The following is a 57,026-nucleotide window of genomic DNA, read 5'->3' as shown; positions in this document are numbered from 1 at the left end:
ACCAAGGCGCCGACCACCCAGGGCCCCACGCGCACGCTGGCGTTGCCGATGCCGCCTTTCATGCAACGATCAAGGCCAAACAATTTGCCCACACAGGCCCCCGCGCCCGCGCCCACATTGCCTGCGGCGGGTGTGGCTGTGGATGTGGACGCCGCTTGGCAGGCGGCATAGCCTGCTTCTGCGCCGGGTCGGGCCTTGGGGTCGTCACCCGGGCGCACCACGGGCAAATCGAACAACACGGCCGCAGGCACGATGGGCACGCGGCCGTAGCCGGTTTCAAAGCCGATGCCCTGCTCATCGAGCCAACGCACCACGCCCGTGGCGGCGTCCAGCCCGAAAGCGCTGCCGCCGCTGAGCACCACGGCATGCACTTTGTCGACCAGGTTGGCCGGGTCCAGCAAATCGGTCTCGCGGGTGCCCGGGGCGGCGCCGCGCACATCCACCGCGCCCACCGCGCCTTGGGGAGCCAGCACCACCGAGCAGCCGGTCAGGCGCTCGCTCAGTGTGAAGTGACCGACCTGCAGGCCGGGGACATCCACGATGGAGCCCACAAGGGCGTCTTGGGCGCTGTTTACAATCGTTTGCGATGCCATCTCAACTCTTTTCATCGTTGCTCACAGACCCCAAGGATAGCGCGTGCCCCTGTTCTTTTTGAGACGGCTGCTGAGCTTTGTGCTGACCCTGCTGGCCACTTCGGTGGTGGTGTTTGCGGTGCTGGAGTTGCTGCCGGGCAATGCCGCGCAGGTGATCTTGGGCGAAACGGCCACGCCCGAGTCGATTGCGGCGATGGAAGACAAGCTGGGCCTGAACCAGCCCGCGGTCACCCGTTACCTGAGCTGGATGGGCGGCATGCTGCAGGGCCAGACAGGCCTGAGCATTTCTTACGACACCCCCACCGCCCAGTTGATGGCCGAGCGCATGCAGGTGACGCTGCCACTGGCTGTGATGGCCATGGGCCTGACCGTGGCGCTGGCGTTGGCGCTGGGCATTTACGCCGCCTCGCAGCAAAACAAGGCGGGTGATGTGGGCGTGATGACGCTCAGCCAGCTGGGCCTGGCCTTGCCCAATTTCTGGCTGGCCATTCTTTTGATTTTGCTGTTTGCGGTGCACCTGGAGTGGGTGAGCGCGGGCGGTTTTCCGGGGTGGTTCGAAGACGATGGTGGCGGGGTGATGGAGGGCATCAAGGCCTTGCTCTTGCCCGCCATGGCGCTGGCGGCGGTGCAAACGGCGATTCTGACGCGGGTGACCCGCTCGGCCGTGCTCGACACCTTGCGCGAGGATTTTGTGCGCACCGCCCGGGCCAAGGGTCTGTCACGCCGTCAAGTGCTGTGGGGCCATGTGCTGCGCAACGCCATGATCCCGGTACTCACGGTGATGGGCTTGCAGTTTGGCAACCTGATCACCAGCGCCATCGTGATTGAAAACGTGTTTGTGCTGCCGGGCATTGGGCGGCTGATTTTTCAGGCCATTGCCAACCGCGACCTGATCGTGGTGCGCGACGTGGTCATGTTGTTGGCGGCCTTGGTCATCCTCATCAACTTCTGCATTGACGTGCTGTATGCGTGGATCGATCCGCGATTGAAGGCGGGCCATGCGGGATAACAACACATTTTGGCGACGTGCCTTGCGCCACCCGAGTTTTGTAGCAGGCGGGGCCATGGTGCTGCTGATGGTGCTGTGCGCGGTGCTGTCCTTGTTTTGGTCGCCTTACCCGGTGGGGGACATCGACATCCCCAACAAATTGGCCTCGCCCAGCGCGGCGCATTGGCTGGGCACCGACAGCCTGGGGCGCGACATCGGTTCTTTGCTCCTGGTGGGCAGTCAAAATTCCTTGCTGGTGGGCTTTATTGCGGTGGGCATTGGCTTGGGTGTGGGCGTGCCTTTGGGTTTGCTGGCCTCGGCGCGGCGCGGCGTGGTGGAGGAGCTCATCATGCGGGCCTCGGACTTCACCTTCGCCTTTCCGGCTTTGTTGTCGGCCATCATGCTGACCGCGATCTATGGGCCAGGCCTGGTGGTGAGCATCGTGGCCATTGGCATTTTCAACATTCCGGTGTTTGCCCGCATTTCGCGCGGCGCGGCCAATGCGGTCTGGGCGCGGGACTACACGGCCGCTGCCCGCGCCGCAGGCCAGGGCCCGCTGGCCATCACACTCACGCATGTGCTGCCCAACATCGCCAGCGTGCTGATCGTGCAGGCCACCATCCAGTTCGCCATCGCCATCCTGGCCGAGGCGGCTTTGTCGTATCTGGGTCTGGGCACGCAGCCGCCGCAGCCCAGCTGGGGCCGCATGCTCAACGAGGCGCAGTCGCAGATGTTCCAGGCCCCCATGCTGGCGGTGTACCCGGGCGCGGCGATTGCGCTGGCTGTGCTGGGTCTGAATTTGCTGGGCGATGGTTTGCGCGATGTGCTCGACCCCCGGTTGGCGCGGCAAAGGTGAACATGAGCGATTTATCAAGCGCCAAGCCTTTGCTGCAAGTCGATGATTTGCGGGTGAGCCTGTCCACGGCCCGGGGCTGGGCGCAGGCCCTGCGTGGCGTGTCCTGGCGCATGGAGCGGGGCCAGACGGTAGGCCTGATTGGCGAGAGTGGCAGTGGCAAATCGCTCACCGCATTGGCCCTGATGGGCTTGTTGCCCGAACGCGCCCGTGTGAGCGGTTCCATCGTGTTCAAGGAGCAGGAGTTGGTGGGCCTGCCCGAGCCGCAGATGTGCCAGCTGCGCGGTGCCCGCATGGCCATGATCTTCCAGGAGCCGATGACGGCGCTCAACCCCTTGCATCCGATCTGGAAGCAGATCGCCGAGCCCTTGCGCCTGCACCAGCACATGAGCGCCAGCGACGCGAAAGCCCGCGCCCTGCAACTGCTCGAACGCGTGCAGTTGCCTCGGGCGCGTGAGCGGCTCGACGCCTATCCGCACGAGCTGTCGGGCGGGCAACGCCAGCGCGTGATGATCTCGATCGCGCTGGCCTGCAGTCCCGACCTGTTGATTGCCGACGAGCCCACCACCGCGCTGGATGTGACGGTGCAAAAAGAGGTGTTGCGGCTCATTCAGCAACTGGTGCGCGAAGACGGCATGGGCCTGCTTTTGATCAGCCACGACCTGGGTCTGATGCAGGACCAGGTGGAGCGCGTGATGGTGATGTACGGCGGCGCGGTGGTCGAGAGCGCGGCCACGCCCGAGCTGTTTGCGCACCGCGCGCACCCCTACACGCGGGGCCTGTTTGCGGCGCGGCCGCGTCTGGGCTTGGCACGCGGCACGCGCCTCATCACCATCCCCGGCAGCGTGCCCGAGCTGATGGATTTTCCGGCAGGTTGTGCGTTTGCCGACCGGTGCAGCTTGGCGGTTGAGGATTGCCGCCAGACACCGCCGCAGGCTGAAAGCATCGACCGCGAAACGACTGGTGATGAGCCCCATGTGGTCAGTTGCCCGCGCTGGAGGCTGTCATGAACGCGATGTCCATATCAGCGCCTCTGCTGCAGGTGAAGCACTTGGGACGGCGCTTTGCCTTGCCCCGCACGAGTTTGTTTCAACCCGCAGGCGCTTTGCAGGCTTTGTCCGACGTGAGCTTCACGCTGCAGCCGGGCAAAAGCTTGGGGGTGGTGGGCGAATCGGGTTCGGGCAAGTCCACGCTGGCGCGCTTGGTCATGGCCCTGGACACGCCCACCGAAGGGCAGGTGGTGTTCAAAGGGGTGGACGTGCACCAGACCCATGGCCCAGCCTTGCGCCAATTGCGCAGTGGTTTTCAGATGGTGTTTCAGGACCCGTATGGCTCGCTGGACCCGCGCCAAAAAGTGCTGGCCATCGTGACCGAGCCGATCAAGACCTTGGTCGAACCTGCGGATGGCCGAACGGAGCTGCGCGATCGTGCTGCCCAGGCTTTGAGCGAGGTAGGCCTCAGAAGCGCAGACCTCGACAAATACCCGCACGAATTCTCGGGCGGTCAACGCCAGCGCATTGCCATTGCCCGCGCCCTGATCACGCGCCCTGCATTGATCGTGGCCGATGAGCCGGTCAGTGCGCTCGATGTGTCGGTGCAGGCCCAGGTGCTGAACCTGATGATGGACCTGCAAGACCGCTACGGCCTGAGTTATCTGTTCGTCAGCCACGACCTGGCGGTGGTGAATTTGATGTGCGACGATGTGCTGGTCTTGCAGTTGGGTCGTGTGGTGGAACAAGGCCCCGTCGAACAGATTTTTAAGCAGGCCGAGCACCCTTACACTCGCAAGTTATTGGCCGCCATTCCGGGCCAGCCCCCTTCATTTTTGACGCAGGAGACCCCATGAAAAACGTCTTTTCTTTGACCCGCCGCACCCTCGCTTTGAGCTCGGTCGCCGTGTTGGTCGCCACTGGGGTGGCAGCCCCTTTACAGGCGCAAGCGCAGTCGCGCAAGGACACCGTCACGCTGGGCATGATCCTGGAGCCCACCAGCCTCGACCCGACCATGGCCCCGGCGGCCGCCATCGGCGAGGTGGTGCACTACAACATCCTCGAGGGCCTGACCAAAATCAATGTGGATGGCAGCATCAGCCCCTTGCTGGCCGAGAGCTGGAAAATGGATGCCGACGGCAAGGCCTACACCTTCAAGCTGCGCCGGGGCGTGAAGTTTTCTGATGGTGCGCCATTCGACTCTGCCGCTGTCAAGTTCAGCTTCGAGCGGGCCAAAGACGCCAAGAGCACCAACAAAGCCAAAGGCGCGGTGTTCAACAACATCAGCCACATCTCGACCCCCGACGCACACACCGTGGTGCTGGTGCTGAGCAACCCGGACGGCAACTTCCTGTTCCGCATGGGTGAGAACACCGCCGTGATCTTGCACCCGGACAGCGCCGCCAACGCCGCCACCAAGCCCGTGGGCACAGGCCCCTACAAACTCGACAGCTGGGCCAAAGGCTCTGCGGTGACTTTGTCCAAATGGGATGGCTTTCGCGATGCCGCTTCTGTCAAAGTGAAGAAAGTCACTTTCCGTTTCATCAACGATTCGGCTGCCCAGGTGGCCGCCTTGCTGGCGGGCGACATCGACGGCATGCCGCGTTTCCAGTCGCCGCAAAGCTTGGCACAGTTTCAGAAAGACAAACGCTTTGTGGTTGAAATGGGCAGCACGGCCGGCAAAGGCATCATGACCATCAACAACCGCAAAAAGCCGTTTGACGATGTGCGCGTGCGCCGCGCCTTGTCGCACGCGGTCGACAAGAAAGCCTTTATCGATGGCGTGTTTGAAGGGCTGGCCAAACCCATCGGCAGCCACATGGCGCCCACCGATGCGGGCTATGTGGAGTTGAGCAACACCTACGCTTACGACCCCGAAAAAGCCAAGGCCCTGCTCAAGGAAGCCGGGGTGCAAACCCCGCTGAACGTGACCCTGACCTTGCCCCCGCCGCCTTACGCCCGCAAGGGGGGTGAGATCCTGGCTGCGCAGTTGGCCAAAGTGGGCATCGTGGCCAAAATTGAAAACGTCGAATGGGCGCAGTGGCTGGGCGGCACCTTCAAGGGCAACTTTGACCTGACGGTGATCAACCACGTTGAACCACTGGACTACATGGCTTATGCCAACCCGCAGTACTACTGGGGTTACGACAGCAAGGCTTTCCGCGACTTGGCGGCCAAACACGCGGCCACCATGGCGGCCAAAGAGCGCACGCAGCTGTTTGGCGACATGCAGCGCATGATCGCCAAGGATGCGGTCAACGTGTTCCTGTTCAACGCCACCAACACCGCGGTGTACCGCAAAGGCCTCAAAGGTCTGTGGTCGAGCTCGCCGATTTTTGCCAACGACATGTCGGCCGTGTCCTGGCAATAAATTGAGGGGCCGCCCAAAACTGCCCTGAAAAGCTTGCTATAATTTGATCTATGATGCGGCTGTAGCTCAGCTGGATAGAGTACTTGGCTACGAACCAAGGGGTCGTGGGTTCGATTCCTGCCAGCCGCACCAAAAATTAGAAAGCCCACAACGCGAGTTGTGGGCTTTTTCTATTTTTGCCCTTGAACATCAGGACATGAGCAAAGCCTTCACCAAAGAGACCGACGGCGACGATGACGACGAGCTGGGTTTGCCGGCTTTGCCTTCAGGTGCACGCAACTACATGACGCCAGGCGGCTACGCCCGACTGCGCGCCGAGCTCTTCAGTTTGATCGATGACGAGCGGCCCAAGGTGGTCGAGATCGTGCATTGGGCCGCGAGCAACGGGGACCGCTCAGAAAACGGCGATTACCTCTACGGCAAAAAGCGTTTGCGCGAGATCGACCGCCGCATCCGTTTCCTGACCAAGCGGCTGGAAATCGCCGAAGTGGTGGACCCGGCCGTGCACCATGGCAGCGATCAGGTGTTCTTTGGGGCCACGGTCACCTACGCCGAGGCCTCAGGCGTCGAGCGCACGGTCACCATTTTGGGCATCGACGAAGCCGACAGCTTGCAAGGCCAGGTCAGTTGGGTCTCGCCGATCGCACGCACCTTACTCAAATCACGCGAGGGCGATGAACTCAAGTTGGTCACGCCTGCAGGCGTGCTGGACATCGAGGTGTTGCAGGTCCGCTATCCGGCCCCTGTTGGATCTGGGCTGGCAGGCTAGGCTTTTCAGGCGGGGGCGTTGCCTTTGTGGGTCTGGCGCTCAGCCCGGACCACCGAGAGGGTGCGCTTGAGGTGACGCAGCACTTGCTCAAGATGCGCCACATCCCGTACCGCAATGACAAATTTCAACTCGGCCATGTCTTGCGGTGAATCGCTGCCCATGTCCACGTGAACGATGTCGGTCTCGGCGACGGCCAGTGCACCCGCCACACGGGCCAGCACACCCTTGCCGTTGACCACGCTGACGTTGATGGCAGTCTCGAAGCTGCGGCTCAGTTCGTCCGACCACTCCACACCAATGAAGCGCTCGCTGTCCTTATGTTCCAGCTTACGCGCGGTGGCGCAGTCGCGGGTGTGCACAGCCAGGCCTTCACCACGGCCCAGGTAGCCCACGATGTCGTCACCGGGCAGTGGGCGGCAGCAGCGGGAATAGACCACCGACGCGTTTTCGCTGCCGTCCAGGGTGATGGCCCCTTGCGAGATGGATTCGTGCGCCGTGAATCGTTCCCGCGTCATCAGCAGGGCATCGGGTTTTTGGCCCCGCTCGGACAGCAAAGCGGTCAGACGTTTGGCCACAATGCTGGCGATGCGTTTGCCCAGACCAATGTCCATCAACAAATCTGCGCGGTTGCGGTTACCCGTGAAGCGCAGCAATTTGTCCCAAATGATCTGGTCGTTCTCCTCGTCAGAAGGGAGCTTGTCGATGCCTTCGGCACGCAAGGCTTGGGACAGCAGTTTTTCGCCCAGCTCGACCGATTCGGTTTGCGCCATGGTCTTGAGGTGGTGGCGGATCTTGGAGCGGGCGCGCCCGGTGCGCACAAAGCCCAGCCAGGCTGGGTTGGGGGACGACACGGGCGCGGTGATAACTTCGACCACATCACCGTTTTTGAGCTCGGTGCGCAGGGGTACCTGGTCGCCGTTGATGCGAGCGGCCATGGCGTGGTCGCCCACCCGGCTGTGGATGGCATAAGCAAAGTCCACCACCGTGGCGCCGCGTGGCAAAGCCATGATCTGGCTCTTGGGGGTGAACACATAGACGGCATCCGGGAACAGGTCGACTTTGACGTGGTCCCAGAACTCGGCCGCGTCGCGTGTTTCGGTCTGGATGTCCAAAAGCGATTGCAGCCACTGTGTGCCCAGGCGCTCCGATTGGGCGCTGGCCGATTCGTGTTCTTTGTAAAGCCAGTGCGCTGCCACGCCCGATTCGGCCACCAGGTGCATGGCCTCGGTGCGCATCTGAAACTCGACGTTCACGCCCGATGGCCCCACCAAGGTGGTGTGCAGCGACTGGTAGCCATTGACCTTGGCAATGGCGATGTGGTCCTTGAACTTGCCGGGCACAGGCTTGTAGATCTGGTGCAACCAGCCCAGGGCCGTGTAACAGTCAATCACCGAAGGCACGATGACCCGGAAGCCGTAAATGTCGGTCACCTGGGCAAAGCTCAGGTGCTTTTCATCCATCTTCTTGTAAATGGAGTAGAGGGTTTTTTCGCGGCCACTGATGCGCACATCCATCTTGGCCTGTGCAAAAACGGCTTCGACATCGGCCTGCACCTTTTGAATCAAATCGCGGCGGCGGTTGCGTGCGCGCGAGACCGCCTTGGTCAAAACCGCATAACGCCAGGGCAGCAGGTGCTTGAAGGCCAGGTCTTGCAGTTCGCGGTAGATCTGGTTCAGGCCCAGGCGGTGCGCAATCGGGGCATAAATTTCGAGGGTTTCCGAGGCGATGCGGCCCCACTTGCTGCGCGGCATGTCGCCCATGGTGCGCATGTTGTGGGTGCGGTCGGCCAGCTTGATGAGGATGACCCGCACATCGCGGGCCATGGCCAGCAGCATCTTGCGAAACGACTCGGCCTGGTTTTCTTCGCGGGTGTTGAACTCCAGCTTGTCCAACTTGGTCAGGCCGTCCACCAATTCGGCCACCTGGGAGCCGAAGCGCTCGATCAACTCGATCTTGGTGACGCCGCAGTCTTCCATCGCATCGTGCAACAGGGCTGCTGCCAATGCCTGGGCGTCCAGCTTCCATTCGGTGCACAAGCCGGCCACCGCGATCGGGTGGGTGATGTAGGGCTCGCCACTTTTGCGCATCTGGCCCAAATGGGCTTCGTCGGCAAATTTGTAGGCTTTGCGCACCATGTCGGTTTCGGCTTCGCTCAGGTAACCGAGTTGGGCCTCCAGCACCGCAAAGCTGGCCGCTGCCGCGTTGGCCGCAGCAGGAGGCACGGCCTTGTGGCGGCTGTGACCTGCTGGGGTGGACGGGGGCATGGCAGTGCTCATGACGTCAATGTAACGCAAGCGTTGGCGGGTGTTTCTGGCGGGCACAAAAAAGCCCCATGACTGGGGCTTGATGGGATCCGGCCACGGCCGGATGGGGCGTGCTTCAGGCCACGCGCTTGAGCATTTCGATGCCGACCTTGCCAGCAGCGATTTCGCGCAAGGCGGTCACGCCGGGCTTGTTTTTGCTTTCGATGCGGGGCGTGTGGCCTTGGCTCAGCATGCGGGCGCGGTAAGTGGCGGCCAAAACCAGCTGAAAGCGGTTGGGGATCTGTTCCAGGCAATCTTCAACAGTGATGCGGGCCATGTGTGTTCCTTGAAAATGTCTGTACGGGGTTTAAGCCATCTTGAGGGCTTGAAAGGTGTCAGGCCGGGCACGGCGCTGGACGTGGTATTTGAGCCGCTGGGCGTGAACAACCGCTTTGAGGTCAAACAGGGCACGATCAAATACTTCGTTGATTATAACGAAGTCGAATTCTTTGGCTTGTGCCATCTCCACCGCCGCATTCTGCAGGCGCAGCTCGATGATCTCGGGCGCATCCTCGCCCCGGCGCTCCAGGCGCGAGCGCAACTCTTCCCAGCTGGGCGGCAGGATGAAGATCAGCACCGCGTTGGCGTACATCTTCTTGATCTGCAGGGCACCCTGGTAGTCGATTTCCAGCACCACATCGGCCCCTTGGGCCATGCGGTCTTCGATCATCTTTTTGGAGGTGCCGTAGCGCTGGCCGTGCACATGGGCCCACTCGACAAAGGCGTCGGCCAGCACCATGGCATCGAACTCCTGCGCCGAGGCGAAAAAGTATTCGCGGCCGTGCTTCTCCTGGCCTCGGGGGGCGCGGGTGGTGTGCGACACAGTGGGCTGCACGCGCGAATCCAGCTCCATCAAGGCCTTGACCAGACTGGATTTGCCAGCCCCGCTGGGGGCGGCCACGACAAACAGGTTTCCTGGGTAATCCATGTTCAGGCTCTTTATTCGATGTTTTGGACTTGTTCGCGCATTTGCTCAATCAGCACCTTCATGTCCACCGAGATGCGGGTCATCTCCAGCACGGCCGATTTGGAGCCCAGGGTGTTGGCCTCGCGGTGCAGCTCCTGGATCAAAAAGTCCAGGCGCTTGCCGATGTCGCCGCCCTTGTCCAGCAAGCGGCTGATTTCGTCCAGGTGCGAGCGCAGGCGGGTCAGCTCTTCGGCGACATCGATGCGGATGGCAAACGCGGTCGCCTCGGTGAGGGCCCGGTCTTGCGCAGATTCGGGCAGGTGGCTGCCGTCGGCCAGGGCCATGGCGTCTTTCCAGCGCTCCAAAAAGCGCTGGCGCTGTTGTTCCACCAACTGTGGCACCAGCGGCACGGCCAGATCGGCCAAGCTGCGCAGCTGGGCAATGTGGCCTTGCAGCATCTCGGTCAGGCGGGCGCCTTCGCGGGCGCGGGCTTCGCGCAGGGCGTCCACGGCTTGGACGGCCAGTTGCATCCAGGCGGCTTCGTCGGGTGCGGCCTGGCCAGAGCTGCCTGCGGTCATGCGCAACACGTCGGCCACGCTCAAAGCGCGGGCATCGGGCAGCCAATCCTGGATCTTGCCTTGCAAGGCGGCGATTTTTTGCAGGGCCTGGTGGTTGGGGGCTTGCAAGGCCGCGCCGTCACCGGCATCCTGGCTGGCCCGCACCTCGACTTTGCCGCGTTTGATTTGCCGGGTGATCAGCTCGCGCAGGCCGGGTTCGAGCTGGCGCAGTTCTTCGGGCAGGCGAAAAGACAGGTCCAGAAAACGGCTGTTGACCGAGCGGATTTCCAGGCCCATCCGGGCTGTCGGGGCCAAGGGGGCAGGGGTGTCACCGCCTGCACCCAGCGGGCTGTGCTGCACGCTGGCGTACCCGGTCATACTGTAAACTGGCATCGATCAAGTTCCTTGTGACAGCGCCAAGCCAGACTGGCCGCGATGCGCTGCAAATGCCCAGCCTGACAGCTGAACATGAAACGAGGCATTATCTCAAACTCTTGGGCCCGCCCCGCCTGCGCATGGCCGGGCTCAGCAGACAACCCCCTTTCAGTGCCAACATGAACACCACCGTCTCTTACGTCCGAACCGGTCGCGCCAGCGACGCTTTGCGCGCTGTGCGCATCACCCGCGGTTACACCGTGCACGCAGAAGGCTCGGTGCTCATTGAGTTTGGCCAGACCCGCGTGCTGTGCACCGCCTCGGTCGAAGAAAAGGTGCCGGGCCACAAAAAAGGCAGCGGCGAAGGCTGGGTGACCGCCGAATACGGCATGCTGCCCCGCGCCACCCACACCCGGGGTGACCGCGAAGCCGCACGCGGCAAGCAAAGCGGTCGCACGCAAGAAATTCAGCGCCTGATTGGCCGCTCGTTGCGGGCCGTGTTTGACCTGAAAAAACTGGGTGAGCGCACCATTCACCTCGACTGTGATGTGCTGCAGGCCGATGGCGGCACGCGCACCGCCAGCATCACGGGCGCTTTTGTGGCGGCGCAAGACGCGGTCAACTGGCTCATGGCCACGGGCAAATTGACCGAGTCGCCCATCATCGACCGTGTGGCTGCCATCTCGGTGGGCCTGAAAAACGGCACCGCCTTGCTGGACCTGGATTACCCCGAAGACTCGGCCTGTGACACCGACATGAACGTGGTCATGACCGGCGCGGGCCATTTTGTGGAAGTGCAGGGCACGGCCGAAGGTGTGGCCTTCACCCGCGTCGAGATGGACCGTATGCTGGCTCTGGCTGAAAAAGGCATTGCACAACTCGTGCTGCTGCAAAAGCAGGCGCACGATGAGCCCAAGACCCTGACTTTCAGCGCCTGAAGCGCGGTGGGTGGCTTCATGAAAATTGTTCTGGCTTCCAACAACGCGGGCAAACTGGCCGAGCTGCAAACCCTGTTGGCGCCGCTGGGCATGACGCTGGTGCGCCAGTCCGAGCTGAACATCCCCGAAGCGGCAGAGCCCTTCAAGACCTTCGTTGAAAACGCTTTGGCCAAAGCCCGCCATGCCGCGCAGCTGAGCGGCTTGCCCGCCCTGGCCGATGACGCGGGTTTGTGTGTGGATGCTTTTGGGGGGCAGCCGGGTGTGGACACGGCGTATTACGCCACCCGCTTTGGCTACCCCAAAGGCGATGACACCAATGTCACCGCGCTGCTGGCGCAAATGCAGGGTGTCACCAACCGCCGCGCCGCCATGGTCAGCACCTTGGTGGCCGTGCGCAGTGCCGACGACCCGGAGCCCCTGATTGCCGTCGGCCGGGTGGTGGTGCAGATCGCGCCTGAGCGCCGGGGCAGCAATGGATTTGGCTTCGATCCGGTGTTGTTCTTGCCGGAATTTGGCAAGACCTTTGCCGAGCTGCCCACCGAAGTTAAAAACGCCAACAGCCACCGGGGTCGCGCCGCGCAAGCCATGCTGGCGCTGATGCGTGAGCGTTGGCTGGATGGTTCCGCTGCATGAGTCCACACCTTGACCCGGTGCATGCCATGCGGCCCGGCGTGTTGCAGCTGAACGCTTTGCCGCCACTGTCGCTGTATGTGCATCTGCCTTGGTGCACCAAGAAGTGCCCGTATTGCGACTTCAATTCGCACGAATTCCGGGCCGGGGCCGACGCGCCGTCCACACAAGACGCCTACATCGACGCCTTGTTCGCCGACCTGGAAGCGAGCCTGCCCCTGATTTGGGGTCGCAGCATCCAGACCGTGTTTTTGGGCGGTGGCACACCCAGCCTGTTTTCGCCCGAAGCGATAGACCGTTTGGTGGGTGGCATCCGTGCCCGTGTGCGTTTGGCACCAGACGCCGAGATCACCATGGAGGCCAACCCCGGCACCTTCGAGAAAGACCGCTTCAAGGCTTTCCGCCAGGCGGGCATCACCCGCTTGTCGATCGGCGTGCAGAGTTTTGACAATGCGCACCTCAAGGCCCTGGGCCGGGTGCACGACCGCGAGCAGGCCCTGGCCGCCGTGACCGAAGCGGCCCAGGTGTTTGACACCTTCAACCTGGACCTGATGTACGCCTTACCGGGCCAGACGTTGCAAGGCCTGACGCAAGACATCCAGACTGCATTGGCCTTTGCGCCGCCGCACATCTCGATCTACCACCTGACGATCGAGCCCAACACGGTGTTCGCCAAGTTCCCGCCCGCTTTGCCCGAAGACGATCTGGCCTACGAAATGATGGACCGCATCACCGAGCTGACTGCGTTGGCTGGCTTGGCGCGGTACGAAGTGTCGGCCTATGCCAAGCCCGGCCATCAGTGCGCCCACAACCTGAACTACTGGCAGTTTGGGGACTATCTGGGCATTGGCGCCGGGGCGCACAGCAAGCTCAGTTTTGCGCACCGAGTGCTTCGGCAAGTGCGTTACCGTGAACCTGCGCTCTACATGCAGCAGGCCATGAAAGGCGAGCCCGTCACCCAAAGCACCGAGGTGTCACGCCAGGACTTGCCCTTTGAGTTCATGCTCAACGCCTTGCGTTTGCGCGGTGGTTTTGATCTGGCCGATTACGTAGACCGCACGGGCCTGGCCATGACCAGCATCCAGCAGGGTTTGCAAGAGGCGGAAAAACAAGGGCTGATTGGCCGAGACCTGCACCGGGTCTGGCCGACCGACAGGGGCTTTGATTTTTTGAGCGATTTGCAGGCGCTGTTTTTGGCCGAGGGCGATTGAGGCCAGCAATTGGCCCGGTGTGCGTCAGGTTTTGATGCGCAGTCGGTCCAGGGCGAACTTGAAGCTGTAGAGCATCAGCAAGGCGCCTGTCACGTTGCCAAAAAACATGGGCCAAACATCCACCCACACGTTGATGTTGGGTCGATCCATCAAGAGCCAGACCAGTTGGTGGGCCACAGCGCTGGCGGCCGAAGAAATCAGCGTCAAATTCAGCAATTGCAAGGGGTCCAGTTTTTGCAGTTGTTCGCTGAGCCAGTGGTGTTTGTGCAGGTATTTCATCACCACCCAAGGGGTCAATCCGCCGGCCACCCCGTTCAGCAAGCCCAGCAAGGGATTGGAGCCATCAATCACCTCCCAATCGATGAACCAGCTGCCCAGCATCAGGCCCAGCGCACCGGGCAAGCCCAGCACCAACACCAGAATCACCCGGAAACCCGCGGGCAAGAACACCCAGTTCACCCCCTTGCTGTGCTCCAGGGTGTGGAAAATCCAGTCATTGAATTTGAAGAAGCCCACAAACAAAACAGCACTGATCAGAGTCAGTGCTGTTTTTTGTAAGGTTCTTTGGATCAAAGGGCTCATGCAGGCAAATCTTGGTGTGCCACTTGCATGGACTGCCCCAGATGACTGAAGTAATCCAAGGTCCGCTGTGTCGGAATCAAGAACTTGGCGCGGCGATCGCCTTCCAGGTTCAAGGTGCTCAGCATGTCTTTTTCACGCAGCCGGGTGATGCGTTTGTGCAGCGTGGCAGGAGATCCCAAATCAGCCAAGGCGATGGCCTCGCGCACCGTCATCGGCTGGTTTTCGTACCAGCGCAAAACCACGGCTTGCAACAAGGCTTTCTCGTTGGCGTCCATCTCCATGCCGTCTGGCAGGGCCTGGATGACTCTGGCCAACTGCAAAAAGCGCAGGTAGGCAGATACAAAAGGACTGTTGGTTTTTTCCATAAATTTGATTTTATCGAATTTTTGTAAAACCCAAAACCGACCTGGCCGCAGAATCGTTAAGCTTGTTACAAAAGGAGAAACGCATGACACATCGATTGGCCATCATCGGCTTGGGCATCATGGGCCGCCGAATGCTCGAAAACGCCTTGCAGCACCGGGCTTTTGAAGTTTGCGGGGTCTGGGATCCGTCGCCTCTTTCGGTGGCCAAAACCATCGAAATGGCGCCGAACGTCCCTGTCGCGCAAAGCGCAGAGGCGGCCATGGCCGGGGCCGATGCGGTCTATCTGGCCTGTCCGCCCGGACCCCGCAAAACCTACGCCTTGCAGGCGGTTGCCGCCGGGCAGGGCGTTTTCATGGAAAAACCCTTGGGCACCGACAACGCGCAAAGCCGCGATCTGGTCGACCAACTGCGCCGAGCGCGTTTGCCAGGCGTGGTCAATTTCACCCAGGCCGCCTCGCGGGGCTTTGAGGAGCTCAACCGCGCCATCGCTGCAGGTGAAACGGGTGAGCTGCTCGGCATCGACATTGTGGTGAACTACCCGGCGTGGCCCCGCGCCTGGCAAAAAGACGCCGATTGGCTGCGCCTGCGCCATGAAGGCGGCTACACCCGCGAAGTGATCTCGCATTTTCTGTTTTTGGCCGGGCGTTTTCTCGGGCCACTGACCTTGCAGCAGGCCTTGCCGCGCTATCCGCAAGACCCCGATCTGTGTGAGCTGGACATGTTGGCCCGTTTGACCACCGCAGACGGCAAGCCCGTCACGGTCATGGCCACCACCGGGGGGCGGCAACCGGATCGGCAGGAAGTCACCGTGCGCGGCAGCCGCATGAACCACCAATTCAGGGAGTTTTATCAACTCTGGCGCTCGGACGGTGGCCCATGGGTCGAAGCGTTGGACTGGTCCACCGAAGACCCGCGCACCAGTGCATTGCAGCGTCAGTTGAGCGAGGCGGACTTGTGGTTGCGTGGCCAGCCGCACAAACTCGCCACTGCGCAAGAGGCTTTGGCTGTGCAGGAGTTGGTGGAGGCCATGCTGGTGGGCAAGGTCTGAAGGGCTTGCCCCATGCAAAACGCCCCTGAAGAGGGGCGTTTTGCCTTGTGTCTTGGCGGAAGCGGTGAGATTCGAACTCACGGACCCTTTCGAGTCGCCGGTTTTCAAGACCGGTGCAATCGACCACTCTGCCACGCTTCCTTGGGGTGAATTGTAGCGACTTAAAAGGTCTTCAAGCTTGGCCCAGCATGCCGCGCTTTTCGATGAAGGCCACCACCTCGGCCAGTCCGTCCAGGGTTTTCAGGTTGGTCATGACCCAGGGGCGGGTTTCGGAGTTGGGGCGCATGCGCTGGGTGTCATCGCGCATCACTTGCAGGTCGGCCCCCACATGCGGGGCCAGGTCGGTTTTGTTGATCACGAACAAATCGCTTTTGGTGATGCCTGGGCCGCCTTTGCGAGGGATCTTTTCGCCCGCAGCCACATCGATCACGTAGATCGTGAGGTCACTCAGCTCGGGGCTGAAGGTGGCGGCCAGGTTGTCGCCGCCGCTTTCGATGAAGACCACGTCGGCGTTCGGAAATTTTTCGAGCATGCGGTCAATCGCTTCGAGGTTGATCGACGCGTCTTCGCGGATGGCGGTGTGCGGGCAGCCGCCGGTTTCTACGCCCATGATGCGCTCCGCAGGCAGGGCGCCGCTGACGGTGAGCAGGCGCTGGTCTTCCTTGGTGTAGATGTCGTTGGTGATGGCGATCAGGTCCCAGCGTTCACGCATGTTTTTGCACAGCATCTCGAGCAGTGTGGTTTTGCCGGAGCCGACCGGCCCGCCAATGCCCACGCGCAGGGGCGGCAGTTTTTTGGTGCGCTTGGGGATGTGGTGGAGTGCAGAAGAGGATGTGCTGTTCATGATCGGAAGATGCGTGAATATTGGGTTTCGTGGCGGGCGGACAGGATGACCAGCATGGGGTTGAAGGCCTGGCGGTCTTCATCGTTCAATTGCATAGCGGTTTGCACCGCCAACGGAATTTCTCGGGCCAGTCGGGCCAACATGCGTTGGCCTGCGCTTTGGCCCAGCGGCACGGCCTTGAGGGCGGCTTGGGTCATGTTTTCGGCCCAGCCAAAAGCACAGGCTTGCAAAGCTTGGTCTGGTGAAGCCTGGGCCAGTGACAAAGCCAGCGCCATGGCCAGCGGGTAGGTGGGTGGCAGTTGGGCGCAGCAGCTCAGTTGTGCTTCGCTGGCTTGCTGCAGGTTGCGCAGCCAGTCGAGCAATGATCTGCCCATCTGTTCGGTTTGCAGGCGCATCTCGGCGGTTTCGCGGGTGGCCATGACCCAGTTGTTCAAGGTTTGCAAGCGGGCCGTGTCGTGCTGCTGCCAAGCGGGGATGGCTTGTGCTAGCACCGCCATGTCGCCGCGCGACTGCGTCAGGTGCAGCTGGTCCACCACCCAGTCGGTGGCGCTGACTTCGTCGTGCACCAGGCCTTGTTCGATGGCGGCCTCCAGGCCTTCGGAGTACGAAAAGCCGCCGATCGGCAAAGCAGGTGATGCGAGCCAGATCAGTTGCAACAAACCCGAAGGCGCGGTGTCAGTGCTCATGCTTGCAGCCTGGGCCGTGTACATGGGGCTGCGCAAGGGCCGAACGGATGGGGATGGCGATGCGCTTGGCTGCGACCGGGGCTTGATCGTGGCTGTGGTCATGCCCATGCCCATGCCCATGCCCATGCCCATGCCCATCGTGAGAATGCCCACCGTGGTCACCATAAGCACCGCTTTCGGGCTCAAAGGGCTCCGAAACGGCCACCACTGTCATGTGCATGGCCCGCAGCATGTCGGCCAGCACATGGTCGGGTTCGATCTTGAGGTGGTCTGGTTGCAACTCGATGGGCACATGGCGGTTGCCCAGGTGGTAGGCGGCGCGGGTCAGGTCGAATGGGGAGCCGTGTTCGCTGCAAGCGGTGATGCGCAACACGGTTTGCGGTGCAGCTTCCACGCGAATGAGCGAGCCGTCTTCGGCCACCAGCACATCGCCGCCGCGCACGACGGTGCCACGGGGCAAGAAGATGCCCAGCTGGCGGCCTGCGCTGTCCGTGGCATCAAAGCGGCTTTTTTGGCGGGTATCCCAATCCAGCGTGATGGTGTTGGCGCGTTGGACCAGAACGCGGGCCAGGCCACGGCCTTGCGGCATGAGTTTGGAGCAAATGATCATCAGAACAAAAAGTAGCGTTGCGTCATGGGCAGACTGGTCGCGGGCTCGCACACCAACAGCTGTCCGTCGGCGCGCACCGCGTAGGTCTGGGCATCGACTTCCATGCGGGGCGCGTAGTCATTGTGAATCATGTCTTTCTTGCCCACCTGGCGGATGTTCTTCACAGCCGACAGGTTTTTTTGCAGACCATAACGTGCACCGATGCCCGCTTGCCAACCCGCTTGCGAGACAAAGGTCAGCGAGTTGCGCGTGAGCGCACCGCCAAAGCTGCCAAACATGGGACGGTAGTGCACCGGCTGTGGTGTGGGGATGGACGCGTTCGGGTCTCCCATGGCCGCCAGCGCGATGAACCCGCCTTTCATGATGAGGGCCGGTTTCACACCAAAGAAGGCGGGCTTCCAGATCACCAGATCGGCCCATTTGCCCACCTCGATGCTGCCGACTTCGTGGCTGATGCCGTGTGCAATGGCGGGGTTGATCGTGTATTTGGCGATGTAGCGCTTGACGCGGGCGTTGTCGTGGCGGTCGGTGTCGCCGGGCAGGCTGCCGCGCTGCTGCTTCATCTTGTGCGCAGTTTGCCAGGTGCGGATGATGACTTCGCCCACCCGGCCCATGGCTTGGCTGTCGCTGCTCATCATGCTGATGGCACCCAGGTCGTGCAGGATGTCCTCGGCCGCAATCGTCTCCTTGCGGATGCGGCTCTCGGCAAAGGCCAGGTCCTCGGCAATCGCCGGGTCCAGGTGGTGGCAGACCATGAGCATGTCCACATGCTCGTCGAGCGTGTTGGTGGTGTAGGGGCGTGTCGGGTTGGTGGACGACGGCAGCACATTGGCTTCGCCGACCACCTTCAAAATGTCCGGCGCATGCCCGCCGCCTGCGCCTTCGGTGTGGAAGGTGTGGATGGTGCGGCCCTTGAAGGCCGCCACGGTGTCTTCCACAAAGCCCGACTCGTTGAGCGTGTCGGTGTGGATGGCCACTTGCGTGTCGGTTTCTTCGGCCACGCTCAGGCAGTTGTCGATGGCCGCAGGCGTGGTGCCCCAGTCTTCGTGCAACTTCATGCCAATCGCGCCTGCATTGATCTGCTCGTGCAAAGCTGCAGGCAAGCTGGCGTTGCCCTTGCCCAAAAAACCCAGGTTCATCGGGAAGGCGTCGGCCGTTTGCAGCATGCGTTCAATGTTGAAGGGGCCTGGTGTGCAGGTGGTGGCAAAGGTGCCGGTGGCCGGGCCGGTGCCGCCACCCAGCATGGTGGTCACGCCGCTGGCCAGTGCCTCGTCGATCTGTTGGGGCGCGATGAAGTGGATGTGTGAGTCAATGCCGCCTGCGGTGACGATCAGGCCTTCGCAGCTGATGATCTCGGTGCCCGGGCCCATCACGATGTCCACACCCGGTTGCGTGTCGGGGTTGCCCGCTTTGCCAATGGCGGCGATGCGGTTGCCGCGCAGGCCGATGTCGGCTTTGACGATGCCCCAGTGGTCGATGATGAGGGCGTTGGTCAGCACGCAGTCCATTGCGCCTTCGCTGTTCATGCGCTGCGATTGCGACATGCCGTCGCGGATCGTCTTGCCGCCACCGAACTTGACCTCTTCGCCGTAGCCCCCGGCTTGCAGCGTGAAGTCTTTTTCAACTTCGACGATCAGGGCGGTGTCGGCCAAGCGAACCCGATCGCCCACGGTGGGGCCAAACATTTCAGCGTATGCACGTTTGTCGATGTGGGCCATGTCAGTCTGCTTTCTTGGCGTTGTCGAGCGGGCCTTGGGTCAGACCCCTAAAGCCATACACCACGCGATCGCCCGCGTAGTCGACCAGTTCCACCGTGCGTTGCTGGCCGGGTTCGAAGCGCACGGCGGTGCCTGAGGCGATGTTCAGCCGCATGCCGTGCGCGGTGGCCCGGTCAAAGCGCAGACCGGCGTTGGTCTCGGCAAAGTGGTAGTGCGAGCCCACCTGGATGGGGCGGTCACTGGCGTTTTGCACCACCAGGGTGCAGGTGCGGCGGCCCACGTTCAGCGCATGCTGGCCGGGGTCAATCAAAAGTTCTCCGGGGGTCATGTGGGACTCACTTTTTACCGAAGTAGAACGCGAGCACAACGGCGGCTGCGACCACAAAGCCGAGCGCATCGGTCGCATGCCAATGCGTGCTGCCCAGGCCGTGTCCATCATGGGCAAATGCGGTTTGCCCCAGATGGCTGAGGGCCAGAGAAAGAGTCAGTGAGATTTTTTTCATGGGTAAGCCTTGATGTGTTCAGACGATAGGTTGGTGCACGGTCACCAATTTGGTGCCGTCGGGAAATGTGGCTTCGACCTGGATGTCCGGGATCATTTCGGCAATCCCGTCCATCACATCGGCTCGCGTCAAAACGGTGCGGCCCTCACTCATGAGTTGGGCCACAGTCTTGCCGTCGCGTGCGCCTTCCATCACGGTCGCGCTGATGAGGGCAATGGCTTCGGGGTAGTTCAGCTTCAGGCCTCGGGCCTTGCGGCGCTCGGCCAGAAGGCCGGCTGTGAAGATCAGCAGCTTGTCTTTTTCGCGGGGTGTGAGTTCCATATTGGTGCGTGAATTCGCTCGATGGTGCAGATGCCCAAAGCGGTGCAAATAACGTGCCTGCCTTGCGCGCGGTTTGTATAGGCGACTCTGCGCAGCCATGCGCAAGCCTGCGCACTTGTGGTGCGCCATGGGATCAAAAGGCTGGCACGGTGATTGCAAGTGGTGTTGCAGCGCAGCAATCCTGCGTCTGTTTGAACAACCTACTTTCCTGATTGGAGTGATCTCATGATGAACCGCCGTGGCCACCTCAAAGCCCTCGCGACCGCAGCTGCCCTCGTGGCTGGCAGCCTGAGCTTGGCAAACCCAGCCCAAGCGCAAGCGGGCAACACCATCAAAGTCGGCGTGCTGCACAGCTTGTCGGGCACCATGGCGATTTCCGAGACGGTGCTCAAAGACACGGTGCTCATGGCCATCGACGAGATCAACGCCAAGGGCGGTGTGCTCGGCAAGAAGCTCGAACCCGTGATCGTGGACCCAGCATCCAACTGGCCTTTGTTTGCTGAAAAAACCAAACAGCTGCTCGGCCAGGACAAGGTCTCGGTGATCTTCGGTTGCTGGACTTCGGTGTCGCGCAAATCAGTGTTGCCGGTAGTCGAAGAAATGAACGGCTTGCTGTTCTACCCCGTGCAGTACGAAGGTGAGGAGCTGTCCAAGAACGTGTTCTACACCGGCGCTGCCCCCAACCAGCAGGCCATTCCTGCAGTGGATTACCTCATGAGCAAAGACGGCGGCTCGGCCAAACGCTGGGTCTTGCTGGGCACCGACTATGTGTACCCCCGCACCACCAACAAAATCTTGCGCGCTTACCTGAAAAGCAAGGGCGTGGCCGACAAGGACATCGACGAGAAGTACACCCCGTTCGGTCACAGCGATTACCAGACCATCGTGGCTGACATCAAGAAGTTCAGTGCCGGTGGCAAGACCGCCGTGGTGTCCACCATCAACGGTGACTCCAACGTGCCTTTCTACAAGGAACTGGGCAACGCAGGTCTGAAAGCCAAAGACGTGCCTGTGGTGGCTTTCTCGGTGGGTGAAGAAGAGTTGCGCGGTGTGGACACCAAGCCGCTGGTCGGCCACCTGGCCGCCTGGAACTACTTCATGAGCATCAAGAACCCGGCCAACGACGAGTTCACCAAAAAGTGGGCGGCCTATGCCAAGGCCAAAAACATCGCCGGTCACAAAGACAAGCCGCTCACCAATGACCCGATGGAAGCGACCTACATCGGCATCAACATGTGGAAGCAGGCGGTGGAGAAAGCCAAGTCCACTGACACCGACAAAGTGATCGCGGCCATGGCCGGTCAGACCTTCAAGGCACCGAGCGGCATCACCAGCAAGATGGACGAGAAAAACCACCATCTGCACAAGTCGGTGTTCATCGGCGAGATCAAGGCCGACGGCCAGTTCAACGTGGTGTGGAAAACACCCGGTCCCGTCAAGGCCAAGCCATGGAGCCCCTTCATCGAAGGCAACGACAAGAAGCCTGACGAGCCTGTTAAGAAGTAACGGGTCCGCATGTCATTCCCGTGCAGGTGGGAATGTATGTCGGTCAATGAGATGGATCCCCGCATTCGCGGGGATGACACCAAGCTTGTCATGCATGCGACGGATAAAAACCGTCATTCTCGCGCAGGCGGGAATCCATCTCACGTTCGAAGGTGCTTGCAGGGGCTGAAGCCAGTGACCTGCGGCCAAAGCCGTGTGAATCCCAGAAAAGAGCAAGATGAAAAAATGGATGGTGAAAGGCGCGTTGATCTTGGGTGCGCTGTACAGCTTCTCAGCCGCGCAAGCCCTGACGATGGACGAAGCCAGAGGCATTGCGGTGGGGGAAAGCGATGCGCGCGTCGAGGCGCTGGCCCAGGCCGTGAGTCAAGGGGATGAAAAAACCGCCGCCTATCTGCAGGCGCTGACCGATGATGTGGTCAAAATCGCCAACGGCCAGGTGCTGGTGGTGCGCGATGGCCAAGGCCAGGACCCGGTGACCGGACAAGCGTTGACCGTGCCCGCCGATGCGGAAGATGTGATGTTGAACAACCGCCTGCGTGGCGAGATTGACACGGCCCTGGCGGCCCTGAAGTTGTTCAGCCCGGATGTGAAAGTGCGCAGACAAGCGGCCCTGTCGCTGCTCAAAGAGCCCGACGCCAGCCGCAGGCCTTTGCTTGATAAGGCCTTGGCCTCAGAAAAAGACGCCACGGTGCAAAGGCTAGTCCGTCAGGCCCGTGCTGCCGCCATGCTGGGCAGTGAGGCAGCCAATGACCGTTTGCTCGCTGCGCGTGAATTGGCCGACAGCCAGCAACCTGAAATATTGCTTTTGCTGAACCAGCAACTCGCCAACGAACAAGAGCCTTCGGTCAAAAAACAAATCCAAACATCCCTGGCCGCTGTTCAGGACAGCCTGCGCTGGGGCGAGCGACTGGGCACCTTGTTCACCGGGGCCAGCCTGGGTTCGATTTTGTTGTTGGTGGCGCTCGGCCTGGCCATCACTTACGGTCTGATGGGCGTGATCAACATGGCCCATGGTGAGCTGATGATGATTGGCGCTTATGCCACCTATGTGGTGCAAGCCTTGTTTCGCGATCATCTGCCGGGCGTATTTGACGCTTATCTGCTGGTGGCGATTCCGGTGTCTTTTATCACCTCGGCCTTGGTGGGTGCGGTGATGGAGCGCACCGTGTTGAAACATTTGTATGGCCGCCCGCTGGAAACCCTGTTGGCCACCTGGGGCATCAGCCTGGTGCTGATGCAAGGTGTGCGCAGCCTGTTTGGCGCACAAAACGTGGGTGTGGAAAACCCCTCGTGGATGAGCGGCTCGCTGCAGCTGCTGCCCAATTTGCAATTGCCCTGGAACCGCATGCTCATCATTGTGTTTGCCGCAGCGGTGCTGATCGGCATGGCGCTGCTGATTGGCAAAACACGCTTGGGTTTGTTTGTGCGTGGCGTGACGCAAAACCGCCCCATGGCTTCGTGCATGGGCGTCAACACTGCCCGTATCGACACCTATGCGTTTGCGTTGGGCTCGGGCATTGCGGGGCTGGCCGGTTGCGCGCTCAGCCAGGTGGGCAATGTGGGGCCTGATCTGGGGCAAAGCTACATCGTGGACTCGTTCATGGTGGTGGTGCTGGGCGGTGTGGGCCAGCTGGCGGGCACTGTGTACGCCGCATTGGGCCTGGGCCTGGCCAACAAATTGCTGGAGGGCTGGACCGGTGCGGTGCTGGCCAAGATCGCCGTGTTGGTGTTCATCATCGTCTTCATCCAGAAGCGGCCGCAAGGCATCTTCGCGATGAAGGGTCGCAGCGCCGAAGCGTGAACAGGGGCATGAACATGAACACGAAACAATTTCAATTGCCCGCTCACGCGCCTTTACTCGGGCGCAAAGCCTGGACTGCATTCTTGCTGGCGCTGATCGCCGTGGGCTTTTTGGCGCCCTTGCTCAACCTGTGGGTGCCAGTGGGCAACCCCTTGCACCTGAGCGACTTTGCGGTGTCCCTGATCGGCAAGATCATGTGTTACGCCATCTGCGCCCTGGCCATGGACCTGATCTGGGGTTACACCGGCATCCTGTCGCTGGGCCATGGCCTGTTTTTCGCGCTGGGCGGCTATGTCATGGGCATGTACCTGATGCGCCAGATCGGGCAGGACGGCAACTACAAAAGCCATCTGCCCGACTTCATGGTCTTCCTTGACTGGAAGGAGCTGCCTTGGCACTGGACGCTGTCGGACAGCTTTGTGGCCACGCTGCTCCTGGTGGTGCTGGTGCCGGGATTCATTGCCTTCGTGTTTGGCTACTTCGCGTTCCGATCGCGCATCAAAGGCGTGTACTTTTCCATCATCACCCAGGCCATGACCTATGCGGCCATGCTCTTGTTCTTCCGCAACGAGACGGGCTTTGGTGGCAACAACGGCTTCACCGATTTCAAACGGATTCTGGATTTGCCGATCGCCACACCGGGCATGCGCATGGTGCTGTTTGTGTTGACTGGTTTGACGCTTCTGGGCTTTTTCTTGTTCTCGCGCTGGTTGGTGAGCAGCAAGTATGGCCGCGTGTTGATGGCGATCCGTGATGCCGAAACGCGCGTCATGTTCTCGGGCTACTCGCCACTGCCCTACAAACTCAGCATCTGGGTCATCTCGGCCGTGATGTGTGGCATTGCAGGCGCTTTGTATGTGCCGCAGGTGGGCATCATCAACCCCGGCGAAATGAGCGCAGCCAATTCGATCGAGATGGCGGTGTGGGCGGCTGTGGGCGGGCGTGGCACGCTGATCGGCCCGATCGTCGGTGCGTTTTTGGTCAACGGGGCCAAGAGCTGGCTCACGGTGACGGCGCCTGAGTTCTGGTTGTACTTTTTGGGGGCGCTGTTCATTGTGGTCACCTTGTATTTACCCAACGGGGTGATTGGTCTGCTGCGCACACGCCAAGGCTGGCTCAAATATTTCCGTCATTCCCGCGAAGGCGGGAATCCAGACCCCGTATCCCCTGTCAAGCCGGGGATGACAGACCCTCAGCCCTCTACCGATCAGAAAGGCGGTGCCGCATGACGCCCGATCTGCTCCAGCAAGGCGCCCAGCGCGTGGCACAACATGCCCAATACCTGAGCGAGTCGACCGAATCGGGTGGGCGCGATGCGGGTTACGGCCGTGTGCTGCACGATCGCCATGAAGTGGATGTGAGCCATGGCCGCATCCTGTATCTGGAAGACGTGAGCGTGAGCTTTGACGGCTTCAAGGCCATCAACAAGTTGTCGCTCGATATTGCACCGGGCGAGCTGCGCTGCATCATCGGCCCCAACGGCGCGGGTAAGACCACGATGATGGACATCATCACAGGCAAGACCCGGCCCGACGAAGGCACCGTGTTTTTTGGCAGCACCATTGACTTGCTGCGCCACAACGAACCCGAGATCGCGCAGTTGGGCATCGGCCGGAAGTTCCAAAAGCCCACGGTGTTCGAGCACCTCACGGTGTTTGAAAACCTGGAACTGGCCCTGAAGACGAACAAGGGCGTCAAAGCCTCTATGTTCTTCAAGCTCGATTCGACCCAGAGCGACCGTTTGGCCGAAGTGCTGCACACCATCCACTTGGCTGGCAGCGTCAGCGCCCTGGCCGGTGTGCTCAGCCATGGCCAAAAGCAGTGGCTGGAGATCGGCATGCTGCTCATGCAAGACCCCAAGCTACTCTTGCTGGACGAGCCCGTGGCGGGCATGACAGACCACGAAACCGAGCGCACAGCTGAGCTGTTCCTCAGCCTCAAGGGCAAGCACTCGCTGATGGTGGTGGAGCACGACATGAGCTTCATCCGCACCCTGGGCGGCACGGTGACCGTGCTGTGCGACGGCTCGGTGCTGGCCCAAGGCACGCTCGATCAGGTGCAGGCCGATGAGCGGGTGATCGAGGTTTATCTGGGGCGTTGATGCGTCGAGGTTTTTGTAGGTCGGAGCTTCAGCTCCGACAAGTGCGCCCAAAGACCTGATGTCGGACCTGAAGGTCCGACCTACATGAAAAGTGAAATATGCTGACAGTCCAAAACATTCACCAATACTACGGCGGCTCCCACATCCTGCGCGATGTGAGTCTGAGCGCCGAGCCCGGCCAAGTGACCGTGCTGCTGGGCCGCAACGGTGTAGGCAAGACCACGCTGCTCAAATCGCTCATGGGCCTGGTGCCGATCAAAAGCGGCAGCGTGACCCTGAATGGCCAAGACCTCACCCGTGCCAAACCCTATGAACGCGCCGCCGTAGGCATTGGCTATGTTCCCCAAGGTCGCGAAATCTTTGCCCGCCTCACGGTCGAAGACAACCTGCGCATGGGCCTGGCCACACAGCCCGGCGGCACACACATCCCGCCCGAGCTGTTTCAACTCTTTCCGGTGCTCAAACAAATGCTGCACCGCCGAGGCGGTGACCTGTCAGGCGGGCAGCAGCAGCAGCTGGCCATCGCCAGGGCGCTGGCCGCCAAGCCGCGCCTCTTGATACTGGACGAACCCACCGAAGGCATCCAGCCGAGCATCATCAAAGACATTGGCCGCGTGATCCGCCAACTGGCCGACGTGGGCCTGCAAGGCCAGCGCATGGCGGTGCTGCTGTGCGAGCAGTATTACGACTTTGCCGAAGAATTGGCCGACCAATACCTGGTGATGGAGCGCGGCGAAGTGATCGCCAGCGGGCCGGGTCGCGAGATGAAAGAAAAGAACATTCAGCAGTTGGTGGCGATTTGAAATTGATCTGGTTAAGGTCAAGCTCAAGCTCCGCTTTTTGAACCTGTTCAGCTCTGATCATCGACAACGCGGTGGAGATTGTCATACTCCCGCTTATGGAATATGTTTTTTCATCCTCAGGGCCTCATTCAGCAAGCAGGCCACCCAACTTTTTTGTTAGCTATTTTTCATCCGTTTTTAGGAATTTGCTATTCATTTTCTGTGTGCGTCGGTATTGGCATCGACGGTTTTTGCAGATGGCCATCGTATTGGGCTTTTCAAATGCATTTGCAGCTGTGGATGTCGGCCAAATGGGAAACGCTTCGATACCGCTGACCCAACACATTCAATTTTTGGAAGATGCCCGTGCACAATTGAAATTGGCTGACTTGCAGTCTGTGGAAGTCAAGGCGTCTTTTAGAAGCGAAGCTACACAAATATATGCGCTGCAATTTGGCATCACGAAAAGCCCGTGGTGGTTGCGTTTCAGTTTGCGCAACGAAACGGATCAACCCGTTGAGCGCTATGTCGAGATCGCCAACAGTCGATTGACAAGGCTGGATTTCTGTGGACCCGATGTCGGAATGGACTTTCGCTGCACAGAAACTGGCAGCTTGAAGTCATTCGATTCGCGACCTTATGCCAATCGGTATTTTGTATTTCCAATCAAACTCGCGCCGAACAGTGTGGGCACTTTTTATGTACGCGTCGAGTCCTCGTCGAGTTTGTCTGTCCCTGCCCGTGTCTGGTCACCCGAGGCTTTTCGGCTTTACGAAAAAAATGATTACCTCGTGCAAGGTTTGTACTTGGGTGCGGCCATTGCCATCGCGGTGTTGAACTTGTTTTTATTTTATACGCTGCGCGAAAAGCTTTATTTGGTGTACGTGGGGGTGGTCGTCAGCATCACGTTCACCGTGTTTTCGCACAATGGGCTGGTCAAGCAAATGATTGCTGCAGATTCACCCGCATGGTCACTGAGCTCAGCAAGCGTAGGCTATGCGGTGGCTGTTGGGCTGCTTTTGCTTTTCATGCGGCAAATGCTTTCCACCGCCACGGTTGTTCCGAGGGCCGATCGTTGGCTACGGGGGGCCATGTGGGTCTTTTTGCTGCCAGTTCCAGTGGCGCTTGCACTGTTTCACCAGTCAGTCATCTTGTTCACGCAGTTTCTGACCTTGTCGGTCATTGGCTTAGAACTGTTGGTGGGTGTTTATTTGTGCTGGCACCGCCAGCGCAGTGCGTATTTTTTCATGTTGGCATATTCGTGGCTGATCATCGTGGCCTGCGCAAATCTCTTGGCTGGGTTGGACTGGATTCCCCTTGTATGGGACGTGGGTTGGTCGGCTCAAGTCGCGTCTGGATTCGAGATGATTTTGTTGTCCTTGGCGCTCGCAGATCGCATGAATCAGGTGCGTCTCCAGCGTGATCACTCGCAAGAATTGGCCATCCAGTTACAAGCCAGTCTTGTGGAAGAACTGCGGGGTTCTGAGCAACGCCTGAAGCACCTGGTGTCTCAGCGGGTGGACGAACTTCGGCGACTCATCGATATGCTCAGCCATGAAGTTCGCACCCCGATGTCGGTCATTCGCATGTACCTCAGCATGGACCAAGCTTCGCCGCGCAGCCGAGAACAGGCTCGCCAAGCGGTGTCTGATGTGGATGCCATCATCGAACGCTGCCTTGATACAGATCAGGTTGACCATGCTTCGGTCACGATCAACCGTCAAAATTGCAGAATTGATGCGGTGGTGCAAGGCTTGATCACCAGCAATTTAGAAGCACAACGCGTCCAAGTTTCGGCCCCCCAACCCTGCGAAATCCATACTGACTTGCAGTTGTTGAAAGTGCTGTTGTCCAACCTTATCGACAACGCTCTGAAATACAGCCCACCCCATGCGCAGGTCCAAGTTTCGGTGTTTCCAGCCGATAGAAATAACCAGCCAGGCGTTTGTGTTCGGGTGAGCAACCCAGTCGGGGCGGCCGGCTTTCCGGACCTGGACCGTGTGTTCAGCAAGTTCTACCGCAGTCCATCTGCGCACGGTAAAAGCGGATCGGGTTTGGGCCTGTACCTTGTGAGTCAGTTTGTTCAGCTGCTCGGTGGCACTGTTGAAGTTCAGTGTGCGACTGATCAGGTGCATTTCGATCTTTGGCTACCACTCTGAATGCCCATTCATTGCGAGGTCAGAACAGCTGGTCGTCAGGATTGGTAAGTCTGCTCGACAGCCGCTTTGATAAATTTCATTGAAATGAATACCTTAATTTGTGAACCTTTTTTCTTGCGGTCGCGGTTGCACTCATGAATGCCTCCCTGAAAGTCGTCGTTGTCGAAGACCATGATGCACTTCGTGAAATTACGATTCAGGCACTCAACGACATGGGCTGTCAAGCTGTGGGCATACCTTGCGCAGAAGACGTGGATGAGTTGCCAGGCCCTGTGGCCGATCTATTTATCATCGACCTGAATTTGCCAGGCGAAGATGGCATCAGTTTGGCTCGTCGTATTCGGAACAGCCATGCGCACATCGGCCTGATCATTGTGTCCTCACGTCATCAATTGGCCGAGAAAATGACAGCGTACGACAGCGGCGCAGACTTTTACTTGACCAAACCGACCTCCATGCAGGAGCTGGGAGCCTTGATCAAGGTATTCGGTCGTCGCTTGAAGGCTGAAAACTTCGATCGCAAGGCCGGCTTTACCCTCGACGCCACAGCCATGACTTTGCACAGTGGGCGTGGTGAAAACCAAACAGTCTCTTTGTCAGCCAACGAAGTGGCTATTTTGTCGGCCCTTTCCAGGGCTGTAGGCTGTCAATTGGAATTTTGGCAACTGATGAATCACCCCCATCGCACAGAAGTCGAGGTTGGCAAAAATACGCTCGAAGTTCAGATGGTTCGTTTGCGCAAGAAGCTGAACATGATTGGCGCACCGGCCGGTTCCATCAAAGGTCTGCGTGGCTACGGTTATCAGCTCTGCATTCCGATCACCGTGATTTGATTGAAATTTCAGAACCGTTATTGCACGGTCAAGGATAACCACTTTTGTAAGTAATCGTAAGTGAAGGCTGTAGGCCCGCAACTAGCATCCGCATCGTTTTGACGTAAAGAGAGATGCAATGCCTAAAGTTGATTTGCCTACAGCATGGTTCAGCATGCCCCTTATCGCCTTGTCTTTGGGTGCGCAAGCGCAGGTGCCCACCGACGCAGGTGTACTCCAGCAACGCATCGAGCGCGAACGTCAGGCCACGTTGCCTGCACGCGTCACGCCCCAACCCGCAGCCAGTCCAGGTGCAACGTCCCCCTCATCGAGCCTGAGCGTTCCAGTCGGTACATTTGTTTTCAAAGGTAATACGTTGCTCTCTAATGAGCAACTTGGGTCGGTTCTGTCTGCATATAGCAACCGCAATCTCGATTACACCCAGCTGCAAGAAGCTGCAGCAGCCGTCGCGCAGGCCTATCGCACAGCGGGTTGGTTGGCCAATGCCTTTTTACCGCCCCAGGATATTCGCGACGGCAAGGTCACTATCGAAGTGGTGGAGGCTGTTTTTGGCGGCACAAAAATTGAAGGACAAGCCCAACGGGTGAGCGCAGCGCAAGTTTTAGAAATTGTGGGGGCACAACAATCGCCAGGCCAAGCCCTGAACATTTTTGCACTGGACCGTGCCCAGTTGTTGGCCGATGACCTGCCCGGGATTGCGGTGTCGGGTGCTTTGAGCGCTGGTGCGGTGCAAGGTCAAACTGACTTGGTCTTGAAAATCACCGACGAGCCCGTATTCATTGCAAACATGCTTGCGGATAACCATGGCGCTCTTTCGACAGGCACTGCCCGTGCAACTGCAAGCTTTTATGTCAACAATCCATCCAACACAGGCGACCAGATCAACGCCACGGTCATGGCTACCGAGGGCACGCGCTACGCTCGTTTGGGCTACGGCCTGCCAGTTGGCTCTGATGGTTGGCGAGTAGGCGCCAACGCATCTTACTTGGGCTACAAACTCGTAAACGCTGACGCAGACGGCAACAGCCACAGCCTGGGTTTGGAGGCCCGCTATCCGGTCATCCGCTCGCGCTTGAAAAATCTCTTTTTAGAACTGACAGCCGACCGCAAGTCGTTCGATAACCGCTGGGCTGGCGAGTCCAACACCCGTTACACCACCGAAGCATTGGGTGTCTCGCTTTCCGGCAACGCGTTCGACGATGCTGCCGGAGGCGGTGTCAGCACTGCCACGTTGGGTTGGGTAAGCGGCCGTCGCGACAACCAAACGGGCACAACAGACAGCCGCTACAACAAGTGGCACTACGCCGTTTCCCGTCAACAAAACATCGCGTCTGGTTTGTCAGCATTTGCCAGTTGGAACGGACAAGCCTCGTCGGACAACCTAGACACCTCTGAAAGCTTTTATCTGGGTGGTGCCAACGGCGTACGGGCCTATCCCTCCAGCGAGGGCCATGGCAGCAGCGGCGATTTGGCCAAGCTTGAACTGCGCTGGCGCACCAGCAGCACGCTGTCAAGCGCCCTTTTTTACGACCACGGTCGCGTTCGTAACCGCGACGGCTCGCCCAGCTACAGCCTCAAGGGCGCTGGCCTGACCCTGGCCTGGCAAGCAAGCACAGACTTCAACCTCAGTGCCACGCTGGCTCGCCGCATTGGCTCCAACCCCAACGCAAGCGTGACGACAGGCAGCGATCAAGACGGCAGCCTTCATAAAAACCGTGTATGGCTCGCCGCCAGCTTGAACTTCTGATTTGGCCGCAAGGATTGACGCATCATGAACAAAACATTCCACAGCATCTGGAACGACATCACAGGCACCTTTGTGGCCGTGGCAGAAACGGTCAGCGGGTGCGGCAAGCGCACAGGCTCCAGCGCAGTCACCGTATCCCCCAGCCAAGCGGGCAGTGCGCGCCGCAGACGTTTGCTGCTGACACCCCTGGCACTGGCCTTGATGGGCATAGGCTTGGCACACGCCACCACAGCACTGCCTGCACCGGCACCCAACCAACTGCCCACTGGCGGGCGAGTGGTCGCTGGTCAAGCCAGTGTGGTGCAAAGCGGCGCGGCCTTGAATGTGAACCAGACCAGCCACCGCGCGGTGGTCGACTGGAACAGCTTTAATGTGGGTGCCAGCGCTTCGGTGAACTTTGTGCAGCCCTCTGCCAATAGCACCATCCTCAACCGCGTGCTTGACGCCAACCCCAGCCAAATTATGGGTCGCATCAACGCCAACGGTCAGGTTTTCCTGACCAACGCGAGCGGCATCTATTTTGGCAAAAACGCCACCATCAACGTGGGTGCGTTCACAGCCACCACACACAGCATTGGCAACGACGACTTCATGGCGGGGCGGCTCAACTTCAGCCGCAACGGTTCGACGGGTCGTGTGGTGAACGAAGGCCACATCTCCGCAGACCTGGGTGGCTACGTCGCCCTGTTGGCGCCAGAAGTGCGCAACCAGGGTGTGGTGGTCGCACAAGCTGGCACGGTGGCCCTGGCCGCAGGCGAAGTGTTTGAGCTGCAGTTTGATGGATCGCGCCTAACCAACATCCGCGTTGAGCCCGCCACCATCGCGGCGCTGGTCGAAAACGGCAACGCCGTTCATGCCCCTGGCGGTTTGATCATCCTGTCAGCCCAAGCGGCCAGTCGTCTGCAAGGCGGCGTGGTCAACAACACCGGCCGTCTGGAAGCCGGTGGCTTGGTCAACGACGGCGGCACCGTGCGCCTGACCGCCAGCGACAGCATTCGGCACAGCGGCAGCATCACGGCCGACGCCAAGCCCGAGAGCACTGGCAACGGTGGATCGGTGGTGCTCATCGCGGATCTGAACAACCTGGACAGCCGAACCCAGGTCAGCGGTGCCATCAGTGCCCGCGCTGGCGGTTTGGGTGGGGATGGCGGATTTGTCGAAACATCGGCTTCACATGTGGACATTGCCGAATCTTTTCAGGTCAGCACCAAAGCGCCATCAGGCCGTGATGGCTTATGGCTGATTGACCCGGTGGACATCACCATCGACAGCAGTTTGGCAGCTACGATTGACACTGCGCTTGACAACGGTAACGTGACCATCAGCACCACAGGCAGCAACACCCCGAGCACAGTTTCGGGTGAAAGTGGCAGCACGGGCAACATCACTGTCAACAGCGCCATCACATGGGCTGCTAACAAGCTGACTCTGAATGCCGCCAATAACATCGTGTTCAAAGCCAACCTCAATGGCTCTGGCACAGCCTCCTTGGCGCTTGAATACGGTCAAGCTACAGCCAATGGCGGCAGCGCGGATTACAGCTTGGCGTCGGGCGTGTCTATTTCTTTGCCTGCAGGCGACAACTTCAGTACCAAACTTGGATCGACAGGCGCCACGCAAACTTTCAAAGTGATCACGAGCTTGGGAGATCCAGGCAGCATTACGGAAGCTGACCTGCAAGGTATGAATGGTGGATTAAGCCGACGTTACGCTCTGGGCGCCGACATCCATGCCAGTACAACTTCTACTTGGAACAGTGGTGCTGGCTTCACGCCTATTGGTTCCAACTGGTCCAACCAATTTACAGGCGTTTTTGAAGGGCTGGGACACACCATCAATGGGTTGATCATCAACCGCGGCGGGCAAGATTACGTGGGTCTATTTGGTAATGTCTCCAACGCTACTGTACGCAATTTGGGGCTTTCGAACGCGACGATAACGGGAAGATATGCAGTCGGTGGACTTGTCGGTGTTACGGACGGCAGCAGCAGTATTACTAATAGTTACGTGTCTGCTTCGAGCATTAACGGATTAGATTATTCCACCGGTGGCTTAGTCGGTGACGCCAATTACTCCAGTATTCAAGACAGTTATGCCCATGCTGTCACGGTAAAGAGCAAATATGGGGGGGCGGGTGGCCTTGTAGGTTTTGCCAACACTGTTGATATACGCAGGAGCTATTCAACAGGCACAGTTGATGCGCTTGACATGAGCGACACCTCCAGTTCCACGTCTGCCATAGGTGGACTAGTTGGAGAAGCATTCGGTAACGTCAATATTGTCAATAGTTGGTCAAGCGTGGCAGTGTCCTTGGCTGCTGCGGGTAGCAGGAGTGTTCAGAATGTAGGTGGATTAGTCGGTAGCCTGACTGGAAACTCTACGATTCAGCGGTCGTTTGCATCGGGTAATGTTCTTGGTGAAAGTAGAGTAGGCGGGCTAGTCGGTAATTCCTCTGGTGGAGCCATCAGCGACAGCTACGCTACGGGCAATGTCATCGCTGTTGGTAATACGGGCGGCGGTTTGGTGGGTTACGGAGCATTTGGATCTATTAGCCGAAGTTATGCTGTTGGTACAGTCACTGGTGGCACGTTTCTTGGTGGTTTGATTGGTGATGTCGCTATCGATATTTACAACACTCCACCTCTTGATTGGGCACCGGCTATCACTCACTCTTTCTATAACAGCCAAGTCAACGTCTCATCTATGAGGGGTTACGGCGACGGCAGAGCGAACTCACCAGGCGTCGTATATGGCATGAGTACGGCTGACCTTAAGTCACAGATCAACTTCACCAGCGCCACATCTGCCAACGGCAATTCAAACCCTGGTTGGGATTTTACCTCCGGCAGTGGTGTGTGGGCGATTCAAGCGACTACGAACAATGGGTACCCTTGCTTAGTGGGCGTTTCATGTATATCCAGCACGCCGATTTACTTGCGCCTGGTGGGCGGTAGCAGTTATTACGGCGACACGCCCACGTTGAGCTACGCCTTGTACGACGCAAGCGCGGCTGGCAGCCTCGTCAGCGATGCCAGCCCGACGGGTACCCCGTTGTGGAGCACAGTGCTTAGTTCTTCATCCAACGCCAGCACTTACAGCTTGACTTATTTGAGCGGTATCAGCCTTGGTAATAGTTCCTACACACTCAACGCTGGTAGCGCAGTGAATTGGACCATCAACCAGCGACCACTCACAGTTTCAGCTGAAGCCAAGAACAAGACCTATGGCGAAGCCAACCCAGCGTTGACTTATACCGTGGCAGCTGACGGCGTGGGCACGAGCCGTGGCCTGGTCAACGGCGATACGCTCAGCGGGAGCCTGAGCACAATGGCTACAGACACCAGCAGCGTTGGCACCTACACGATTGACGCCTCAGCCCTGACCAATACCAACTACCTGATCACTGCCAATAACGGGGTTTTGACGGTGAGTAGACGAGCATTGACGGCATCTACCGATCGCAATATTCCTGTGGTTCCGCCGATCCCTCAGGTAACAACGGCAGCGGCCTTGCCTTCTTCTGCGCCACCATTTTCTGTCACAGCATCTGTTGAGCAACTCAACGACGCACCTCCTGCGCCACCTGCATGGGAGGGTGTCAGTGTGACGCTGAAGCGTCCTGCATCTGAACAACAATCTGGGCTGGCTTCCGTCGTTCTGCCCAAGAAAATGGTCGATACGGGACAAACGATCGTATTTTTTCTACCAACACAAATCCTTCAACAGAAAAATGCTGGTGCAGCAGTTAAAGTGAGCCTTGAAAACGGACTGCCATTGCCCTCTTGGTTGAGATTCGATGCCAATACAGGTGCATTCAATACCCTCGGTGTACCAGGGGGTGCTCTGCCAGTGAATGTCAAAGTGACTGTTGGGCAGGTTGACACCATATTCACGATTTCTACTGAAGCGCAATGATTGCCAGCAGGCCGTGAGGTGCGATGCTGTCGAAGAAGATTCAGTAGTTGGTGGCGATTTGACACATCCTTGCTATGGATACCCGCGAATGCGGGTATCCATAGCAGTAGAAGTCATGGACCCCCGATCAAGTCGGGGGTGACGAAAATTTGATCAAGTTGGGGGTGACGAAAACTTGATGAAGTCGTGTGTGACGAAAGCATGATCAAGTTGGGGGGTGACGCGGCGGGGCGGCCGATTCGGCTCCAGCACGGAGCCGCTGAATTCACATATTCCACAACCGGGGCACCGCCCCTGGCAATCCCCACATCTCATGTCGCCACGCCGCCCACACTTGCCGCAGCAGTTGCATCGCAGGCTCGGTGACGGGCGACAGCACCCGCAGCACGATGACTTGCTGGTGTGGCGATGTGGCACCTGCCGTCAAGCGCAATGACGATGCCTCTAGCAAATCACGGGCGCAGGCCAAGGCGCGTTCGCTGCGTTCAGCCGCAATGGCGCTGCCCGCCGCAAACACCAGCGTGGCCATGCAGCGTTGGCCGGCCAGGCCCAATGGGCTGACCATCAATCGGGTGTCTGTGGCGCTGATGGTGCCGCGCTCCAGCCACACGCCTGGAATTTCCAGGTGCTGGCGGAAGGTGCCTTGGGCAAATGGCAGGTCGGCGGCGGGCAGGCCGAGCGCCGTGATGTCCCAGGTGATCAACTCGGCACCAGGGGCGAGTTCAAAAACTGCGCGGTTGAGGGCATCGCAGCCGTTGTAGGCAATCGCCTCTAAAGGCAACCATTCGAGTCGTGCGCCAGACGCCAAACGCGCATGCACTTGTTGCGTGGCCAGCCCGGCTTCAGACCGGTAAAAGCGCGTGGCACCGGGTGTGGTGACCAAACCGTGGGCACCTTCACCCACGGTGACGTGCATGTCAAGTGTGTCACCACCCACCAGGCCGCTGGGCGGGTGCACCAGCACGTTGTGGCAGACCGCATCGCCTTCGGGGTAGAGGCTTTGCAGGATGCGCAGTGGCCCGTTATGCAGGTAGCGGGCCACGCTGCGATCGGATTCGCGCGTGTAGTCCAGCTGCAGGCTGGCGAGCCAGCTCATGCGCTCACCCGCAAGCCGTTCATTCGCCTTGCGAACCGCGGTGCGCCCAACCGGTGGTGTGTTTTTCGATGGCGCTGAACAGCTCGTACATGATCATGGCCATGGCCCCGACCACCACTAGACCGGAAAACGCCAGACCCATTTGCATGGCCGAGCCGGCTGAGATCAGCAGGTAGCCAATGCCTTCGTTCGAAGCCGTCATCTCGGACACGGTGGTGCCCACAAAGGCCAGCGTGATGGCTACTTTGAGCGAGCCATAAAAGTAAGGCATGGAGCGGGGCAGGCCGACCTTGACCAGCACGTCCCAGCGCTTGGCACCTAGCACGCGCAGCACGTCTTCCAGCTCAGGCTCCAGCGTGGCCAGGCCGGTGGCGATGTTGACCATGATGGGGAAGAAGCTGATGAGGAAGGCCGTGAGGATGGCAGGGCCGATGCCGATGCCGAACCACACCACCAGGATCGGCACAAAGGCCGCTTTGGGCAGGGCGTTGAAAGCGGTCATGAGCGGGTACACGGCGGCATAGGCCAGGCGCGAGCTGCCGATGATGAAGCCCAGCAGCACGCCCACCACAATCGCGATGCCAAAGCCCACCATGGTCACCCAGAAGGTGCGCCAGGCGTGACCGGCGATCACGTCCTTGAATTCGATGGTTTGCTGCGCGATGCGCGAGGGGCTGGGGAAGACGAATTCCGAGACGTTGAAGGCGCGGCACAGTCCCTCCCAGATCAGGATGCTCAGCACCAACAGGGCCCAGGGTGCCCAGCGTTCGAGGGTTTTGTTGTTCATGAATCGGCTCCCGCTCATTGGTTGATCGCTGCACCGGTCTTGCGCATGGCACCGATGTGGCCGCGCAACTCGTGCACGATGTTGGTGAATTCGGGGGTGTAGGTGATCTCCAGGTCACGCGGGCGAGGCAGGTCGATCTCGCGCTTGACCACAAAGCGGCCGGGGCTCTTGCTCATCACGTACACCGTGTCGGCCAAAAACACCGATTCGCGCAGGTCGTGCGTGACCAAAATGACGTTGAACTTTTGCTCGGTCCACAGGTCGCGCAAGATGCACCAGAGTTCTTCACGGGTGAAGGCGTCCAGCGCTCCGAAGGGCTCATCCAGCAAGAGCATTTTGGGTTCATGGATCAGGGCGCGGCAGATGCTGGCGCGTTGCTGCATGCCGCCCGACAGTTGCCAGGGGAATTTGTCTTCGTAACCGCCCAGGCCCACCGTGTTCAGCAGCTTGCGGGCGCGTTCCACGTATTCGGCCTTTTTTTGCTTGAAGTTGGAGCGGTAGGGCTCCACGATTTCCAGCGGCAGCAGCACGTTGTCGAGCGTGGTGCGCCACGGCAAGAGCGAAGAGGCCTGAAACGCCATGCCACTGATCTTGAGTGGGCCGGTGACGGGTTGTCCATCCACCAGGATGCGGCCTTTGCTGGGCATCTTCAGGCCAGTGGTCAGCTTCATGAAGGTGGACTTGCCGCAGCCCGAGGGACCGACGATGGCAATGAACTCACCTTGCTTGACCTGCAAATTGATGTCTTCGACCGCGAAGTGGTTTTGCGCCAGCAACTCGTCGTTGTAGGCCAGCCAGACATTCTGGAAATCAACGAATGCGTCTTGGGACATGGTGTGACTTTGAAATGGTGTTCGAGCGTGTATACACGTGCGGCTTGGCAAAAGCCCACAGACGCGTTGCACACCCCAGTGGGCTCGCAGCGCCGAGTGGAAACCGCTCAGCGCCGAAAGCTTCCGGCCGCACAGGGCCGCCGGAAGCTGTGGACTTACTTCTTGGGCTTGGGCAGGATGTCCAGCTCTTTGGCCGAGGGCAAGAACGAGCCGTTCCAGATGTCTTCGGACTTCACGCGGGTCTTGGTGTTGAAGGCGTCCGACACTTGCGAAGCCATCAGTGTCATGCGAGGGCCGTTGATCTGGCCAAAGCCTTCGGCGCGGGCCGAGGGGCTGTTGATCACGGTGTCGATGGCCAGCTGCAGACGGCGGGTTTCGAGTGCCACGTTGATGATGCCGTCGCGGGCCTTGACCGATTCAATGGCTTTGGCCGGGTCAGCGATGACTTCTTTGGCGCCCTTGGCGAAAGCGCTCAGGAAGGCTTTCACGGCGGCGGGGTTTTCCTTCAGGATCTTGGGCGAGGCGATGATGGCGTTGCCATACAGCTTGACGCCAAAGTCGGGGTACTGCATGACCACCACGTCTTCGGCTTTCACGCCACGCGCTTCGATGTTGAGCAGCGAGGTGAAGGTGAAGCCGGTGATGGCATCCACGTCACCGCGCACCAGCATGGTCTCGCGCAGTGGGGGGTCCATCGCGGTCCATGTCACGTTGCCGATGCTGTTGGCTTTCTGGAAGATGGGGAAAGCGCGGCGGCCTGCGTCAAACACGGGCGCGCCCATTTTTTTGCCAGCCAAGTCGGCGGGGGTCTTGATGCCGGACTTCTTCAGCGCCATGACCGAGGCGGGCGTGTTGTTGTAAACCATCATGATGGCCACCGGCTTGTTGGGCGCATCGGGGTTGTTGGCGTGGAACTCCATCAGGGCGGCCAGGTCGGCAAAGCCCAGGTCGTAAGTGCCCGAAGCCACGCGGGTGACCGCGCCACCCGAGCCGTTGCCCGAGTCCACCGTCACGTCGAGTTTGGCGTCCTTGAAATATCCCTTGGCCGCAGGCAGCAAGAAGAAAGCCGAAGGGCCCTCAAAGCGCCAGTCGAGTTGGAACTTGATGGGGGTGCTTTGGGCTTGGGCCAAGCCAAAAGAGGCAACAGCAGCCAAAGCGGCCGTGGCCTTGAGTAAGAAACGCTTGTTCATGGGTGGGCTCCAGGGTCAATAAACGGTGAATCTTGTCTAGCAAAATCGGTGCCATTATCGACCAAGGTGCTGACGGGCCGTGTCAGGTCCATCCCCTAGGAATCCCCACTTTTGGTGCCAGTCGGACCGGCTGGATGCACCAAAATGAGGCCTTTTGTTCGGGCTGAAGCCATTTGCGCACAGAGCCACCTCAGTGGGGTGGCCCAGCGGTGCAGCAAGCTGTGCTTTTGAAAGGCTTGGGCAGAGGCGTCAGCGGTGCGCTTGCGCCACCGCCAAGGCGGTCATGTTGAGCACGCGCCGCACGGTGGCCGCAGGCGTCAGGATGTGCGCCGTGGCAGCCGTGCCCATCAGGATCGGGCCCACCGTGACGCCGCCGCTGGTGGTGGTCTTCATCACGTTGTAGAGGATGTTGGCCGCATCCAGGTTGGGGCAGACCAACAGGTTGGCCGAGCCGGTGAGGCTGCTGTCTTCCAGGTAGGCGCTGCGGATCTCGGGCTGAAGGGCCGCGTCGCCATGCAGCTCGCCGTCGCACTCGATGTCGGGGTGCTGCGCCACGAACAGGTCACGTGCCAGGCGCATCTTGCGGGCGGACGCCCGCTTGGACGAGCCGTAGCTCGAATGCGAGAGGAAAGCCACCTTGGGCACGATGCCAAAGCGCTGCACTTCCTGGGCGGCCATCCAGGCGATTTCGGCCAGTTGTTCGGCGCTGGGGTCTTCATTGACATAGGTGTCGGTGACGAACAGCGGCCCCTGGTTGGTCATGAGGGCGTTCACGGCGGCGTAGTTGCCCACACCCGCCCGCTTGCCCAGGATGCTGTCAATGCGCTCCAGGTGCGTCATGTAGGTGCCAGCCAGGCCGCAAATCATCGCGTCGGCATCGCCCAGCGAGACCATGAGAGAGCCGATGATGGTGTTGGAGCGGCGCACCGCTGCCTTGGCCACGGCGGGCGTGGCGCCGTTACGCTTCATCAGCTGGTGGTAGTGCTCCCAGTACTGGCGGAAACGTGGATCGTCTTCGGGGTTCACGTTGTCCACGTCCACGCCCAGGCGCATGCGCAGCCCGGCTTTTTCGATGCGGGCGGCGATCACACCGGGGCGACCGATCAGGATCGGGTGGGCCAGCTTGTCGTCAATGGCCATCTGGGCAGCACGCAAAGCGCGTTCGTCTTCGCCGTCGGCATAGGCCACGCGCTTGGCGCCTTGGGGCACGGCCTTGGCGGCGTTGAAGATGGGGCGCATCAGGATGCCGGTTTGCGTCACAAAGCTTTGCAGCTGCTGGCGGTAGGCGTCCATGTCGGTGATCGGGCGCGTGGCCACGCCCGAGTCAAAGGCGGCCTGGGCCACGGCGGGGGCGATGCGCAGGATCAGGCGCGAGTCAAACGGCGTGGGGATCAGGTAGTCGCGGCCAAAAGACAGCTCCTTGCCCGCATAGGCGCTGGCCACTTCTTCGCTGATGTCGGCCTTGGCCAGGTCGGCAATCTGGCGCACGCAGGCGAGCTTCATGGCCTCGGTGATCTTGGTCGCGCCGCAGTCCAGGGCCCCCCGGAAGATGTAGGGGAAGCACAGCACGTTGTTGACCTGGTTGGGGTAGTCCGAGCGGCCGGTGGCGATGATGCAGTCCGGGCGGGCGGCCTTGGCCAGCTCGGGGCGGATTTCGGGCTCGGGGTTGGCCAGGGCCAGGATCACCGGGTCGCGGGCCATGGTCTTGATCATGTCCACCGTCATCACGCCAGGGGCCGAGCAGCCCAGGAACACGTCGGCCCCGTTGACCGCATCGGCCAGGCTGCGGGCCTCGGTCTTTTGTGCGTAGCGGGCTTTGGACTCGTCGTAACCGCCGGGGCGGCCTTCGTAGATCACGCCTTTGGAGTCGCACACGTAAATGTTTTCGGTCTTCACGCCCAGGCCCACCATCACGTCCAGGCACGCGATGGCGGCTGCGCCCGCGCCCGAGACGGCCAGCTTGATGCTGCTGATGTCCTTGCCCACCAGCTCCAGGCCGTTGAGCATGGCGGCCGAGGCGATGATGGCCGTGCCGTGCTGGTCGTCGTGGAAAACCGGAATGTTCATGCGCTCGCGCAGCTTCTTCTCGATGTAGAAGCACTCTGGCGCCTTGATGTCTTCGAGGTTGATGCCGCCCAGCGTTGGCTCCATGGCCGCTATGATCTCCACCAGCTTGTCCGGGTCGCGCTCGGCCAGCTCGATGTCGAACACGTCAATGCCCGCGAACTTCTTGAACAGGCAACCCTTGCCCTCCATCACGGGCTTGGCCGCCAGCGGGCCGATGTCGCCCAGGCCTAGCACAGCGGTGCCGTTGGTGATCACCGCCACCAGGTTGCCGCGAGAGGTGAATTCGGCCGCCTTGGACGGGTCGGCTTCGATGTCCAGGCAGGGATAAGCCACGCCAGGCGAATAGGCCAGCGACAGGTCGCGCTGGTTGGACAGGGGTTTGGTCGGGTTGACCGAGACCTTGCCGCGTGTGGGAAAGCGGTGGTAGTCGCGCGCGGCGTCGCGCAGGGCTTCTTCGGCGGGGGAAAGTGGTTTTGGGCTCATTGTTCTTGTCTCGGTAGATCAAATGAAGAGAGGGTTGCCGTGAAAGCGTAACCTATTTGAGCGCCGTTTCAGGCTGTGGATTACCTGCATAAAAAGCAAAAAGCCAAGCACCGTGCTTGGCTTTTGCGAGACAAATGTCTGTCATACCCGGCATGACCGGGTATCCATCTGCACCGAAGGCATGGCCCCCCGATCAAGTCGGGGGTGACAATTGCGCGTCATACCCGGCTTGACCGGGTATCCATGTCTTCAGGCGATCGTCTTCAATGCGAGTCGGCGTGTTTGGCCGCTTCGATGGCCTCGCTGCTGTCGCCCTTGGAGCCGTTGAAGTACAGGTTCAACAACACAGCGCTGATGGAGGCCAGCAAGATGCCCGACTCGATCAGCGGGTGGATGCTGTGCGGCATCCACTGCAGGTAGCGCGGCGCGATCAGCGGGATCATGCCAAAACCGATCGAAATCGCCACGATGAACAGGTTGTTGCGGTTACCCTTGTAATCCACGCTGGCCAGAATCCGGATACCGGTGGCGGCCACCATGCCGAACATCACCAGGCCCGCACCGCCGAGCACAAAGGTGGGCAGCGACTCGACCAAGGCTGCCATCTTGGGCAACAGCCCCAGCACGATCAGGATCACGCCGCCTGCCACGCAGACGAAACGGCTCTTCACGCCCGTCACGCCCACCAGGCCCACGTTTTGCGAGAAGCTGGTGTAGGGGAAGGTGTTGAAAATGCCGCCGATCAGCGTGCCCAGACCATCGGTGCGCAGACCAGCCGTCAGCATTTTCTGATCGACTTTTTTGCCGGTCAGATCGCCCAAGGCGAGGAACATGCCGGTCGACTCGATCATCACCACGATCATCACCAGGGTCATGGTCAGGATCAGGATGGGGTCAAAAATGGGCGTGGCAATTTCAAAGGGCAGCACCAGATCGAACCAGCCTGCTTTGCCGACTTTTTCGAAGCTCATGAGGCCAGCAGCCGTGGCCACCACGCCGCCGACCACGATGCCCAGCAGCACCGAAATATTGGCCAAAAAGCCACGGGCGTACTTGGCGATCAGCAAGATGGACACCAACACAATGGCGGCGATGCCGATGTGCGAGAGCTGGGCGTACTTGGGGTTGGGCACCGAGCCTACGATGTTCATGCCGGCAGGCACCGGGGGCACCGCGCCCGTGCTGGCCGCTTGTTTGGCGGCTTCCAGCCAGGCCAGGTGTTCCGGGTTGGGGATGCTGGGGGCTGTGGGGCCGAAGGGGTTGCCAAAAATCCAGTTGATGCCCACGCGCATCAAGCTGATGCCAATGACCGCAATGATGGTGCCGGTCACGACAGGCGGGAAGAACCGCAGCATGCGGCTCACGATGGGCGCAATCAAGATCGATATCACCCCCGCGCCAATGATGGCGCCAAAGATCAGCCCCGCGCCTTGAACGCCCGGGTTGTTGTTGGCCATGGCCACCATGGGGGCCACAGACGCAAAGGTCACGCCCATCATCACGGGCAGCTTGATGCCAAACCACTGCGTGGCACCCAGCGACTGGATCAGGGTGACCAGACCGCAGCAAAACAGGTCGGCCGAGATCAGCATCGCCACTTGCTCGGGGCTCAGCTTGAGGGCGCGGCCCACGATCAGGGGCACCGCCACCGCGCCGGCATACATCACCAGCACATGTTGCAGGCCCAAAGCGGCGAGCTTGCCATTGGGCAATTTCTCGTCCACGGGGTGGATGGTTGAACTCATGGAGAGGTCTCCTGGAAAGTAAACAGAGGGGAAATCCGCAAAGAAGCTAGATGTGTGCTTCTTTGTGTTCTAAACTGTATACAAAATAAGAGGCGGTGTGATGCGTGAAAACCCTGTCTTTGTCCAGGCTCCGTCTCGTCTCCCCAATCCTCTGTTCGGGGAAAGTCGCCAAAAAGATTTCAGCCAGGGGGACTCAGACCGCCATCAAAGGAAACAGCGGGTGGTCCATCGGTACCCCAGCGGGCAGTTCCTGGTCCAGCCCGGGGAAGGGCGGCGAGGTCACCCAAGGCCGTGGGGCGTGGGTCATGTCGTCGCCCAAAAAGCGCACCGAATACACGCGTCTGCGGCGGGTTCCGTCCACGCCTGCTGAGGCATGAAGGCTGAGCATGTGAAAACACACCAGATCGCCCGGCTGCAAGTCCCAGCCGAGGATGGGGAAGTCTTCGCGGTGGTTGTCGATGTCGGGCAACTCGGCCAGCGAGCCTTCGGGGAACCACTTAGCCTGGTTCGTCATGAAGGTGCGCGGCATGAGCCAGGGGCCACGGTGTGAGCCCCCGATGAACTCCAGCGTGGAAGCGCGGGGCACCGGGTCCACCGGAATCCAGAAACTGATGTTTTGCAGACCGTCCACGTTGTAATAGGGCTGGTCCTGGTGCCAGGGCGTGCGCTGGCGTGTGCCGGGCTCCTTGACCAGCAGGTGGTCGTGGTACAGGCGCACCGTGGTGCTTTGCATCAGGCGCTGCGCCAGTGCGGCCAGGGGCGTGTCGAAGATGAAGCGCTTGAACTGGGGGATGTCCTGCCAGTTGCAAAAGTCCTCAAAAAAGCGCCCCGGGTCGTCCGGCCGACTGGCCACCATGCCGCGCGGGCTGGGGTGGGCCAGGTTGGCCTCGATGCCATCCCGCAGCAGGGCCACTTCTTCGGGCGTGAACAAGTTGCGGATGCACACCGCGCCATCGCGCTGGTAGTCGGCCACGTCCTGGTCGCTGGTGCAGGCCTGCACGCGATGGCGCAGGGTTTCAAGTTCGATGGGGTACGCAGTGGCCATGTTCAAAATCAAGGCAAAAAATTCATTGAAAAAGTATGAAGGCCTGCGCCATCAGCGTTTGAGTTTTTGATAAAAATTTTCGTGAGAGCCCAAGAGTAAAAGCATCCGTGTGCCAGGGTCGTACTCATAAGCCAGGAGCATCAGTTGTTGCTGGCTTCGGTATTTGTAGACGAACACACCAGACAAATCTCCCTTTTTAGGCTCACCCAAGGCCGGGTCGGCCACGATCGCCACCACTGCATGGTCGGCATCCGCTTGTTGTTGTGTGTGCAGTTTTTTGTACGCCCTGGCAAAAGCGGCGCTCTGCAGAACTTGCACGCTCATGTGTTGCCGGACTGGGGCACAAACGGGGTGGCCAGCAGGGGGCCTTCGGCTCGGGCGACCATGAGTTCGCGCACAAAATCGATGGGCAGATCGGGGTTGTCCAGCGCGGCTTTGCCGACCATCGCCCAAAATTCAATTTGTCCTGCGATGGTGCGGCGCTCGGCGCTGGCGTGCGCTTTGGCTTGTTCGTAAAGCGCATCGTCAATGCGTACAGGCATGCCCATGTGATTCACCTTGAAGTTGATTGCTACAAATGTAGCAGGGTCGGGGATTCAAGGTCAAGTGGTTTGGACAGCGGCGCGTTGGCACCGCTGCACTCAAGCCAGCAAATCCAGCAACGTGCGTGCTATCACCTTGGTCGCACGGCGCAGGTCTTCCAGTTGCACATGCTCGTCGGCACGTTTGGCGTTGGACTCGCGCACGGTGCGGGGGCCGGCACCGTAGATCACGCCGGGGATGCCGCGCTCCACATACAGGCGCACGTCGGTGTACAGCGGCGTGCCCAAGGCAGAGATGGCTTCGCCGAAGACTTGTTCGCCGTGTTTCTGGATGGCGCTGACCAGCGGCTGGTTGCCGGGCAGGGGCTTCATGGCGTTGGCCAGCAGCATGCGGCGCACGTCCACTTGCAGGCCGTTCCCGCCGCGTGGGGGCTTGAAGCTGGCAGCGGCGTCGGCAATGGTCTGACGGATGCTGGCTTCGACTTCTGCCGGGTTCTCTTCGGGGATCATGCGGCGGTCGAGCTTGAAGCTGACTTTGCCGGGCACCACGTTGGTGTTGGTGCCGCCTTCAATCAGGCCCACATTCAAATAGGGGTGGCTGATGCCTTCCACCTTGGACGTGACCTTCAGGTATTGCGTGTTGAGGGCGTGCAGGGCGTTCAGGATGTGCACCGCGCCTTGCAGCGCGTCGGTGCCGCTGTCGGGAATGGCGGCATGCGCCATCTCGCCATGCACCGTCACTTCCATTTGCAAGCAGCCGTTGTGCGCGGTGACGACCTGGTAGGAAAAGCCTGCCGCGATCATCAAATCAGGCTTGGTGAGGCCTTTGGCCAGCAGCCAGCCGGGGCCCATTTCGCCGCCAAATTCTTCGTCGTAGGTGAAGTGCAGTTCCACACCACCTTTGAGTGGGGCCTTGAGTGATTCGAGCGCCCGCGTGGCAAAGGTGAAGGTGGAAAAGTCGCACTTGCTCACGGCGGTGGCGCGGCCGTACATCGCGCCGTTGTGGATTTCGCCGCCGTAGGGCGGGTGGGTCCAGCCTTCGCCGGGGGGCACCACGTCGCCGTGGGCGTTCAGGGCAATGATTTTGCCTTCGCCGTATTTGCGGCGCACGATCAGGTTGGTGATCGACTCCAGGCCGTAGGCTTTGACTTCGGAGGCGGGTACGGGGTGTTTTTCGGCCTCAAAGCCCATGGGCTTGAGCAGTTCAGCGGTGCGCTCGGCGTGCGGCGCGTTGTTGCCCGGTGGCGTATCGGTGGGCACTTGCACCAGTGCCTGCAGGAACTTGACCTGCTCGTCAAAGTGCGCGTCGATCCAGGCGTCGAGTTGTTGGTATTGTTGTTCGTGGTTGACGTGGGGTGCGCTCATGACAATTCCTGAGAGAGTTGGTTCAAAACATGGGTGAAGGCGTCGACGCACAGCTGCATGTCGTCGCTGGTGGTGGATTCGAGCGGGTTGTGGCTGATGCCTGCGTTTTCGCCGCGCACGAACAGCATGGCCTGCGGCATGACTTCGTGCAGCTTCATCGCGTCGTGGCCTGCGCCGCTGGGCAGTTTGAACAGCGGCACGCCCAGGGCGCTCACGGCGCGTTCCCAGCGGGCTTGCCACTCGGGGGCGCTGGGCGCGGCGGCCGCGCTCATGGTCATTTCGGCTTTGACGCGAACACCCCGGCGCTCGGCAATTTGGTCGAGTTGCGCCATCACATCCGCCACCAGTGCGTCGCGCTGTGCATCGGTAGGGGCGCGCATGTCCAGACTGAACAGGCAGCGGCCCGGTACCACGTTGATCGAACCATTGGGCACTTGCAGCTGGCCGATGGTGGCGACGCTGTCACCGTCTTGGGCGGCGCGTTGCTCCATGTACAGCGCCAGTTCGGCCACGGCGCAGGCCGCGTCGCGGCGGCGGTCCATAGGGGTGGTGCCTGCGTGGCTGGCCGTGCCGATCACTTCGCACAGGTAGCGAACGCTGCCGTTGATCGACGTGACCACACCCAGCGGGATGTTCACCTCGTTGAGCACCGGGCCTTGCTCGATGTGGACTTCGACAAAGCCCAAATACTGCGCCGGGTCGCGCTGGATTTTGGGGATGTCGTCGATGTTCAAGCCCGCGTGCTGCATGGCCGCGCGCATGGTGATGCCGTCGGCGTCTTGTTGGTCCAGCCAGGCGGGATTGAACTGGCCAATGAGTGCGCCCGAGCCCAGGAAAGTGGCTTTGTAGCGCTGGCCTTCTTCTTCGGCAAAGGCCACGACCTCGATGCCGAAGGGCAGGCGCTTACCTTGTTGGTGCAGCTGTTGCACGCATGCCATCGGCACAAAGATGCCCAAGCGTCCGTCGTACTTGCCGCCGTTGCGCACGGTGTCGTAGTGGCTGCCGGTCAGCAAATATTTCCCGCCAGCAACAGCCGGGTGGTAGCGGCCCACCACATTGCCCACGGCGTCGGTATAGACCTCGTCAAAACCGCAGTCGCGCATGTTTTGCGTGATGCGCTGGGCGCAGGCGCGGTGCGCGTCGGTGAGGTAGGTCACCGTGAGCTGGCCCGCTTCGGCAAAGCCTGGGTCAGAGTGCTGCGCGAGTTGTTCTTGCCAGTCCCAGACCTGGTGGCCGAGTGTGGGCTCCACGCCGAATTTGTCGTTCAGGCGGATCTCGACGATGCGGTGGATGTTGCGCAGGCACTCGGCCAATTCAAAGTCAGGGTGGCCGTGCAGGCGGCGCTCGAACGCGTCGATGATCTGCTGCTTGTTCAAGCCCAGGCCACGCGGGCCGCGCACGGCCAGGATGAAGGGCCAGCCGAACTTGGCGTTGTAGTCGGCGTTGAGCTTCTGGATCTTGGCGAACTCATCGGGCGTGCAGTCGGTCAGGCCCGCCTTGGTTTGTTCGTTGGTGGACTCTGCGGTGAGGGTTTTGCTGACCATGGCCTTGCCCGCCAGCTCGGGGTGGGCGCGGATCAGGCCCAGCTGCGCGTCTCGCCCGGCCTTGGCCAGCACTTCGCACATGGCGTGCTTCAGGTGGGCCAGCGAGGAGAAGGGGCGCTGCGCCAGCGCCTGCTCGGCGATCCAGGGCGAGTGCTCGTACAGGCCGTCGAGCATCTGCGCGGCATCGTGATGGCTGGCGCTGTTGAGTTTTTCAAGCGTGATCGGCATGTCTGTCTCTCTAGGAGGCCGCCCCTGCGGCCGAAACTGGGTTATGGATGCAGGAGCGCGCCCTGGTGCGCGAAGATTCGGCCGCAGGGGCGGCCTCCCACAAAGACAAGGGATGTTTTGTCAAAGGATTCAGCCCTGGAATGGGTGCGTCGCCTTCCAGTGCCGCGCAATGTCGATGCGCCGCGCCACCCAGACCTTGTCGTGCGACTGGATGTGGTCCAGAAAGCGCTGCAGCGCGGTGATGCGCCCCGGGCGACCGAGCAGGCGGCAGTGCATGCCGATGCTCATCATCTTGGGCGCGTTCTCGCCATTCGGGTCACCCTCGGCGTACAGCGCGTCAAAGGTGTCCTTCATGTACTGGAAAAACGGGTCGGCGTGTGAATAGCCCTGGGGCAGCGCAAAGCGCATGTCGTTGCAGTCCAGGGTGTAGGGCACGATGAGTTGCGGCGTATCGGTGCCGTCAGATTTGCGCACCTTCATCCAGAAGGGCAGGTCGTCGCCGTAGTAGTCGCTGTCGTACTCAAAGCCACCGTAGTTGGCCACCAGGCGGCGCGTGTTGGGGCTGTCGCGCCCGGTGTACCAGCCCAGGGGCCGCTCGCCCGTGAGCTTTTGCAAAATGTCCATCGCTTCGGCCATGTGGGCGCGCTCGGTGGCTTCGTCGATGTTTTGGTAATGGATCCACTTGAGGCCATGGCAGGCGATGTCGTAGCCCAATTCCTTGAATGCGGCGGTCACGTCGTCGTGCTTTTGCAGCGCCGTGGCCACGCCGAACACGGTGAGTGGCAGCTTGCGTTTTTCAAACTCACGCAGGATGCGCCACACGCCCGCACGGGAGCCGTATTCGTAAATGCCTTCCATGCTGATGTGCCGCTCGGGGAATGACGCGGGGTTGAACATCTCGGAGAGAAATTGCTCTGAACCCGCATCGCCGTGCAGCACCGAGTTTTCGCCGCCTTCTTCGTAGTTCAAGACAAACTGCACCGCCACGCGGGCGCCGCCGGGCCACTTTGCGTGCGGCGCATGGCGGCCGTAGCCCTTCAAGTCGCGGGGGTAGGGGAGGGTGGAGTCGTAGGTGCTCATGGTCGTTTTCAAGCTTCAGGCCAGGGCCAGAGAAATGTCGTGGGTGGGCACTTTGCGGTCAAAGGTCAGGCTGGCTTCGACGTGCAGCAGGTGTTCGTGCATCAGGCGCACGGCCAGGTCCGAGTCTTGTGCTTCGAGCGCGGCCACGATGGCCACATGCTCGTCGGTGGAGTGCTCGGCTTCGTTGCGCGACTGGTACATCAGCGTGATCAGGGCGCAGCGCGAGATCAGGTCGCCCAGCACCTGGGCCAGCACGTCGTTGTTCATGAGTTCGGCCATCCGCACATGAAAGTCGCCCAGCAACTCGGTACGGCCCGTGATGTCGCCCTGCGTCACGGCTTCGCGTTCTTGCTTGATGTGCTCTTTGAGCGCTGCGATTTGGTCAGGCGTGACCTGCTGCACAAAGGCGCGGGTCATCTCGGCTTCGAGCATGCGGCGCACGGCAAAGACCTGTTGCGCTTCTTCGACCGAGGGGGCGGCCACAAAAGCGCCGCGTGCAGGCTCCAGCCGGATCAGGCGGTTTTGCGACAGCTGAAACAGCGCCTGGCGCACCAGTGTGCGCGACACGCCGAAGTGGTCGGCCAGCTTTTGTTCGGCCAATTTGGAGCCGGGCAACAGCCGATGCTCCACGATGGCGCGGGTCAGCGATTCGACGATGTGGTGCGTGGTGGAGGTTTCCATGTCTCGCGGTCCCTTTGGGGTGTTTGCCCAGGTGTTTTTATGTCTTGGTCGCAAATGATAGCCACCAAAATCAAAATTGTATACACTTCGGTCGACCGGATTGGGAGGGGTTTTTCAAAGCCTTGCCACAACCACCTTTTTGAACCCCATTCAAGACAAGCGAGCACACCATGGGATTGAGCACACACGTTCTGGACACCATGCACGGCTGCCCCGCTGCGGGCATGCAGGTGTCCCTGTACACGACGCAAGGCGATCAGGCCACCTTGGTCAAAAGCTTCACCCTCAACCACGACGGCCGCAACCCCGACGGCATGCTCTACGACCATGCCAGCCTGCGCAAAGGCACTTACCGCCTGGTCTTCAATGTGAGCGACTACTTCAAGGCCAAGGGCGTGGAACTGCCCGAGCCCAACTTCTTGAACAAAGTCAGCCTCGACTTTGGCGTGGCCCACGAAGACCAGCACTACCACGTGCCCCTGCTGGCCAGTCCGTGGAGCTACTCGACTTATCGCGGCTCATAAAACAATCGGGATCTGACCCCCATTAAGCTTGTCATGCCGGACTTGATCCGGCATCCATGCATGGACCCCGGATCAAGTCCGGGGTGACAGAATCATCGTTTGAGGTCAGACTAATTGGGGTCAGATTCCGATTAATCCGTCGAAAAGCCGCCCAGCGAAGGCCCCGGTTCCTTAAAATCGGGGCCTTACCGTTTATTTACCCCCACCCCCCGCACCATGACCCAAGTCACCAACACCGTGCGCTTTGTGCTCGACGGCCGCATCGTCGAAGCCCAAGGCGAGCGCCGCACCACCACTGTTCTGGACTATTTGCGCGAGCAACTGCACCGCACCGGCACCAAGGAGGGCTGCGCCGAAGGCGATTGCGGCGCTTGTGTGGTGATGGTGGGTGAACTCAACGCCGCAGGCACGGGCGTGGACTATGTGGCCACCAACGCCTGCATCCAGCTGTTGCCCTCGCTGGACGGCAAATCGGTCAAAACCGTCGAGAGCCTGAAAAAAGCCGACGGCACGCTGCACCCGGTGCAGGAAGAAATGATCAAGTGCCACGGCTCGCAGTGCGGCTTTTGCACGCCGGGCATCGTGATGAGCCTGGTGAACCTGGTGCAGGTGCTGCCCACGCCCAATCGCCAGCAGATCACCGATTCATTGAGCGGCAACCTGTGCCGTTGCACCGGCTACAAGCCGATCATCGATTCGGCCACCAAGGCCTGCGCCAAGCCCGAGGCGCTCAAGCTCGACGACAGCGCCGATGTGCCGCTGCTCAAGGAAATCCAGCGCGCCAGTGTGCCCACGCTGAGCCTGGACGGCGACATCATCGTGCAGCCGGTCGTGCGCACCCGCAAAGGCAACGAGTTTGTGTCGCCCGCCACCCTCGCCGAAGTGGCCGACTATCTGGTCAAGAACCCCAGCACCACGCTGTTGGCGGGCAGTACCGAAATCGGTCTGCAGGTCAACAAGCAGTTCAGCCGTCCCGAGCACATCATGTATTTGGGCAACGTCAAAGAACTGCGCCAAGTGACCGAGACCGCCAGCGCCTGGCGCATTGGCGCGGCCGTGTCGCTGTCGCAGGTCGAAGCGCTGGTGGCCCAGGCTTACCCCGACTTCACCGAGGTGTTGCGCCGCTTTGGCTCGCCGCCCATCCGATCCACCGCCACGCTGGCGGGCAACATCGCCAACGGCTCACCGATTGGCGACACCATGCCTTGCCTGATGGCATTGGGTGCCAGCTTGGTGCTGCGCCGGGGCGACAAGACCCGCAAGGTGCTGCTGGACAACTTCTACACCGGCATGAAGAAAAACGTGATGGAGCCCGGTGAGTTCATCGAAGCCATCGAATGTCCGAAGCCCGTGGCTGGCCAGGTGTTCCGCGCCCACAAGGTGAGCAAGCGTTTTGAGCAAGACATTTCGGCCACCTGCGCAGCCATCAGCTACACGCTGCAAGGTGGCAAGTTGAGTGGCGTGAAGCTGGCCTACAACGGCCTGGCCCCATCGCCTTGCCGCGCGCCCAAGCTCGAAGCCGTGATGGAAGGCCGTGCGCCTGGTGACGTGAAAGCGGCCGATCTGGACGCCGCGATCGCCGCCAGCTTCACCGCCCGCGACGGCCTGCGCGCCACTTGGGCCTACCGCGCCCTGGTCGCCCGCAACCTGGTGCTCGAATTTATCGAAGAACAGAAAGAGGTGGCTTGAATGAACGCTCCTACCCCCATCAAGAACCTGTTGCCCGCATCGGGCGTTCAGCAGGGCACGGACGTCGTTCACGAGTCTGCGCACCTGCACGTCACGGGCTCGGCCACCTACATTGACGACATCCCTGAGCACGCAGGCACTTTGTACGCCGCGCTCATCCTGTCGCCCGTGGCCCATGGCGAGTTGATTGGCGACGGCATCGACCGCGCAGCCATCTTGCGTGAGCACGGCGTTGTCGCGGTCTACACCGCCAAAGACATTCCCGGCGAAAACAACTGCGGCCCCATCGTGCACGACGATCCTTTCCTCGCCGCTGGCAAGGTCGAGTTTGTCGGCCAGGCCGTGGCCGTGGTCGTGGCGCGTGAAATGCTTTACGCCCGCGAAGCCGCCAAAAAAGCCAAGGTGCTGGTGAAAGAGCTCACGCCCATCTTGACCATCGAAGAAGCCATGGCGGCGGGCAGCTTCATCATGCCGCCCAAAGGCATCACGCGTGGTGACGCCGCTGCCGCCATTGCCAATGCGCCCCACAAGATCAAGGGCAGCACCAACACCGGCCAGCAAGAGCAGTTCTATCTGGAAGGCCAGATCACTTACGCGGTGCCCAAGGAAGACGGGCAGCTGACCTTGTACGTGTCGACCCAGCACCCCGATGGCAACCAGCGCGAAGCCGCGCACGCCCTGAACCTGCACACCAACGATGTGGAGGTGATTTGCCGCCGCATGGGTGGCGGCTTTGGCGGCAAAGAGGGCAACGCCAGCATCTTCAGCCAGAGCGCCGCCTTGGCCGCGCACAAGCTGGGCAAGCCCGTCAAGCTGCGTGTGAACCGTGACGACGACATGACCATCACCGGCAAGCGCCACGATTTCCGCATCGACTATGAAGTGGGCTTTGACGACAACGGCCGCGTGCTGGGCGCCGACATCACGCTCATGTCGCGCTGCGGCTACAGCACCGACTATTCAGGCCCCGTCAATGACCGCGCTTGCCTGCACATCGACAACACTTACCACCTGCCCGCGCTCAAGTTGGTCAGTCACCGCTGCAAAACCAACACCCAAAGCGCCACCGCATTCCGGGGCTTTGGCGGCCCACAAGGCATGTTCGGCATCGAGACGGTGATGGACGAGATCGCCATGACCTTGGGCAAAGACCCCCTGGAAGTGCGCAAGCTCAACCTCTACAAAGACCCCGCCATCAGCGGCACGCCCGACACCATGACCACCCAGTACAACCAGCTCATCGAAGACTGGGTGGGTGACAAGGTGATCGACCAGGTCGAGCGCGAATCGAACTACGCAGAGCGTCGCGCTCAGGTGCAGGCCTTCAACGCCAAGAGCAAGACCCGCAAGCGCGGTTTGGCCTTGGTGCCACTCAAGTTCGGCATCAGCTTCACCGCCACGCACTTGAACCAAGGCGGCGCGCTGCTGGTGGTTTACATGGACGGCTCGGTCAGCTGCAACCACGGCGGCACCGAAATGGGCCAGGGCCTGAACACCAAGATGGCGCAGGTCTGTGCCGATGGTTTGGGCATCAGCGTGGACCATGTGCGCATCACCGCCACCGACTCGCAAAAAGTGCCCAACGCCTCAGCCACCTCGGCGTCGAGCGGTGCCGACATCAACGGCGCAGCCATCATGAACGCCACTGCGCAAATGCGCGAGCGCTTGAAGCCTGTGGCCGCCCGCATGCTGGGCTGCGCAGCCGATGAAGTCAGCTTCGCGAACAACCAGCTGCACGGTGGCGGCAAGTCGGTCAACTGGTCGGACGTGACCAAGCAGGCTTGGCTCGACCGCGTGGGCCTGAGCGTCACCGGCTTTTACATGACGCCTGAAATCAAATACGACTTCACCACACTGAACGGCCGTGCTTTCTATTACTACTGCTACGGCGCTGCCGTGAGCGAAGTGGAAATCGACACGCGCACTGGCGAGTGGTGGCTGAAAGCCGTGGACATCGTGCACGATGTGGGCCGCAGCATCAACCCGGCCCTGGACAAAGGCCAGATCGAAGGCGCGTATGTGCAGGGCATGGGCTGGCTCACCATGGAAGAGTGCATCTGGGACAAGAAAGGCAAGCTGCTCACGCACGGCCCCAGCACTTACAAAATCCCGGTGGCTGGCGACATTCCCGAGCACTTCAAGGTGTCCCTGTTCGACAACGCCAACATCAAACCCACACCGTTCAACAGCAAGGCCACGGGCGAGCCGCCGTTGATGCTGGGCCTGTCGGCCTTCTTCGCCTTGCGCGATGCGGTGGCTGCCAGCGCCAACCACAAGGCGGTGGTTTACATGGACGCCCCGGCCACACCCGAGCGCATCCTGATGGCCTGCGAAAAAGCCAAGGCCACTGCAGGGCTGTGAGGGCCTGAACAGGATGCCTGAAGCGTTTTCAGGCATCCTTTCACTTTGATCCCAATAGCCCACAGGAGCAGGCCCATGTCAGACGATCCACGGTGCTGCGGCACTGGCACTTGCATCATCAATGCCGAAGGCCTTTGCTGGTGCGGCCAGCGTTGGGATGGCGAGAAGATGTGCTTCATGCCCGAGCCTGCGGCGCAGCCCGACCGCCCAGCCAAGAGCGACACCATCCTTCAGTCGCCTCGCCCCGGGCAGGATTGAGCGCATGAGCGGCCTGCACCCGAGCCCGGCTGCTGTGCGCTGTTTCCACCCACTTTGTTTTGAGCAGGGTCACGGCTGTGAGTCAGGCCGCATCGACTGCTGAACCGTCACCCGCCATGCACTGGCGCGACCCGTTCCGGGTCCGGAGTTTCCGTTTTCAGTGGCCTGCCGACCTGGCCACCTCCTGGGCTTTCGAGATGGAGTCCATCGTGCTGGGCTGGTTCATCCTGGTCGAGTCGGGCTCGGTCATGATGCTGGTGGTGTTTGGCTCCCTGCAGTACCTGGGCTCTTTGGTCTCGCCGCTGTTTGGCGTGGTGGGCGACCGGCTGGGTTACCGCCGCATGCTGGTTCTGTCGCGTACCCTCTATGCAGCGCTGGCCGCCACCTTCATGCTGCTGGCCTGGGGGCAGGCCCTCACGCCCATGACGGTGCTGCTGATGGCCGCTTTGGCCGGGCTGGTGCGGCCGTCGGACATGATGATGCGCAACGCGCTGATCGCGCAGACCTTGCCACCCCGGCATTTGCTGGGGGCGCTGGGCATCTCCCGCATCACCTCGGATTCGGCCCGCATCGCGGGGGCACTGGCGGGCGCAGGGGTGGTGGCCTGGCTGGGCATGACCTGGGCTTACGCCCTGATCACCGCGCTCTACACCCTCAGTTTTGTGCTTTCGCGCGGCGTGTCCGATGGGCCTGCGCCAACAGCCACCAAAGATGCCCCGCGTGTGTCGCCCGTGCGCGATTTGCAACTGGCTTTTGGCTATGTGTGGACGCGCCCGGTGCTGATGGCGGCCATGGCGCTGGCGTTCCTGGTCAACCTGCTGGCCTTTCCTTTCTCTTTGGGCTTGCTGCCCTATGTGGCCAAAAACATTTACCTGACCGACCAGACGGGCCTGGGCTGGCTGGGTGCGAGCTTTGCCTTCGGAGGTCTGGTCGGTTCGGTGGTGCTGAGTTCGCACCGCTTTGCGTTTCGCGCTGCGCAAACCATGGTATTGGCGGGGGCGGTGTGGTTTGCAGCGGATGTGATGTTGGCTTTCAGCACGCATCTGGGGGTGGGCATGGGCTTGCTGTGGGTGGCGGGCCTGGCACAAAGCTTGTGCATGACGCCGCTGGCGGCCGTGATGCTGCGTGTGACCGAGCCTGCCTACCGGGGCCGGGTGATGGGCATGCGCATGCTGGCCATTTGGGGCTTGCCTTTGGGCTTGTTGCTCTCGGGCCCGCTGATCGACCGCTGGGGCTATGCCGCCACGGCAGGCTTGTATTCGGCGCTGGGCCTGCTGCTGACGGGGGCCATGGCGGTGTACTGGCGGGCACACATCTGGGACGCCAAAGCCCCTGCCAATGCGTCTTTGTGAATCGAGGGGCATCTGCAGCCATGTGACCAAGGCGACAGCGTGCCAAAGCGCTTGGTTGCACAGTGCGGGTGCATGTTGGCCCGGTTGACCGCATCCCGGCCCGAAAGCTGGAACCGACCATGACGACCTTGACCTCTTCTGCCGCCCCTGTACCCGAACAAGCCGCCGACCACCCTCGCTTGGTGCGGGGCTTGCTCAACATCGCGCACGCACTGGACCATTTGTTCTTGTTGATCTTTGCTGCAGCGGTCAGCACCATCGCCCTCGACATGGGCCTGGCCCAATGGCAGGACCTCATGCCCTATGGCGCGGGTGCGTTTTTCATGTTCGGTCTGGGTTCTTTGCCTGCCGGGCGCTTGGGCGATTTGTGGGGTCGGCGCAGCATGATGCTCATTTTCTTTTTTGGCATCGGTGCGGCCTCCATCCTCACGGCTTTTGCGCAAACGCCCTGGCAGCTGGCGGCCAGCCTTACGCTGATCGGCGTGTTCGCATCCATTTACCACCCGGTGGGCATTCCCATGCTGCTCGAGCGTGCGTCCAACCCGGGCGCAACCATTGGCTTCAATGGCCTGGCCGGTAATTTGGGCGTGGCGGTGGCCGCTTTGCTCACGGGTTTTTTGATCCAGTGGCAAGGCTGGCGTGCGGCCTTTGTGGTGCCCGGCGTGGTGGCCCTGGTGTGCGGATGGCTGTTTGCCCGAAGCTGCCCGCAAGAGCTGTCGTCACCCGCCAAGCGCAAGGGCGGTGCCAAGGTCACCCTGCCCGCCCCGATGTTGGCGCGTGCGCTGGTGGTCATGACGGCCGCGGCCATCACCAGCAGCGTGCTGTTCAACTTCACGACCAACGGCAACGGCCCCTTGCTGGCCGAGCGTTTTGCGGGCGTGATGGAAGACCCGGCCGCCTTGGGCCTGCTGCTGGCCGTGGTCTATGCCGTGGCCTCAGTCGCCCAGGTGGTGGTGGGGCACCTGATCAACCGCTTTCCGCTCAAACGCTTTTTCATGTTCATGGTGATGGCGCAGATCCCCATGCTGGTGCTGGCCTCGCAGGCGCAGGGCTGGTGGCTGTTTGCCGCCCTGATCGGGGTGATGGTGTTCATCTTCGGGGCCATCCCGTTCACCGATTTCATGATCGCCCGCTATGTGGACGACCGCCT

Annotated in this window: 52 protein-coding genes and 2 tRNA genes (2 of these 54 only partly in view); 26 read left to right on the top strand and 28 right to left on the bottom strand. The window is 60.7% G+C overall.

The features are described 5' to 3' along the window. A protein-coding gene (locus tag B9Z34_RS12100; RefSeq protein ID WP_108428368.1) for a P1 family peptidase crosses the window boundary here: on the bottom strand, positions 1–593 show its 5' portion. The gene continues 445 nt to the left of window position 1, outside the view; the window shows 593 of its 1,038 coding nt (coding positions 1–593); its start codon is at positions 591–593; its stop codon lies beyond the left edge, outside the window. A 43-nt stretch (positions 594–636) separates the two neighbouring features. On the opposite strand from B9Z34_RS12100, the gene B9Z34_RS12095 reads away from it, so the two are divergent. The 7 genes from B9Z34_RS12095 (at position 637) to greB (ending at position 6,563) form a co-directional block, all read left to right on the top strand. Beyond that, positions 637–1,602 carry an ABC transporter permease gene (locus B9Z34_RS12095; RefSeq protein ID WP_108428367.1) on the top strand — a complete coding sequence of 322 codons (966 nt, stop codon included), beginning with the start codon at positions 637–639 and terminating at the stop codon, positions 1,600–1,602. Beyond that, positions 1,592–2,437 (top strand): ABC transporter permease, encoded by an 846-nt coding sequence (locus B9Z34_RS12090; RefSeq protein WP_108428366.1) that lies wholly within the window; start codon positions 1,592–1,594, stop codon positions 2,435–2,437. The genes B9Z34_RS12095 and B9Z34_RS12090 overlap by 11 nt, the downstream gene beginning before the upstream one ends. A gap of 2 nt (positions 2,438–2,439) precedes the next feature. Then, the gene (locus B9Z34_RS12085; protein ID WP_108428379.1) at positions 2,440–3,444 is read left to right on the top strand and encodes an ABC transporter ATP-binding protein; all 1,005 of its coding nucleotides are present in this window, start codon (positions 2,440–2,442) and stop codon (positions 3,442–3,444) included. Then, positions 3,441–4,280: an ATP-binding cassette domain-containing protein gene (locus B9Z34_RS12080; protein ID WP_108428365.1), complete on the top strand. Its 840-nt coding sequence runs from the start codon at positions 3,441–3,443 to the stop codon at positions 4,278–4,280. Before B9Z34_RS12085 ends, B9Z34_RS12080 begins: the two co-directional genes overlap by 4 nt. Beyond that, the gene (locus B9Z34_RS12075) at positions 4,277–5,794 is read left to right on the top strand and encodes an ABC transporter substrate-binding protein (RefSeq protein WP_199220120.1); all 1,518 of its coding nucleotides are present in this window, start codon (positions 4,277–4,279) and stop codon (positions 5,792–5,794) included. The genes B9Z34_RS12080 and B9Z34_RS12075 overlap by 4 nt, the downstream gene beginning before the upstream one ends. 55 nt (positions 5,795–5,849) lie before the next feature. After that, positions 5,850–5,926: transfer RNA gene (locus B9Z34_RS12070), tRNA-Arg, on the top strand. A 64-nt stretch (positions 5,927–5,990) separates the two neighbouring features. Continuing rightward, positions 5,991–6,563: a transcription elongation factor GreB gene (gene greB, locus B9Z34_RS12065; protein ID WP_108428364.1), complete on the top strand. Its 573-nt coding sequence runs from the start codon at positions 5,991–5,993 to the stop codon at positions 6,561–6,563. A 5-nt stretch (positions 6,564–6,568) separates the two neighbouring features. Here greB and B9Z34_RS12060 read toward each other — a convergent pair whose 3' ends face one another. The 4 genes from B9Z34_RS12060 to B9Z34_RS12045 all read right to left on the bottom strand — a co-directional run bounded on the left by B9Z34_RS12060 (position 6,569) and on the right by B9Z34_RS12045 (position 10,708). Then, the gene (locus B9Z34_RS12060) at positions 6,569–8,827 is read right to left on the bottom strand and encodes a bifunctional (p)ppGpp synthetase/guanosine-3',5'-bis(diphosphate) 3'-pyrophosphohydrolase (protein WP_233249581.1); all 2,259 of its coding nucleotides are present in this window, start codon (positions 8,825–8,827) and stop codon (positions 6,569–6,571) included. A gap of 115 nt (positions 8,828–8,942) precedes the next feature. Beyond that, entirely contained in the window at positions 8,943–9,143 is a 201-nt protein-coding gene (gene rpoZ, locus B9Z34_RS12055) for a DNA-directed RNA polymerase subunit omega (protein WP_108322400.1), read from the bottom strand. Positions 9,144–9,173: 30 nt separating this feature from the next. Beyond that, entirely contained in the window at positions 9,174–9,794 is a 621-nt protein-coding gene (gene gmk / locus B9Z34_RS12050; RefSeq protein WP_108428363.1) for a guanylate kinase, read from the bottom strand. An 11-nt stretch (positions 9,795–9,805) separates the two neighbouring features. Then, positions 9,806–10,708, bottom strand: coding sequence for a YicC/YloC family endoribonuclease (locus B9Z34_RS12045; RefSeq protein ID WP_108428362.1), 903 nt, complete (start codon positions 10,706–10,708; stop codon positions 9,806–9,808). Between the two features lie 176 nt (positions 10,709–10,884). Between B9Z34_RS12045 and rph the strand changes: the two genes are divergently transcribed. Genes rph through hemW form a run of 3 tightly spaced genes read left to right on the top strand, consistent with a single transcriptional unit; the run spans position 10,885 to position 13,484 of the window. Continuing rightward, entirely contained in the window at positions 10,885–11,643 is a 759-nt protein-coding gene (rph, locus tag B9Z34_RS12040) for a ribonuclease PH (RefSeq protein WP_108428361.1), read from the top strand. A gap of 18 nt (positions 11,644–11,661) precedes the next feature. Next, entirely contained in the window at positions 11,662–12,276 is a 615-nt protein-coding gene (rdgB, locus tag B9Z34_RS12035) for an RdgB/HAM1 family non-canonical purine NTP pyrophosphatase (RefSeq protein WP_108428360.1), read from the top strand. Next, positions 12,273–13,484 carry a radical SAM family heme chaperone HemW gene (gene hemW / locus B9Z34_RS12030; protein WP_108428359.1) on the top strand — a complete coding sequence of 404 codons (1,212 nt, stop codon included), beginning with the start codon at positions 12,273–12,275 and terminating at the stop codon, positions 13,482–13,484. The genes rdgB and hemW overlap by 4 nt, the downstream gene beginning before the upstream one ends. A gap of 24 nt (positions 13,485–13,508) precedes the next feature. On the opposite strand, the gene B9Z34_RS12025 is transcribed toward hemW, so the two are convergent. Next, the gene (locus B9Z34_RS12025; RefSeq protein ID WP_233249579.1) at positions 13,509–14,066 is read right to left on the bottom strand and encodes a hypothetical protein; all 558 of its coding nucleotides are present in this window, start codon (positions 14,064–14,066) and stop codon (positions 13,509–13,511) included. Continuing rightward, positions 14,063–14,431: a hypothetical protein gene (locus tag B9Z34_RS12020; RefSeq protein ID WP_108428358.1), complete on the bottom strand. Its 369-nt coding sequence runs from the start codon at positions 14,429–14,431 to the stop codon at positions 14,063–14,065. The genes B9Z34_RS12025 and B9Z34_RS12020 overlap by 4 nt, the downstream gene beginning before the upstream one ends. An 83-nt stretch (positions 14,432–14,514) precedes the next feature. Here B9Z34_RS12020 and B9Z34_RS12015 point away from each other — a divergent pair, with 83 nt between their 5' ends. Continuing rightward, complete coding sequence (locus B9Z34_RS12015) at positions 14,515–15,480, top strand: Gfo/Idh/MocA family protein (RefSeq protein WP_108428357.1); 966 nt, start codon at positions 14,515–14,517, stop codon at positions 15,478–15,480. Between the two features lie 53 nt (positions 15,481–15,533). On the opposite strand, the gene B9Z34_RS12010 is transcribed toward B9Z34_RS12015, so the two are convergent. The 8 genes from B9Z34_RS12010 to ureA form a co-directional block, all read right to left on the bottom strand. Beyond that, positions 15,534–15,621, bottom strand: a tRNA-Ser gene (locus B9Z34_RS12010). A gap of 31 nt (positions 15,622–15,652) precedes the next feature. Beyond that, positions 15,653–16,324, bottom strand: a complete 672-nt coding sequence (gene ureG, locus B9Z34_RS12005) for an urease accessory protein UreG (protein ID WP_108428356.1) — start codon at positions 16,322–16,324, stop codon at positions 15,653–15,655. Then, positions 16,321–17,010: an urease accessory protein UreF gene (locus B9Z34_RS12000; protein WP_108428355.1), complete on the bottom strand. Its 690-nt coding sequence runs from the start codon at positions 17,008–17,010 to the stop codon at positions 16,321–16,323. The genes ureG and B9Z34_RS12000 overlap by 4 nt, the downstream gene beginning before the upstream one ends. Further along, entirely contained in the window at positions 17,000–17,620 is a 621-nt protein-coding gene (ureE, locus tag B9Z34_RS11995) for an urease accessory protein UreE (RefSeq protein ID WP_108428354.1), read from the bottom strand. The genes B9Z34_RS12000 and ureE overlap by 11 nt, the downstream gene beginning before the upstream one ends. After that, complete coding sequence (gene ureC / locus B9Z34_RS11990; RefSeq protein ID WP_108428353.1) at positions 17,620–19,338, bottom strand: urease subunit alpha; 1,719 nt, start codon at positions 19,336–19,338, stop codon at positions 17,620–17,622. Before ureC ends, ureE begins: the two co-directional genes overlap by 1 nt. 1 nt (position 19,339) lies before the next feature. Continuing rightward, positions 19,340–19,666, bottom strand: a complete 327-nt coding sequence (locus B9Z34_RS11985; protein WP_108428352.1) for an urease subunit beta — start codon at positions 19,664–19,666, stop codon at positions 19,340–19,342. A gap of 7 nt (positions 19,667–19,673) precedes the next feature. Beyond that, positions 19,674–19,841, bottom strand: coding sequence for a hypothetical protein (locus tag B9Z34_RS14565; RefSeq protein WP_158268727.1), 168 nt, complete (start codon positions 19,839–19,841; stop codon positions 19,674–19,676). 18 nt (positions 19,842–19,859) lie between these two features. After that, complete coding sequence (gene ureA, locus B9Z34_RS11980) at positions 19,860–20,162, bottom strand: urease subunit gamma (RefSeq protein WP_108428351.1); 303 nt, start codon at positions 20,160–20,162, stop codon at positions 19,860–19,862. A 228-nt stretch (positions 20,163–20,390) separates the two neighbouring features. Here ureA and urtA point away from each other — a divergent pair, with 228 nt between their 5' ends. The 9 genes from urtA to B9Z34_RS11935 all read left to right on the top strand — a co-directional run bounded on the left by urtA (position 20,391) and on the right by B9Z34_RS11935 (position 35,006). Next, positions 20,391–21,668, top strand: a complete 1,278-nt coding sequence (gene urtA, locus B9Z34_RS11975; RefSeq protein WP_108428375.1) for an urea ABC transporter substrate-binding protein — start codon at positions 20,391–20,393, stop codon at positions 21,666–21,668. Between the two features lie 217 nt (positions 21,669–21,885). Continuing rightward, complete coding sequence (gene urtB / locus B9Z34_RS11970; protein ID WP_108428350.1) at positions 21,886–23,469, top strand: urea ABC transporter permease subunit UrtB; 1,584 nt, start codon at positions 21,886–21,888, stop codon at positions 23,467–23,469. A 14-nt stretch (positions 23,470–23,483) separates the two neighbouring features. Then, the gene (gene urtC, locus B9Z34_RS11965; protein WP_233249577.1) at positions 23,484–24,698 is read left to right on the top strand and encodes an urea ABC transporter permease subunit UrtC; all 1,215 of its coding nucleotides are present in this window, start codon (positions 23,484–23,486) and stop codon (positions 24,696–24,698) included. After that, positions 24,695–25,570 carry an urea ABC transporter ATP-binding protein UrtD gene (gene urtD, locus B9Z34_RS11960; protein ID WP_108428349.1) on the top strand — a complete coding sequence of 292 codons (876 nt, stop codon included), beginning with the start codon at positions 24,695–24,697 and terminating at the stop codon, positions 25,568–25,570. Before urtC ends, urtD begins: the two co-directional genes overlap by 4 nt. A gap of 98 nt (positions 25,571–25,668) precedes the next feature. Continuing rightward, positions 25,669–26,373 (top strand): urea ABC transporter ATP-binding subunit UrtE, encoded by a 705-nt coding sequence (gene urtE / locus B9Z34_RS11955; RefSeq protein ID WP_108428348.1) that lies wholly within the window; start codon positions 25,669–25,671, stop codon positions 26,371–26,373. A gap of 236 nt (positions 26,374–26,609) precedes the next feature. Continuing rightward, entirely contained in the window at positions 26,610–28,511 is a 1,902-nt protein-coding gene (locus B9Z34_RS11950; RefSeq protein ID WP_158268726.1) for a sensor histidine kinase, read from the top strand. A 134-nt stretch (positions 28,512–28,645) separates the two neighbouring features. Next, on the top strand, positions 28,646–29,344 hold the full coding sequence (locus B9Z34_RS11945; RefSeq protein ID WP_108428346.1) for a response regulator transcription factor: 699 nt from the start codon (positions 28,646–28,648) through the stop codon (positions 29,342–29,344). Between the two features lie 193 nt (positions 29,345–29,537). Beyond that, complete coding sequence (locus tag B9Z34_RS11940; protein ID WP_233249575.1) at positions 29,538–31,091, top strand: ShlB/FhaC/HecB family hemolysin secretion/activation protein; 1,554 nt, start codon at positions 29,538–29,540, stop codon at positions 31,089–31,091. A gap of 24 nt (positions 31,092–31,115) precedes the next feature. Next, on the top strand, positions 31,116–35,006 hold the full coding sequence (locus B9Z34_RS11935) for a filamentous hemagglutinin N-terminal domain-containing protein (protein ID WP_108428344.1): 3,891 nt from the start codon (positions 31,116–31,118) through the stop codon (positions 35,004–35,006). 265 nt (positions 35,007–35,271) lie between these two features. Here B9Z34_RS11935 and B9Z34_RS11930 read toward each other — a convergent pair whose 3' ends face one another. The 13 genes from B9Z34_RS11930 to B9Z34_RS11870 all read right to left on the bottom strand — a co-directional run bounded on the left by B9Z34_RS11930 (position 35,272) and on the right by B9Z34_RS11870 (position 49,692). Beyond that, positions 35,272–36,102, bottom strand: a complete 831-nt coding sequence (locus B9Z34_RS11930; protein ID WP_108428343.1) for an urease accessory protein UreD — start codon at positions 36,100–36,102, stop codon at positions 35,272–35,274. 19 nt (positions 36,103–36,121) lie between these two features. Next, positions 36,122–36,889: an ABC transporter permease gene (locus B9Z34_RS11925; protein WP_108428342.1), complete on the bottom strand. Its 768-nt coding sequence runs from the start codon at positions 36,887–36,889 to the stop codon at positions 36,122–36,124. Positions 36,890–36,903: 14 nt separating this feature from the next. After that, positions 36,904–37,722 (bottom strand): ABC transporter ATP-binding protein, encoded by an 819-nt coding sequence (locus B9Z34_RS11920; RefSeq protein ID WP_108286289.1) that lies wholly within the window; start codon positions 37,720–37,722, stop codon positions 36,904–36,906. Positions 37,723–37,877: 155 nt separating this feature from the next. Continuing rightward, positions 37,878–38,912 carry an ABC transporter substrate-binding protein gene (locus B9Z34_RS11915; RefSeq protein WP_108428341.1) on the bottom strand — a complete coding sequence of 345 codons (1,035 nt, stop codon included), beginning with the start codon at positions 38,910–38,912 and terminating at the stop codon, positions 37,878–37,880. Between the two features lie 249 nt (positions 38,913–39,161). Continuing rightward, on the bottom strand, positions 39,162–41,462 hold the full coding sequence (locus tag B9Z34_RS11910; protein ID WP_108428340.1) for an NADP-dependent malic enzyme: 2,301 nt from the start codon (positions 41,460–41,462) through the stop codon (positions 39,162–39,164). A gap of 263 nt (positions 41,463–41,725) precedes the next feature. After that, complete coding sequence (locus tag B9Z34_RS11905; protein ID WP_108428339.1) at positions 41,726–43,207, bottom strand: nucleobase:cation symporter-2 family protein; 1,482 nt, start codon at positions 43,205–43,207, stop codon at positions 41,726–41,728. A gap of 193 nt (positions 43,208–43,400) precedes the next feature. Continuing rightward, positions 43,401–44,252, bottom strand: coding sequence for a phytanoyl-CoA dioxygenase family protein (locus tag B9Z34_RS11900; RefSeq protein WP_108428374.1), 852 nt, complete (start codon positions 44,250–44,252; stop codon positions 43,401–43,403). A 51-nt stretch (positions 44,253–44,303) separates the two neighbouring features. Further along, positions 44,304–44,576 carry a type II toxin-antitoxin system RelE/ParE family toxin gene (locus B9Z34_RS11895; RefSeq protein WP_108428338.1) on the bottom strand — a complete coding sequence of 91 codons (273 nt, stop codon included), beginning with the start codon at positions 44,574–44,576 and terminating at the stop codon, positions 44,304–44,306. After that, a complete protein-coding gene (locus B9Z34_RS11890; RefSeq protein ID WP_108428337.1) occupies positions 44,573–44,800 on the bottom strand; it encodes a ParD-like family protein in 228 nt (75 codons plus the stop codon). The genes B9Z34_RS11895 and B9Z34_RS11890 overlap by 4 nt, the downstream gene beginning before the upstream one ends. Before the next feature lie 93 nt (positions 44,801–44,893). Beyond that, a complete protein-coding gene (locus tag B9Z34_RS11885) occupies positions 44,894–46,159 on the bottom strand; it encodes an ArgE/DapE family deacylase (protein WP_108428336.1) in 1,266 nt (421 codons plus the stop codon). Continuing rightward, on the bottom strand, positions 46,156–47,931 hold the full coding sequence (gene uraD / locus B9Z34_RS11880; RefSeq protein WP_108428335.1) for a 2-oxo-4-hydroxy-4-carboxy-5-ureidoimidazoline decarboxylase: 1,776 nt from the start codon (positions 47,929–47,931) through the stop codon (positions 46,156–46,158). Before uraD ends, B9Z34_RS11885 begins: the two co-directional genes overlap by 4 nt. A gap of 129 nt (positions 47,932–48,060) precedes the next feature. After that, positions 48,061–49,011, bottom strand: coding sequence for an allantoinase PuuE (puuE, locus tag B9Z34_RS11875; RefSeq protein WP_108428334.1), 951 nt, complete (start codon positions 49,009–49,011; stop codon positions 48,061–48,063). 15 nt (positions 49,012–49,026) lie between these two features. Further along, positions 49,027–49,692 carry a GntR family transcriptional regulator gene (locus tag B9Z34_RS11870; protein WP_108428333.1) on the bottom strand — a complete coding sequence of 222 codons (666 nt, stop codon included), beginning with the start codon at positions 49,690–49,692 and terminating at the stop codon, positions 49,027–49,029. Positions 49,693–49,862: 170 nt separating this feature from the next. Between B9Z34_RS11870 and uraH the strand changes: the two genes are divergently transcribed. The 6 genes from uraH to B9Z34_RS11840 form a co-directional block, all read left to right on the top strand. Continuing rightward, complete coding sequence (uraH, locus tag B9Z34_RS11865; RefSeq protein ID WP_108428332.1) at positions 49,863–50,216, top strand: hydroxyisourate hydrolase; 354 nt, start codon at positions 49,863–49,865, stop codon at positions 50,214–50,216. A 216-nt stretch (positions 50,217–50,432) separates the two neighbouring features. Beyond that, positions 50,433–51,905 (top strand): xanthine dehydrogenase small subunit, encoded by a 1,473-nt coding sequence (xdhA, locus tag B9Z34_RS11860; protein WP_108428331.1) that lies wholly within the window; start codon positions 50,433–50,435, stop codon positions 51,903–51,905. Next, the gene (gene xdhB / locus B9Z34_RS11855) at positions 51,906–54,266 is read left to right on the top strand and encodes a xanthine dehydrogenase molybdopterin binding subunit (RefSeq protein WP_108428330.1); all 2,361 of its coding nucleotides are present in this window, start codon (positions 51,906–51,908) and stop codon (positions 54,264–54,266) included. Between the two features lie 75 nt (positions 54,267–54,341). Next, positions 54,342–54,524, top strand: coding sequence for a hypothetical protein (locus B9Z34_RS11850; protein ID WP_108428329.1), 183 nt, complete (start codon positions 54,342–54,344; stop codon positions 54,522–54,524). A gap of 116 nt (positions 54,525–54,640) precedes the next feature. Next, positions 54,641–55,876, top strand: a complete 1,236-nt coding sequence (locus B9Z34_RS11845; protein WP_108428373.1) for an MFS transporter — start codon at positions 54,641–54,643, stop codon at positions 55,874–55,876. 119 nt (positions 55,877–55,995) lie between these two features. Next, positions 55,996–57,026 carry the 5' portion of an MFS transporter gene (locus B9Z34_RS11840; RefSeq protein WP_108428328.1) on the top strand. The gene runs 196 nt beyond the window's last position, so 1,031 of the gene's 1,227 nt are visible here — the first part of the coding sequence; it begins with the start codon at positions 55,996–55,998; its stop codon lies off the right edge, out of view.

It is taken from the genome of Limnohabitans sp. Hippo3 (assembly GCF_003063665.1).
Taxonomy (GTDB): domain Bacteria; phylum Pseudomonadota; class Gammaproteobacteria; order Burkholderiales; family Burkholderiaceae_C; genus Limnohabitans_A.
The sequence above is the reverse complement of the archived record's forward strand: the minus strand, read 5'-3'. Positions and strand labels throughout refer to the sequence as shown.

Coding starts and splice junctions, on each gene's coding strand:
- B9Z34_RS11895 (WP_108428338.1), bottom strand. CDS start 44,576: ATGAGCGTGCAAGTTCTGCAGAGCGCCGCTTTTGCCAGGGCGTACAAA.
- xdhB (WP_108428330.1), top strand. CDS start 51,906: ATGAACGCTCCTACCCCCATCAAGAACCTGTTGCCCGCATCGGGCGTT.
- B9Z34_RS12090 (WP_108428366.1), top strand. CDS start 1,592: ATGCGGGATAACAACACATTTTGGCGACGTGCCTTGCGCCACCCGAGT.
- urtB (WP_108428350.1), top strand. CDS start 21,886: ATGAAAAAATGGATGGTGAAAGGCGCGTTGATCTTGGGTGCGCTGTAC.
- B9Z34_RS11935 (WP_108428344.1), top strand. CDS start 31,116: ATGAACAAAACATTCCACAGCATCTGGAACGACATCACAGGCACCTTT.
- gmk (WP_108428363.1), bottom strand. CDS start 9,794: ATGGATTACCCAGGAAACCTGTTTGTCGTGGCCGCCCCCAGCGGGGCT.
- B9Z34_RS12080 (WP_108428365.1), top strand. CDS start 3,441: ATGAACGCGATGTCCATATCAGCGCCTCTGCTGCAGGTGAAGCACTTG.
- B9Z34_RS12045 (WP_108428362.1), bottom strand. CDS start 10,708: ATGACCGGGTACGCCAGCGTGCAGCACAGCCCGCTGGGTGCAGGCGGT.
- hemW (WP_108428359.1), top strand. CDS start 12,273: ATGAGTCCACACCTTGACCCGGTGCATGCCATGCGGCCCGGCGTGTTG.
- B9Z34_RS12060 (WP_233249581.1), bottom strand. CDS start 8,827: ATGCCCCCGTCCACCCCAGCAGGTCACAGCCGCCACAAGGCCGTGCCT.
- B9Z34_RS12025 (WP_233249579.1), bottom strand. CDS start 14,066: ATGAGCCCTTTGATCCAAAGAACCTTACAAAAAACAGCACTGACTCTG.
- uraD (WP_108428335.1), bottom strand. CDS start 47,931: ATGCCGATCACGCTTGAAAAACTCAACAGCGCCAGCCATCACGATGCC.
- greB (WP_108428364.1), top strand. CDS start 5,991: ATGAGCAAAGCCTTCACCAAAGAGACCGACGGCGACGATGACGACGAG.
- ureA (WP_108428351.1), bottom strand. CDS start 20,162: ATGGAACTCACACCCCGCGAAAAAGACAAGCTGCTGATCTTCACAGCC.
- B9Z34_RS11845 (WP_108428373.1), top strand. CDS start 54,641: ATGCACTGGCGCGACCCGTTCCGGGTCCGGAGTTTCCGTTTTCAGTGG.
- B9Z34_RS12075 (WP_199220120.1), top strand. CDS start 4,277: ATGAAAAACGTCTTTTCTTTGACCCGCCGCACCCTCGCTTTGAGCTCG.
- B9Z34_RS11870 (WP_108428333.1), bottom strand. CDS start 49,692: ATGGAAACCTCCACCACGCACCACATCGTCGAATCGCTGACCCGCGCC.
- rdgB (WP_108428360.1), top strand. CDS start 11,662: ATGAAAATTGTTCTGGCTTCCAACAACGCGGGCAAACTGGCCGAGCTG.
- urtC (WP_233249577.1), top strand. CDS start 23,484: ATGAACACGAAACAATTTCAATTGCCCGCTCACGCGCCTTTACTCGGG.
- ureG (WP_108428356.1), bottom strand. CDS start 16,324: ATGAACAGCACATCCTCTTCTGCACTCCACCACATCCCCAAGCGCACC.
- B9Z34_RS11900 (WP_108428374.1), bottom strand. CDS start 44,252: ATGGCCACTGCGTACCCCATCGAACTTGAAACCCTGCGCCATCGCGTG.
- B9Z34_RS11925 (WP_108428342.1), bottom strand. CDS start 36,889: ATGAACAACAAAACCCTCGAACGCTGGGCACCCTGGGCCCTGTTGGTG.
- urtE (WP_108428348.1), top strand. CDS start 25,669: ATGCTGACAGTCCAAAACATTCACCAATACTACGGCGGCTCCCACATC.
- B9Z34_RS12085 (WP_108428379.1), top strand. CDS start 2,440: ATGAGCGATTTATCAAGCGCCAAGCCTTTGCTGCAAGTCGATGATTTG.
- B9Z34_RS14565 (WP_158268727.1), bottom strand. CDS start 19,841: ATGAAAAAAATCTCACTGACTCTTTCTCTGGCCCTCAGCCATCTGGGG.
- ureC (WP_108428353.1), bottom strand. CDS start 19,338: ATGGCCCACATCGACAAACGTGCATACGCTGAAATGTTTGGCCCCACC.
- rph (WP_108428361.1), top strand. CDS start 10,885: ATGAACACCACCGTCTCTTACGTCCGAACCGGTCGCGCCAGCGACGCT.
- B9Z34_RS11945 (WP_108428346.1), top strand. CDS start 28,646: ATGAATGCCTCCCTGAAAGTCGTCGTTGTCGAAGACCATGATGCACTT.
- B9Z34_RS11890 (WP_108428337.1), bottom strand. CDS start 44,800: ATGGGCATGCCTGTACGCATTGACGATGCGCTTTACGAACAAGCCAAA.
- B9Z34_RS11915 (WP_108428341.1), bottom strand. CDS start 38,912: ATGAACAAGCGTTTCTTACTCAAGGCCACGGCCGCTTTGGCTGCTGTT.
- B9Z34_RS11930 (WP_108428343.1), bottom strand. CDS start 36,102: ATGAGCTGGCTCGCCAGCCTGCAGCTGGACTACACGCGCGAATCCGAT.
- B9Z34_RS12020 (WP_108428358.1), bottom strand. CDS start 14,431: ATGGAAAAAACCAACAGTCCTTTTGTATCTGCCTACCTGCGCTTTTTG.
- rpoZ (WP_108322400.1), bottom strand. CDS start 9,143: ATGGCCCGCATCACTGTTGAAGATTGCCTGGAACAGATCCCCAACCGC.
- B9Z34_RS11950 (WP_158268726.1), top strand. CDS start 26,610: ATGGCCATCGTATTGGGCTTTTCAAATGCATTTGCAGCTGTGGATGTC.
- urtD (WP_108428349.1), top strand. CDS start 24,695: ATGACGCCCGATCTGCTCCAGCAAGGCGCCCAGCGCGTGGCACAACAT.
- B9Z34_RS11920 (WP_108286289.1), bottom strand. CDS start 37,722: ATGTCCCAAGACGCATTCGTTGATTTCCAGAATGTCTGGCTGGCCTAC.
- B9Z34_RS12000 (WP_108428355.1), bottom strand. CDS start 17,010: ATGAGCACTGACACCGCGCCTTCGGGTTTGTTGCAACTGATCTGGCTC.
- xdhA (WP_108428331.1), top strand. CDS start 50,433: ATGACCCAAGTCACCAACACCGTGCGCTTTGTGCTCGACGGCCGCATC.
- B9Z34_RS11850 (WP_108428329.1), top strand. CDS start 54,342: ATGTCAGACGATCCACGGTGCTGCGGCACTGGCACTTGCATCATCAAT.
- puuE (WP_108428334.1), bottom strand. CDS start 49,011: ATGAGCACCTACGACTCCACCCTCCCCTACCCCCGCGACTTGAAGGGC.
- uraH (WP_108428332.1), top strand. CDS start 49,863: ATGGGATTGAGCACACACGTTCTGGACACCATGCACGGCTGCCCCGCT.
- ureE (WP_108428354.1), bottom strand. CDS start 17,620: ATGATCATTTGCTCCAAACTCATGCCGCAAGGCCGTGGCCTGGCCCGC.
- B9Z34_RS11885 (WP_108428336.1), bottom strand. CDS start 46,159: ATGAGCGCACCCCACGTCAACCACGAACAACAATACCAACAACTCGAC.
- B9Z34_RS12015 (WP_108428357.1), top strand. CDS start 14,515: ATGACACATCGATTGGCCATCATCGGCTTGGGCATCATGGGCCGCCGA.
- urtA (WP_108428375.1), top strand. CDS start 20,391: ATGAACCGCCGTGGCCACCTCAAAGCCCTCGCGACCGCAGCTGCCCTC.
- B9Z34_RS11910 (WP_108428340.1), bottom strand. CDS start 41,462: ATGAGCCCAAAACCACTTTCCCCCGCCGAAGAAGCCCTGCGCGACGCC.
- B9Z34_RS11985 (WP_108428352.1), bottom strand. CDS start 19,666: ATGACCCCCGGAGAACTTTTGATTGACCCCGGCCAGCATGCGCTGAAC.
- B9Z34_RS11905 (WP_108428339.1), bottom strand. CDS start 43,207: ATGAGTTCAACCATCCACCCCGTGGACGAGAAATTGCCCAATGGCAAG.